Source organism: Algoriphagus oliviformis (assembly GCF_017254915.1).
GTDB lineage: Bacteria > Bacteroidota > Bacteroidia > Cytophagales > Cyclobacteriaceae > Algoriphagus > Algoriphagus oliviformis.
Map to the genome: position 1 here is coordinate 1 of NZ_JAFKCT010000007.1, position 57,671 is coordinate 57,671.

Below are 57,671 nucleotides of genomic sequence, written 5' to 3' on the forward strand. Positions count from 1 at the left end.
CTATCTTGGAGCAGGCGGCCTGGAGGAGGTTTTCTTTTTTTTCATGATTGAAACGGTTAAGAATGAATCAAAAAATTACCGCTTTTGGGCTGCTTATCGGAGAAACTACCGCAGGTTTAGTGCAACACGGGTTTTGCGTCAGGCGGGCTGACGTGCAAACTTGGAGCCTTGTGCTTCTAATTAACTTTGGTAATAAATTGAAGCTTTGTGCTCCGAAACCCGCCCGAACGCAAAGCCCGAGAACGTTATAGCCAATTTTAGGACGACAACTAACAGACAATAAACATTTGGGCTCAATTCTATTTGTAGGACTTTCAATCTTTGTGTTCATAGGAATCCCAATTGGACTTGGATTCCTATTCTATTTTGTTCCTAGAAAACTCGGTTATCCAAAAACCGCAAAATACTTGACAATTGCACACGGACTTTTTGTGTTGACAATAGGACTTTATATTGCTTTTGAAGACCAACTCTTCACAAAGAGTGAAGCAAAAGAATTAGTTGAAGAACAAGGCATTTTACTGACAGACGACTTTGAATTATCAAAGAATGAATCTATGTCAGCAATTGGCGACTACTATCACATATTTGCATTAAAAATATCAGAACGTGATAGACAAAACGCAATCGCTAAAATAAAAAGTGCGGATAATTTTAAATCGGACAATGGTTCCATTGAGACATTAATGTATCAATCAGCTCCTGACCGATATTTCGGTAAAAAAATTGTTCAGAATTATGCGACAGAAAACTCCTTTGTTCGAGAATATTTTGAACCAAGTGGACGTGAAGGTTACGCACCGACATTTAGAAGAATATCAATTAGTAAAACTGATAACGAACTAATATTTGAAGATATTAACGAATAAAAAAAAGCCCGAAACCGTAGTGCCCAATGCAAAAATGACTGACAAGAAAACATATCTAGTACTGCCGAACAAAGTTGAAATCGAGTATAATTACTTAGTTGAACAGATTGAATGGGCTAGACAGGACAATTATGAATTGAGAAGTTGGTTCCCAAGGAAGGTATTAGTAGAAAGAAATGGTGGTGGCAGTCGACTCTTTACAGGACAGTCATTTGACGATAACTATTTTGAGTTGAAAGAAGATGGTTGGACTCACGACCATTGTGAAATATGTTTCGAAATTCTATCAGACCACAAATCTGGATCTGTAAATCCTGCTACAAATTGTTTATCGAACCAAAAGACATAAACGAGACACTTAACCGACTTGAAAAAATCAAAAGGTAAAAAAGCACGTGGGCACATACATCGGCTATAGCGAATGTAGGTTGACTGCTTAAAAATGAAGATATTACAACTAAATAATGTTCGGGCTGGCGGACAAAGATTCGGTTTCAAAATCCCGCACTTGCCATAGCCAGGGCGGTTCGCTACAAACACATCCAAATAGATAAAACAAACAAAATGACTAAAGAATAAATGATACACCTGACACAATTGATCTACATAAAGGAAGGGAAAGAAGAGGTGTTCCACGAGTTTGAAAGAATCGCTATTCCTACTATCCTGAAATATAACGGACGGCTTACTTTGCGGATTAGACCCAAAGATGATTCCGTGATAGAGAACAATATTGAAGTCCCTTACGAGATCCACCTGGTTGAATTTGAAACCCAAGAGGACTTTGACAATTTTAAGATGGATGAGGAACGGAAAAAGTTCATTCACCTGAGAGATGAATCGATTGAGTCTACTGTTTTGATTCAAGGCCTTCGGCTAAATTGATAGAAGTCGGCAGTTAACAACCACGTTTTCCTAACGCTTTCAAAGCCAAGCGTCAAACTGCCTCTCCACGAAATGGGTGACGGTCGCTAGGGAAAGGCTTCTACGATCCGATGTCGATATAGCCAGTCAAATGTGCGCTCTCCAAAAAACAGCGATCGCCAGCGATTTCCGGCAAGGAAAGGTGCTGTTTGGGGTGGCTCTCCCAGCCTTTTTAGGCTCGTCTTTGGAGGGGCTTTTTTTTCGCACATAGGCTCCGATGTGGCATTCCGGGCAGCCGATTGAGGGGGAACTGACTTGGCTTTCTGCCTCTAAATCCTTATTTTAAGTTATCTCCCGTCCGGATGGGCTATGTCAGAAACTATCTCAAATAGGGTTAGGGTCAAGTGGATTGGCTTGCTGTTGATAGGGTCGATGTTGCTTTTGGAATCTTGCAAGGACAAGAAAAACAACACCGCGCCTGTGGTGAAATTTACGGGCATTGCGGCCGCATTCAACGACAACCAGGAAGCCCTAAAGTACACCCTGACAATCTTGGTGGACCAGCCGGGTGCAGGCGGCGACGCGGAGACTTGGGAGGTGGTAGGCTTTTTGGATATAGATCCGGGGCATGCGTTTGTGAAGCTGGAGCGACTGAATGTGGACAGCACCAAGACCACTATATACGTCGGCTTTTACCCCGACAAGCTGCCCAACGATCCCAATCAACTCGAGACGAAGGGAGAGCTGCGGGACGATTCGGCTCACGTCTATGAGGTCAGCAAGGAGTATATCTTGACCAAGGTGAATTTTGACAAGGCCCTGGCCTACATCGAATCGGTGGAATCAAGCAAAAAGAAATACCATCTAAACGACTACAACTGCGCGGACTTTGCCATACAGACCGGCAAGGCCGCCGGGGAAAACATCCCCGATACCCACGGGACCTGGGATGTGCACATGCCGGGCATTGTGAGGGTTCAGGGTGGCGGGTCAAATCCCGGCAACCTCGGTCAGGATCTAAGATAAAGGGACATGAAAACGACGATCATAATGGAAGCGGTCAGAAAAACAGCCATGTGGGCGATGCTCGCCTTTTTGTTGTCTTGCTCAGGTAAGGAATCCACCCTAGCCGAGTTTCATGGCGATCTCGATACGATGGCCACCGTGGAGCTTTTGAACAGGTATTTTTCTTTTGAGCCTGCCGGCAAAAGCGCCCAGGTCGCGCCGACCTACGATTCACTTTTTCGGAAAATAAAGGCAAACCTGGCCCAAGGTGCCCATGAGGCGCTCAAGTACCCCCAGGCGCGGGAGGACTGGGCCGATGTGGCTCTGGTCAATCCCGAGGAAGACCAATCCGACCTGCTGGTGGTGCGGTATGCCAATGGGGAGTATTTGTACGTGAAGTTTTCGGGTGGCAAGATCCAGTCCATGATTTCCATAAAAAAGGGGAACCTGATTTCGAATTGGCTGTAAGGTCTCGAAATGCGACTCCAGCTTTCTCCGCTGGACTATCCTTTGGGAGCCAATGCCACTTTTGCAGCGGGTTTGAGGTTTGATTTTTTTGCCAACCCTGCGACCAGCAAAACGCATGAAGACTATCTTTAGTCCTTGATCAATCCTGCAATCATGGGTAAAGTCAAAGTAATGAGTTACACCATTTCCCTGGACGGATTTGGGGCCGGGCCGGAGCAGAGCCTGGAAAAGCCCATGGGCCTTGGTGCCGAAGATCTCCACCATTGGCTGCGGCAGACGAAGTGCTTTGCCCAGATGATCGGGCAGGAGGGCGGCTCAGTCGGCGTGGACAATGACTTTGCGGAAAAGGGCTTTGAAAACCTCGGTGCCTGGATCCTCGGCCGCAATATGTTTGGCCCCGTCCGTGGGGACTGGCCGGATCGGGAGTGGAAGGGCTGGTGGGGACCAAATCCGCCCTACCACGTTCCAGTCTTTGTGTTGACCCACTATCCGCGGGAGCCGCTGGTCATGGAGGGCGGCACGACTTTTTATTTTGTCACCGAGGGCATAGACGTGGCCTTGGCCGAGGCGAGAGCGGCTGCCCAAGGCAAGGACATCCGCATTGGCGGAGGTGCCGCTACCATACGCCAGTTTCTGCTGGGTGGCCACATCGACGAGCTTCATCTGGCGATGTCCCCGCTTTTCCTTGGCAAGGGCGAAGCCTTGTTTGCCGGGATCGACCTTCCAGCCCTAGGCTATGGGGGCGTGGAGCGGGTGGAGGGGGAGCATGCGACGCATATTTTGATAAAAAAGGTCTAGTGTCGCAAGATTCTGGTTTGCCATAATGTTTGATTGTCAAATTTGTAGCTGATGAAGCTCTGGTTTTTCGCTATTTTCATCCCAAATCAATAAACCCCAAACGCAATGAAACCCTTACTTCCCCTTCTTCTTTTTTTCCTTCTTTTCGGCCTTGTAGCCCAAGCGCAGACTGCCGTCGATGTCAGCGGCAAATGGAACCTGACCGTGGATACCGACGCGGGCAGTGGCACGCCGACCTTTTTGCTGAAGCAGGAGGGGGAGAAAATCACCGGCACCTACAGCGGTCAGCTGGGAGAGGCCCCGCTGACTGGGACGATCAAGGGCGGGGTGATCCACATCGAGTTTGCCGTCGAGGGCAACAAAATCACCTATGACGGAAAGGCAAGCTCCACGGAGATGGAGGGCAAGGTGGACCTGGCCGGCATGGCGACGGGTACTTTCAAAGGAAAGAAGGACTAGCGGGCAGTATTTAGGACGATACAGCCACAGCCGCCCACTGATCAAAGGAACTGTAAACTTAGCCTGCCTACCGCCCACTGCATCCCGAGGAAAAAGTCCCCAGCTCCTCGATCCGGTAGCCCTCTGGGTAGGTCGGCCGTTTTCTGCTTGTCCCCAGCACGGGCTTTTCGGGTTCTCCGCTGATCCTATGGAAAAAGGCATGAAGGGCAAGTCCTTTCCTCGCCACCCACTTTCGCAGACCGGAGACTTTCCGGATGTGCAGGGCTTCCCTGAGCGGATCATCGAGCAGGGCAAAGATGAAGGGCCTGCCCAATCCATAGAGCCACTTTGGCACGTAGAATCCCAGCATCAGGTCTATGGTCTTGTCCGCGATCAGTCGGTTGCTGGGAGCAAAGCGGAAGTGCTCCCGCTCGTAGCGCACGTTGTATTCCTCAAAAGCGGCCAAAGTCTGGGGTACGTCCTTCAGGTTCATCCTTCGGCCCAGCTCCAGGTAGTTTCGGAAAATGCCCTGCTTCTCGATCTCCGACATGGGTCGGTAGGCGTACTTTTCCACCCATCGGATCGGCTCGAAGATAAAAGTGGACAAAACGTAGAGGAAGTCTTCATTGGAGATGTCGAAGCGGCCGTGCATGGAATTCATGCGGCGGATGGCCTGTCGGCCCCGGAGGCTGTTCATCCCGTGTTCGAGGATTTCAAAAAGAATGAGCTCGGTGTCGTCGTAGCGTTTTCGAGGCCTTTGGGTGAACTCGCCGGTCTCCGCCAGCAGGCCGGAGATGGACGGGACGGCGAAGGTGCGGAAAAGCGCAAACTCCAGTGAGCGCTCCAAGTCCCAGGGAAAGACGTGGCAGCTGAGCAAAAATGAAATCCGCTCGTGGTCGGTATCGGGGTCGAGGGATTGGATCTGAGTTGAAAAAGGTTTCATCTGTAGGTTTTTTGACGCTGGTTAAGTTAGGCCTTGGCTCAGGCTTTTGCGGTGTTTTTTTAGCTTTTTGTCGGCAGGCTTGAGAAAAGACCTGTCCGGATGCCGTCCGTCACCAAAAGGCCTGCTTAGCCTTGCTGAGCTGTGCCAACTTTTTCATGTTATCCCCGTTTTTTGGTTGCCGATTCGCCTTTACACCTCACCGCTTCAAAAAGCCAAAAAATCAAATCCTTTAATATTGGCCAATTTAAGGTTATCTATCATTTTTATTTGGTTAATGTGTGTTTGTGGTCTTTTTTATTTCATTCTTATTTTATTGATGCCTATTTTATTTTATCCTATTAAACTAATGGGGATATACTATATATAACTATTTAATTTTAGCTTAAAGGCCATTTTTTGCTCGAAAACCATCCGAATGTTTAAAAATTGTTAAAAAATCATTAACCGTTCATCACGGATATTGTCCGTTTTTAATACAAATGTCCGGTCAGGTGTATCCTTTTTAGGACGGTGTCTAAAGAAATAGGCATATTTAGGAGTTTATCAAACCAAATTTTCACTTATGAAGAAAGTATTACTTGCAGCCTTCTTGATTGGTTGTTTTGTGCAGTTTTCTTTTGCGCAAAACAGGACAATCACAGGCACAGTTTCTTCGTCAGAAGACGGAGGCCCCTTGCCGGGCGTCAGCGTTTTGGTCAAGGGCACGACCCTTGGCACGATCACCGGAATAGACGGTGATTACTCCATTTCCCTACCTGCTGGAAAGACCATCATCCAGTTTTCCTTTGTGGGTATGATCAGCCAGGAAGTGGTGGTGGCCGAGTCCAATGTCATCGACGTGACGCTGGATCCGGATGTAAAGGCGCTGAACGAAGTCATCGTCACAGCCCTCGGGGTTTCTCGTGACGAGCGTTCGGTGGGTTCTTCCATCCAGTCTGTGGACGGAGACAAGCTGTCTGCCGTGCGCGAAAGCAACCTGGTGGGATCCCTGGCCGGTAAAGTAGCCGGTGTACAGGTGATCGGTAGCTCAGGTGCGGCGCTTGGCGGTACACAAAACATCCGTCTGAGAGGGATCAACTCCCTGGGCGGCGGCTCTCCGCTGTTTGTGGTAGATGGTACTCCTATCGCCAACAATTCCTTCTCTCCGAACAATGACGGTGCCGGTAGAGACTACGGAAACCTGGCCTCCGACATCAACCCGGACGACATCGAAAGCGTCTCCGTACTGAAAGGCCCAACTGCTGCGGCACTTTACGGTAACCGTGCAGCGAACGGCGTAATCCTGATCACCACCAAAAAAGGCAACAAGAAAAAAGGCCTTGGCGTGGACATCAACCAAAGCACTTCCTTCGAGAACGTGTACATCCTGCCTAACTACCAGAACGAATATGCTGGCGGCTATACCCAGGATTTGTTGACTTTCAACTACAACCCAGCTATCCACCCAGAGTCTTGGGCGGCATTTGACGGGCAGAAGATGCTCAACTATGCGGCTGACGAATCTTGGGGTCCAAGAATGGACGGTACTCCAGTGAGACACTGGGATTCCTGGTTGCCAGGTGACCAGTTTGGTGAGTTGAGACCATTGGTAGCCCAGCCGGACAACGTGCGCGACTTCTTCGACACAGGGATCACTGTGAACACCGGTGTATCCTTCTCTGGAGGTGACCAAGACGGAAACTTCAGAATCTCCGCCAACAACATTTCCCAAAAAGGGGTGATGCCAGGTTCTGAGTTGACCAAAAACAACCTGAGCTTCAACGGCTCCCAGAAGTTCACCGACAAGCTGAACGTAGGGATCAACTTCAACTACACCGGAACCGAAGGTCTGGGACGACCTGCCTCCGGATACACCGGACGTAACCCGACCAACTCTTTCAACCAGTGGTTCCAGCGTCAGATAGACATGGACCGTCTGCGTCAGTACAGAAATCCAGACGGAACCTACCGCTCTTGGAACATCCGTAGCCCATTGGATCCCCGTCCGCTTTACTGGGACAACCCATTCTATGAGGCTTATGAAAACGCTCCAGAAGACAGACGTGACCGCGTATATGGCAACATCAACGTTGGCTACCAGTTTACGCCGGAGTTTAAGGTGACCGGATTTATCCGCTCCGACTTCTACAACCAGAAGATTGAAGACAGAATCGCTTCCGGCGGTTTGGATCTGGATTTCTACGGCATGAGCCAGAGATTCGGCAAAGAGGACAACTACGAGATCTTGCTCCAGTACGACAAGACTTTCGGAGACCTCTCCCTGAGCGCGACCGCTGGTGGTAATATCCGAAACAACGCCTATACCTACATGTACGAAGGTACCGTGGGCGGTCTTTCCGTGCCAAACTTCTACAACATCGACGCTTCTGTGGACAGACCTACCACAGACACCTACAAGGAAAGCAAGACCGTAAGATCGGTGTACGGTAGCGCCTCTTTGGGCTACCAAAACACCATCTTCTTGGATGCAACCCTGAGAAACGACTGGTCTTCCTCCCTTCCTGTAGCCAACAACAGCTACCTGTACCCATCCATCGCGACTTCCTTCGTGTTTACCGAGCTGATGGGATCCAGCGACTTCCTGAGCTTTGGTAAAGTTCGTCTGAGCTATGCACAGGTAGGATCCGACATCGATCCTTTTGAGATTGCCCAGGTGTACAACGTAGGTACTCCTTACGGATCATATCCAAACCTGGACGTGCCAAACACGTCCCCCAATCCAAACCTGAAGCCTGCACTTTCTTCTTCCTATGAAGCCGGTCTGGACTTAAGATTCTGGAATGGCAAGCTGAACCTGGACCTGACCTACTACAGAAACGACAACAAGGATCAGATCATGACCCTGACTGTACCGGGTTCCAGCGGTGTGACTGGCGCGATCGTCAACGCGGGCAACATCCGCAGCGAAGGCGTCGAGCTTTCCCTGAACGGTACCGTCATCGAGAAAGGCTACTTCTCTTGGGATATGGCGCTCAACGCGGCCAGAAACACCTCCGAAGTAGTGGAGCTTGCCGCAGGTATCGACAACAGACAGCTGCAGTCCGCTTACTGGGGTATGACTTTGAACGCAAAAGTGGGCCAGCCTTGGGGTACCCTGATCGGTACTGGCTTCCAGTATGCGGACAACGGCAAGCCTGTAATCGACGAGGACGGATTCTATGTACAGCAGAGAAACAAGGAACTGGGAACCACCCTTCCTAAAATGACTGGTGGCTTCAACAACACCTTCCGCTACAAAAACTGGGATCTGACCGCATTCATCGAGTTCCAGGCAGGTGGCCAGTTCTACTCCGTGACCAAGATGTTCAACGCCTACTCCGGTCTGGGTGAGGAAACTGCCGGTCTGAACGACAAAGGCAACCCAGTGCGTGACGCTGTCGAAGACGGCGGTGGTGTACGTGTGGACGGCGTGTTGGAAGACGGTACAGACGCTACCATCTATGTGGACGCGTATGACTACTACTCTTCCCTCTTCGGGATGCACGAGCGTTGGATCTACGATGCTTCCTATGTGAAGTTCAGAGAATTGAGATTGGGCTACAGCCTGCCTGCGAGCCTCTTGACCAAGACTCCATTCCACACTGCCAACATCGCGCTGATCGCGAAAAACCTTTGGTTGATCCACTCCAACGTAGAAGGGCTTGACCCATCTGAGTTCGGCGTCGGAGCTAATGGCTACGCTTACTTCGAGTCTGGCCAGTTGCCAGGCGTTAGATCATTTGGTTTTAACATCAAGCTGGGCCTTTAATCGAAACAAATCATGAGAAAAATAAATAAACTAGTAATGGGTGTGTTGGTAGGCTCTATGCTGCTGACCTCCTGTAGTGAGTTTGGTGACATGAATACGGATCCAAACAGACCTTCCAATCCTTTGACTTCCGGCCTGCTGACTGGCGCACAGAGATCGGTGAGCAGCGTCGTGGGAGATGCGACCAGCGTACTTTACGCCCAGCATCTTTCCGAAAAGCAATACACCGAATCTTCCCGCTACCAGACCGTTTACTTTGACTTCAACGGCTTCTACTCAGGTCCTCTGATGAACCTGCAGCGGATCATCGAGCTGAACACCAACGAGGCCACCAAAGGCGACGTCCTCAGCTCCGGTAGCAACGAAAACCAGATTGCCGTGGCCCGAATCCTGAAGGCCTACTTCTTCGCTTCCCTGACTGACAGATGGGGCGAACTTCCCTACACCGAAGCGCTTCAGGGCGAGCTGGACTTCTCTCCTTCCTACGATTCGCAGGAATTCATCTACACCGACCTGATGAAGGAGCTCAAGGAAGCTGCTGCCCAGATCAACCCTGCAACTGCAGCGGTAGAGGGTGACTTGCTTTTCGATGGGAACATGGAAAGCTGGAGAAGATTTGCCAACTCCCTGAGAATGATCCTCGCCCTGAGAATGAGCGACGTGGCTCCTCAGGCTGCGCAGACCAATTTCACCGAAGCTTACTCCGGAGGTATCCTCCTGACCAACTTCATGTATCCTTACCTGGGTGAGGCCAACAACCAAAACCCTTGGTATGCCCGATACCTGACCCGCGTCGATTACGCGATCAGCGACACCATGTACGACTACATGATGCCTCTTGGCGATCCCCGTCTGGCGGTATATGCCGATCCAGCTGCCAACACCGGCACTATCGAGTCTATGCCTTACGGTGTCTCCAATGCTGAGGCTGGCTCCATCACCAACGCCGAGGTGTCTTACCTGGGCGGGGCGATCCGCGAGCAAAGCGCCGAGCTTCCTATCGTGACCGTAGCGCAGTTGGAGTTCTCCCTGGCTGAGGCCGCCCTCAAAGGCTGGATCAGCGAGAGCGCCGAAGAGCACTACCTCAAGGCGATCGAGGCTTCCTTCAGACAGTACGGCGTGTACAACAAGGCTGCATATGATGCCTTTGTGGCTCAGCCAGAAGTGGCTTGGTCTGAGGCGGCAGGCATGGAGAGAATCGGCTACCAAAAATGGGTTGCCCTTTTCCTTCAGGGCTTTGAAGCTTGGGCAGAGTGGAGAAGACTGGACTATCCGGTTTTGACTCCTGCCAAAGATGCCCTGAACGCCAGCAAGGAAATCCCTGTGAGACAGGCTTATCCTACCTCTGAGCGTGACATCAACACCGACAACTACCAGGAAGCCGTATCCCGTCAGGGTGAGGATGGACTGGACACCAAATTGTGGTGGGACGTGAAGTAAGGCTGAGCCTGCTTCGAATCCGATGCTAGACAAAGTCCCGGGAGCTTTCTCCCGGGACTTTTTTTGTGCCAAAGGCTTTTGCCCTTGGCGCTCTGGCTTTCTCAAACGGGGATTTTACTCCCATGTCCGATTTGCCTTACTGGGATAAAATGCGGATAATCACGAAAACAAACCCAAAATCCATGAAAAAGCTATTGTTTATCCTACTGTTTCTGAGCGCCCAATACACGTTTGCCCAAGCCGAAAAGGAAGTCGAAGCCGCGGTGGAAAAGATGCGCGTGGCCTTCCTGGCCGAGGATGCGGCGATACTCCGCACGCTCACTTCCGAAGGGCTCAGCTATGGACACTCCAGCGGAACCATGGAAAACCAAGCCCAATTTTTGGCGGTATTCGAGTCCAAGGCTACCGACTACCGAAAGTGGGACATCTCCAACCAAAGCGTACAGATGCACGGGAAAGACTTGGCGCTGGTACGGCACAACGTGTCGATTGAGGTCTTTGAGAAGGGCGCTCTCAACAAGGTTCAGCTGGGGATTCTCCTGGTTTGGGTGAAGGAGAAAAGTGGCTGGAAACTGCTCGCCAGACAGGCTTTTAGGACGCCGACTGCCTAGTCGGCACTTCCTCGATTGCAGCCTGCAGACAGCTCAGCGGCCTGGCATTGGGTAGAAAGGATAAAGGGGGAGGAGTGATCTCCCGGCAGTGCTCTGGAAAGTTCGTAGCTCCTGTCTCCAAATTTCCCTATCTTCCTCGTGTGAGATCCCTGTTTGCCTTCCTGGTTTGCTTCTTTTTCAGCTTGTCTGGCGCGACGGCGCAGCGAGTGATCCTACATCTTGTCCCGGGAGCGCAGCCTGCTTTGCCGACGGAATACCGCTATCGGGAGGTGCTGGACCATCGGATCGACAAGGGTCCGATTGGCGAGGTCTATGAGCGCGCGGGACAAAAGCTGCCAGTGGTGATTGCCGGTGATTTGCAGGAGTCGGCAAGGGATTTTTTCCGGGGAAACACACAGCTAGGCGACTCCGCCACAAAGGAGATCCAAGTCCGGGTTTTTGACCTGGTTTTGAAAGAAAACTATAATCCCGAGACGAAGCTCTACGAGGGGGAGCTGGAGCTGGCCCTTGGCTTTTTTGTCATCGGCAGCTTTGACCCCGTCCATCTGCTGGACTATGCAGGTGCGATCCAATACCAGCGTTCCGGCTTCAGGATGAATAGGGTGGAGGAGGTGCTCAACCGCCTCTTTTACAATTCCATGGTCTATTTTGACACCTGGATCAAGGGGCAGTCTCTCAGCAACCGGGCCTTGGCGAAAAGCTTTCGGCTCCACATCGTGGAGCCGGAGCTGGTCTCCACGGCTGACAAGGTGTACTACCAGCCAGACCGGCCGCTTGTCTGGGAGGATTTTCGGGCTCGGCCCAATCCGGGCAGCCGAAACAACGCCACGATTTTCACGAGCTTTTCCCTGCAGGGAGTGTCCCTGATGGACTCAGGATCGGTGGTACAGACTATGGAGATCAGCGTGTACATGCTGCCCCATCAGTCCTGGGTAAAGACCCCGAGCGCCTATGGACTCAACCACGAGCAGCGTCATTTTGACCTGGTGCGCATCGTGGCAGATCGCCTGATCCACCGACTGGAAAATATGGACCTCAGCCTGGATTTTTACCAAGCACAGATCAACGAGGCCTACCTGGACGCCTATCGGGAGATGAACCGTCTCCAGGAGCTCTACGAAAAAGGCGTCAACCATGGACTCGACCAAGAGGGCCAAGCCCGATGGAACGAATGGATAGACGAAGCCCTGGCCGGTGACTGGAGGAGGATAGAAGGGCTTTTGGCGGCGCTCAGGCGATGACTGAGGGTTTTCCATTGCCTGAAAAAGGCGGCCTTGTACGCCTTTCCCAATGATTTCGACAAGTGGAGAGTGCGCTTTGGTAAAAATACATCGGGACGGATGTATTTGGAAATCAGTGGATTTGTTAAATTCGGTATCATCATTTTTTTCCAACCATGGCAGATCTCGAATCAGGCGAAGGAACGGCAAGTCAGGCTAGCCCCGAGGGCTTTCGCCTGAGCGATGCGGAGAAGGAGGAGTTGCGGAATAGGGTCTCCGACCTGCTCCTGAGCTTTGAGGCGGACAAGAATCTGGTTTATCTTTTTTTGGAGTCGCCCTACCGCTACCTACAGGAGCGCCACCCGATCAGCTTCCTGGCCGAGATGGAGACGAAAATGCCCGATTTGGTTTTTTCCTTTGACCGGGCCATCAAGCGGCTGAAGCTGGAGTTGCTCAGTTTGGGCGGCAACTGTCTCGCCTGCATTTTGAGTGCGTTGGCACTGATCTACGCCTTTTTGCTGAAAATGGGCTTGGCTGCTGAGCTCCTGAAGTCCGTCATCGCGGACGTATTGCTGGTTTTGGTGGATTTTTTCAAGCTAAACGAAAAGGCCCAAGGCATCCTCGAAGTGATTGCCGGACTGGCCACCACGATCACGCCGCTTGGCTTGGCCAGGAGTTTTTGCAGGAGAATGGGCTTATGCAAAAAAATACTCACCCCCATCGATGTCGATACGATCCAGTCGGTGATAGTAGAGGAAAAAAGCCAGGAAAAAATCTGGCGTGAGATGAACAAGAAAGGGATGTCTTTTGACCTCTAGCCCGTTTTTTGGCTTGGAAGCATGCGGTTAAGCATTTTTCATTTTTAGGAAAAAAGTCCCGAATCCGAAAAACCGAGAGGCCTATTTCACTGAAATTCCGGTATTTTAAGCAGAGCCTTTTTACCTATCAAGGTCTTGCCCCGGATCGACGATGGATAAAAAGCCGAAACCCCACGCACTATGACTAAGCTGAAATATCTGGCGATAGCCCTTTTTTTGACCGTCCACCTGCCTACGCTGGCGCAGCGGGCCATACACTACGAGGAGAGCCAGGTTCCGGATCTGGTTTTGCCGGATGTCCTGGTGGGCTATGATGGCAGCCTGGTCAATAGGCCTGGCGACTGGGAGTACAGACGGCGGCCGGAGCTGGTCGCCAAGTTTGCGGATCAGGTCTACGGACAGCTTCCCCGGGACTTTGATCAGATTGCCTTCCGGACTGCGGCGCTTCCCGAGCATCCACACGCGGCCCATGCCAGGCTCAAGGAGGTGCTGATCGACGTCTCCAGAAATGGAAAAACGCTGATGATGAAGGTCAAGCTCTACCTGCCCAAGGATGCGGTTAAGCCGGTTCCGGTGTTTGTCTTGATCAGCCATAGAAAGGTGGAGGAAGTGACTGGGGATGTAGCCAACCGCTTTTTCCCCGTGGAGCAAATCACCGGCAGAGGCTATGCGGCGGCGATCTTTGATGTCGAGTTTGTCTCCCCAGATGATCCGGAGCGCTACAGCCAGGGCATCATCGACCAGCTTTACCCCGAGCAAAAACGCCTGCCAAACGGCATGAAGGGCCTTTCGGCCTGGGCTTGGGGAGCGATGCGGGTGATGGACTACCTGGAAATGGATCCCGAGGTGGACGCATCCCGCGCAGCCGTGGTCGGCCATAGCCGGGGCGGCAAGGCGGCCCTGTGGACCGGTGCCAACGACACCCGCTGGGCGATCACCATCTCCAACGAGTCTGGCTGCGGAGGCGCGGCCTTGTCCAAGCGTAGGTTTGGCGAGACCGTCCACCGCATCAACACGGGCTTTCCCTATTGGTTTTCGGACAATTTCAAGAAGTACAACGACAAAGAGGAGGACTTGCCTCTGGACCAGCACCAGCTCCTGGCGAGCATCGCTCCCCGGGCGCTGTATGTGGGCAGCTCCAAAGACGACCGCTGGGCAGACCCCAGGGGGGAGTTTTTGTCCCTGCAGCTAGGCAGTCGGGTGTATTCGGAGGTGTATGGGATTTCCTTGGAGTTTCCGGAAAACTTCGAGCTGGAGGTGCAGACCATCCACCAAGACTATGTGGGCTACCACCTGCGGGAGGGCAAGCACGACCTCACGGACTACGACTGGGGCAAGTTTCTGGATTTTGCGGATAGGCAGTACGGGTTGAAGTAGGGCCGAAATTTTCGGTTTAGAATCCCCCCGGCCCCCTTTGACTGGGCTTCCCTTTCCACACTGGAAATTCCGATCAAAGGGGGAGTCGGCTAGGGTTAGCTTTTCGCGTTACTTTCTTCTCCTGTCTCTCCGCATCCGACATTCCTACCTCAGGGCTTTTTCCGCCCCGGTCGGTGGGGTCACCGAACGGAATTCCCTTCTGCCGGACATCCTTTTTAATGCAAAGGCCACAAAGAGAAGAAGAAATCTTGTCTCATGCGCCACAGGAACCCCTCTCCTAGGTTTCCTTTTGCCGGGCCATTTAAGGCTCGTCGTCAAAGGCTAAACAATACCTAGGCGAGCTTTGATTTAATTCTTGCGCACCGTCGCAAGAATTTTTCGCTTTCGATGATTGAAGTTCCTCAGGACGCTGGGTGTAGTTTGCAACTACCTCCTAGTATTCTGGCCAATTTTAAATTGGTAAAACTGATTCAATTCTACATCCTTTATCGAATTACAAATTCGTTTGGATAGACGAGCAGGATTGAGCGTAGAAAAAGCTTCTGTGAAGCTTTTTCGCGAAAGGCCGGCTTGTAGCGAAGGCAAACTACGCTCAGGTCGGAGTCAAACAACATCCCGACGGGTTGATATCTGCTTATTATTTACGACAATCTTCATAGTATTACTGGTAACGTTTTGCAGATTTGCGATGGGCGGGTTTTTCAGTTCAAATGCTTATGCAGAGCACAAAACTTTTGGCTACCGCTAAACTGTCTGCGGAGCACAAAACCCCGCCTATTGCAAATGTGCTGTTATGCGTTTTCGGCTTTCTTTTCTGTCGTTACTTATCATAGTGAAATGCTATTATTTCTAAGAAAACTGTTTTGTCTTTGTCTTGCGGTAAATGGAAGTGAAAACTAAATGATGTTTCGCCTCTTGTCCCAACAGATTTTAGAAAGTAAGGATGGTTAGATGTTTCTTTTTTTATAGTGTCGATTACGTTTGTAAAATCCTTGTTTGTTACAAATAGCATTAATGCCGCTTTAGAGTCTCGCCAAGTTAAATACCTGTCAAATAGTTGTGAGATTGCTTTATGAAATTCCGAAGCCCCGTGCCAAAATTTACATTCTGCAACAAACAAGTTGCTTCCATCTTTTGCATACTTTAAAATAATGTCCGTTTTACCGCCTCTGTTGAATGTTTCACCGCTTGCAGTCGTACTGTCATAGCGGGTTTCCAATACCAATAAAAATTGGTCTCTAATACCTTCCTCGTCTTTGTCTTTGTATGTCGAGGGCTTTTTTTCCATGCTTTTTCCTAAGTCGTATATGACTTTCAAAATGTCGTCATACATTTTTTTGGCCATCATCGGCTCGGAGGAAAACTCTTTATTTTTGGAAACTGAAGGTTGTGGGATTATTTTCTTTTTAATTGTCGGAGCAGTAAAAACTGAAGTTGTGTCTTTATTTACTTTTACGTTTATTGCAGTAAAAAAATCGTCCTCTTGTAAGTGTTTGTTTTTTTGTTGCTCAAATAATGAGTTCACTGTGACTGGCAAGGACTGCATCCAATTTGTAGCTTCCTTATTTGCGTTGCCGATATTTGTAAAAGCTCTTCTTTGATAGTCGATTTTAGTCCGTTTAAATTCTTCTGGGTCTTTCTTGTATAATTTGAAACTGAATGAAACCGTGCTATTTTGTTCGTCAACGTAGATTTCAGCAGATGTCATAGTCCAACTGCTCGGCTTCACTTTAAACAAAACGCTTGAGCCTACAAAGTTATATCTGATTGTAAAATTGAAAACTTCGGCTTCGTATTTTTCCCTATAAAATCTGTCCTCAAGCCATTCTTTTGAAACAGTCGGCTTGTCCACAATTTCACTGTCGTAGTCAATAGACAAAGGTTCTAATGAATAGTTTTCAATTAGGTAAGCCTTATATTCTTCTTCGTCAACTCCTAAAATATACTCTTTTCCTCTATTTTCTATTTCCTTTTTGATTTTGTTAACCAACTGTTGAGTGAAATCATGACTACTTATTTCACTGAAAGATTTTATACTATTTCCATATCCGTAACTTCTCATTTACTTGTCTGTTTGTTGCCTATTGTGTGGTCTTTTAAGCTGACGCAAAACTTGTTTATTTGCGCCATAAAGTGGCGCTTATTGTCCTGCTTTGGCTCGATATGCGCCACTTTGTAGCGTTTATTTTTTCTTGAGGCTAGGGGGCGAGACTCTGGCGATAGGCTCTCCGCTGCTGGCGTTATCCTAAAGATATAATACTTTCTGAAAAATGATGGTTTTTTTAGTTTAGCCCAGTTTTTTAGCCGGAATTGGACTTCCCACAGTTTGCATCTCGTCTTCATACTTACTGAGGCTTCGACTTGGTTCGACTGGCTCACCAGCGTCCGCATAGCCTGACACGTCGACTCGCACGGCCCGACACCGGACATCCTAACCTCCCACTTCCCAACTTCCAACCTCCTACTTCCTCAGCGTCCCCAAATAACCCACCAAATCCACCAATTCCTGCTCGCTAAGCGGGAACTTGGGCATTAGGGACTCGTCCAGTTGGGTAACTGATTCGATGTCGGCCAGCTTGTAGATGGTCTGCTCGCCGGAGCCGAGGAGCTTCACGATCAGGTCGTTTTCGGTCTTGGAGTTGACGATGCAGCGGATTTCCTTTCCGTCTTTGAATTTGACCAGCTGGGTTTCATAGCCAAAGCCCATGCCTTCTGAGGGGTTGACGATGGCGTTGAGCAGGGCTTCCTTGCTGAGTTTGTCACCGATCTCGGAGAGGCCCGGGCCAAAGTCTATGCCTTCCGTGCCGATCTTGTGGCAGGGGGTGCAATAGGTGGCCGCGAGGGTTTTTCCTTTCTCCTCGTCGCCGGTGGCAGCAAGCATCTTTGGAAGGTCGTAGTTCGTTCCCATGCTCTCCCCGTATTTTTCGGTGGCGAGTTGGCGTAGGTTGGAGTTCCAGGAGGACATCAGGATCTTTTGGGCGATGGGAAGGAGCTCGGCGGGGATTTGGTCTTTCTCGGCAAATTCCCAAAGCGTGGGCTCGGAGTTGTAGCCCTTGGCTTCTTCCATGGCGGCGGTTCGGATTTCGTTGTTAGCCTTGGGGTCGCTCCAGATTTTGGCCAGGAGCAGGGCCATGTCACGATTGTCCACCACGCCAAACTTGCGGATGGCCGCGATGGCCTTGGCCTGGTCTGGATCTTTCATGGCTTTTTCCACCTCGCTGTAGCCATAGAGGGAGGTGAAGATATTCGCAGCCGTACCCGCCAACCTCGTGTCACTTTCCTGATAGGCGATTGCCAAAAGCCTATCCTTTTGATCCTTGAGCCCATATTTCCGGACAATGTCCAAAAAGTCCCGGTCGTCGGCGATCACCCCGGCCTCGGCTTTAGCCAGATTGAGAAGTTGGGCGTCAGGCTTTTTGGAATCGTAAATCGCCTGGCGCAGGATGATGACTTGGTCTTCGTTTTGGCCTTTGGCAAGCAGGTTTTTCAGGGTTTGGTTTTTCAGATCCGCGTTTTGGAAGTCCAGGGCACGGTAGTAGCGGTGGTCGGCGGGGCTATTTTCCGCCAAAATCAATTGCTCCAGCAGTTCGGTCGTATTGGCAGCGCGGGATCTCCAGACCAGGTCTTTGGCTTCCGCGGATTCTACCCAGCCGCTTCCTGTTTTTTCCAAGTAGGCCGACAGATACGAATCCCAACGATATTCCGCCGCAATACCAAGCGCTTCCAGGTACCAGCGGTCGCCGGATTGGTAGGACTCGGCCAGTTTCTGCCAGACAGCGGGCTGGTCTTCGTAGCGGATCGCGACCGCGACTTCCCTTCTTACCTGCGCGGAGGGGTCTGCTGCCATTTCCAAAAGGAAAGCAGAATCCTTCATGCCATTGATTCTCGACGCTCTAACGGCCGCCACACGGATGTTTTCATCCGAATCGGCCGCAGCCTTTTTGATGTACTCGTCTCCATGAGGCAGCTTGGTGAGCAACCAAAATGCGCGGGCCTTCATGCGTGGATCTTCCGAAGCATAAAGCTCTTCCAGTGCTTCTTTTGCCTCGGCTCCTTTTTCACGAAGTGCCATAAAAGCCTTGAAATGGATGGCCCGGTTGGGATTTTGCAGCAGCTCAATCAGGGATTTTACCGAAGAATAGTCGGGAGCGGAAACCTTGTATTTGGACTTTTTGGGAGCCAAGCGATAGACTCGGCCCTTGTCCAGATCGCCGACGGCGTGTCCGCCGACCCCCGGATCGTACCAGTCGGAGATGAAGATGGAGCCGTCAGGAGCGACCGTCACATCCGAGGGACGAAACCAGTTGTCGCGGGTATTGCCGTCCAGGATCAACTCAGCCTTGCCGGTGAAGCCAGCGCCGGACGTCTCCACCGGATACATGCGGATCACGTTGGGGCCTGCGTCGGCATGGATGACTTGGTTTTGGTATTGGGCGGGGAGGAGCTTGCCTTCGTAGACGAGGATCCCGGTGGGCGAACCGGCATAGTTTTGCACCAGGTTTGGCACGACTCCGGGGTCGTTGAGGTGCCAGTGCTGCTGCCAGACAGAGTCCTCCATATTGATGCGGCGGGTTCTCCAGTCGCTTTTGGTCATCTCGTCCTTGAAGCCGTAGTTGCCGTAGTCCATCACGAAGTTGATCCGCGTGGAGCGGTTGCCGTCGTCGTCGTTGTCGCTTTGCCACATGCGCCCGTAGCTGTCCACTGCCAGTTCGTAGTTGTTTCGAAAGTTCCAGCCCAATAGCTCCACGTTGCTGCCGTCGGGGTCACAGCGGAAAACCATACCTTCCTGGTAGGGAGCCGTTTCGGAATTGATCGGCTGACCTAGGGGGTCTAGAAGAGGCGAACCGTCTCCTTTGTGCAGGCCCTTTCCCTCGTTGCCATAGTTGAAATAGAGCTTCCCGTCCGCTGCGAACGTGAAGGCGTGCATGCCGTGGTCGTGCTGTACTCCGCCCACGCCAGTGAAAAGGATTTCCTTGCTGTCGGGGACGTCGTCCCCGTTTTCATCGGTGAAGACAAAGACATTCGGGCTGACCGAAACGAAGATTTTGTTTCCCAAGACGGCTATACCCAAGGCGGCATTGATGTCCGTGCCTTGGTAGAAGACGGTGGATTGGTCGGCCTTTCCGTCCCCGTCCGTGTCTTCGAGGATGAGGATGCGGTCGCCCTCCGCTTTGGTGGGGTTCTTGGGGTTGAGGTTGGTCCGATAGTTATAGGCTTCCGTGATCCAGATCCGGCCGCGGTCGTCTATGTCCATGTTGGTCGGATTGGTGAGCATGGGCTCGGAGGCGAAGAGCGTCAGTTCCAGTCTGTCATCCATTATTTCGATCCCGTCCACGGCATATTCCGGGGAGCGTCTTTGCTCGTCGGTGAGCGCTTTGTACTCTTCGTCGGTGAGTTGGGGTTTGCTGCTTTCGCAGGAAAAAATCAGGACAGAGGCGATTGCCAAGAACGGAATCGAGGTTTTCATAGGTTGAGGTTTTTGGGTTTGGCAGGAAAAAAAGACTGCCAAGCAAAATAGGGGATAAGGGGCTGTTTACCAAGCGTAAACTTTTTTGGCAAAAGCAACGGGAGCGAGCCTGCGTGACCGGGGAGCGGAAACGCACGCGAAGGCTTGCCTATCCAATCAAAAAATGCCTGGGTTTTCCGACTAGTCCAGCTGCTGTAGGATGTCCTTGGCCTGCTGCTGGTAGGGGTTGGGATTGGCGGCAGTGACCCGCAGGGCTTGGGCTGCCCTTTCCGGCATGTTGAGCTTGAAGTATCCCAAGGCGGCAAACCAATGGGCTACCTCTTTGGACGCGGGTTCGGAGCTGGACTTGACCAGCATCAGCAGTGGGACGGCCTTTTCCGGTCTGCCGAGCTCGAGCTGGCAAATGCCCTGATAGAGCAGCAGGTAGTCTGAGTCTGGTCTGAGCGGGATGCCTTCGAAGATCGTATTGGCTCGCCCGAAATCCCCAGCCTCGAAAGCTTTGAAAGCCTCTGTCTTCTGTTGGGTATGTTCGCTACCCAGCATCGCAGTGCTGATTTGGTTAGGGAGGGTCTGGTAGTACTGGGCGTATAGCTTTTCTCCCTGGCTTTTGCCCAGCGTGATCCACAGCAGGTAGCCCGCCAACACGAGAATGACAGCGATCAAGGCGGGAAAAAGCCATGGTCTTAGCTTGCCAGGACGTTTGCGGGAACGTTTTTCGGCCAGCTGCAGCGCAGCCCTGCCGTTGGTTTCTTGTACGAGTTCGGCTTTGTACTTCGGATTTTCCTCGATCAGATCTTCAAAAAGTCGCTGATCCTCCGGACTCATCTTGCCTTCGAGGTAGTCGTCGATTAGTTTTTGCAAATCCATAGCTAAAAGTTTTCACCGTCACTGAAGCCGAGCCAGGGTAGTCGGCATCGGCCCAAGGTGTTGGGAAGGCGCACAGCCAAGCTTCCCCTTTCCGGTGTAAGAGTAAATAAGGTAAACAGAATTTTTCTTACTAACCTGCTCTTGTCTAAAGGAAAATGTCCTCGCCTAGACCTTTGAGTCTTTAGTTAGAAAAAGAACAAGATCCGAAAGACTGCCAAAGGACTTGCCGCGAAATTCAAGCGAAAGCGGTTCGCTTTTTATAAAAATCGGATCAGAGACAGCGGGAATTCGGGCTTTGGAAAGGGCTTTTTCCACCCAAAAAACCCAGGCGTTATCCCCCTCGATTTTCCAGTCGCTTGCCAATTGGTCTTTGGTTTCCACCTTTCCCCGCTCTGGGCTGAAGTGGAATTTGTCGCCGGGAAGCAGGCGGTTGATCTCTCCGGAAAGTATCAGGTCTTCGGGTATGCCCGCGGCCAGTTTCCGCTCCCGCCCTATGAGCCAAAATCGGTCGGCCGTCTCCAGGGCGATGTCCAGGTCGTGGGTCACCACGAGCACGGCTTTTCCCTGATCCCGGGCGATGCCCCGCAGGAGGTGCATGAGCTCCAGACGGTTTTCCAGATCGAGGTGGGCGGTGGGTTCGTCGAGGATGATGAGTTGCCCGTCCTGTGCCAAAGCCCGGGCCACCATGGCTTTCTGCCGCTGTCCATCGCTGATTTCGCTGAGGCGCTCGTCGCGGATGGGTTCGGTTTTGGTGTCAAAAAGCGCCTTTTCGACGATCTCCCGGTCTGTTTGTGCCAGCTTTCCCATCCAGCCCGTGTGTGGCGTCCTGCCCAGAGCTACGAGCTGCCCTACCGTCATATTTCCGGGGAAGACAGGATCGGTGAGGACTACGGAGATTTGCTTGGCGAGCTGCTCGGGATTGAAGGTTTGGATAGGTTTTCCCTCCAGCAGGATTTGGCCCTGCCAAGGGGAAATATGTCCCAAAATCGCTTTGATCAGCGTGGATTTGCCCACGCCGTTGGGGCCAAGGAGACAGGTGAGTTCGCCGCGGAAAAGTTGGAAATCCAAGCCGTGCAGGATTTCCTTTTTGGTGTTTTTGTGGAGGTAGCCTAGCGAAAGCCCTTTCCCTTCCAGTGCGATATGTTTCCGAAAAGCAGTCATTTGCTGGAGGGAAATTTTTTTGAGTCTTGGGAATAGCCCAAGATGTAGGAATCGACGCATTCCCCCTTTTGCAAAAGGGGGCTAGGGGGATTTTGCAATCCACTTGTGTTCGTTTTTATGTTGCGAGCTCCGTGCACTTTCATTTTCTCAAAAATCCCGGCTAAAATTCCTTTTCAAAATCAGGGTAATCACAATGGGAGCCCCGACGAGCGAGGTCACCGCATTGATCGGAAGGGTGCTGGCAATGCCAGGAAGCTGCCCCGCCGCGTCGCAGAGCAGCAGCAGGATGGCTCCAATCAGGGCCGAACCCGGAAACAAGACCCTGTGGTCGGAGCTTTTCCAGACCATCCGCGCCAGATGCGGTACCGCGATGCCTACAAAGGCTACCGGCCCGCAAAATGCCGTGATCCCTCCGGCAAGGATTCCCGTGCTGGCGATCATCACCCAGCGCATGGTGGCAGTGTGGATGCCCATGCTTTTCGCGTAGATTTCCCCGAGCAGGAGGGCGTTGTAGGATTTGATGGAGCCGATCACGGGGATGCAGCCAATGACGATCAATACGGCCAAAATGCCGACCTGCGCCCAAGCCAGGGCTCCCAGGCTGCCCATGGACCAGACGGTGAAAAGCTTCAGCGCATCCGCTCCCGAGAAGTAGGAAAGCACTGAAATCACCGCCGAAACGGCCGAGCCAAACATCAGACCGACGATCAGGAGGGTCATGCTGTCCTTCACCCGCCAGGCAACCAGAGAGACCGCGGAAAGCACAAGTCCTGCTCCCAACACCCCAGCGACGGCGATGGCCCAGGAGTTGATCCCGCTGATCGCAAAGCCAAATGCGGAGCCTGCCAAGATCAAAATCGCCACGCCCAATCCAGCGCCGGAGCTGATGCCCAGGACGAAGGGGCCTGCGAGGGGATTTCGGAAAAACGTCTGCATCTGCAAGCCACTCAGGCTAAGTCCAATGCCTGCGAAAATGGCCACCAACGCCTTGGGAAGGCGATAGTTGAGGATGATCTGCTCCCAGGAGGCCTTGTTCCAGTCTCCCGACAGCAGTCCCGACACGATCTCGCCGAAAGGGATCATGACTGAGCCGAGGCCCAGATTGAGCAGGAAGCTCAGTCCGAGGATCAGGAGGCCGATGGGGAAGAGGTAGGGTCGCATTTTGGTTTGGCTTTCGGTCGGTGGGGACACCGACCAAGGTATTGGATTGTTGCGTCATTGCGAGCGACGCAGGAGCAAAGCAATCTGTTCCGTGGTAAGATTGCTTCAGGGTTTTTGCGGCAGAAAGAAACTTTTGAACGCAAAAGAACCCTTCGCAATGACGAATTGGGATCGATTCGTGGCATTCATGAGGATGCAGTTTATGGGTTTTGATTCAGTATCGATTGTGTTTAGTTCAACTTTTGGTAAAAATAGAGTTCATAGTCCGGAAGCAAGTCCGGATGCAGGATTTTGATCATGTCTTGGAGCAAAAGATCCGGGCGGACGTAGCCGAGTTCGAAATATTCCAACCCGCCCGTTGCGCCTTTTTTTGCCGTATAGGTATAGACTTGGCCATTTTTCCAAGCCTGAAATGCTTGGTAGCGAGGCTCGGAATTCCCCATGGTTTTCAGGTCGGGAAAGTCCGCCGAGCCAATCCAAAAGTCGGCTTCCAGGGCCTTGTCCAGCACAAATTCATAGTTGAGCTGTAGGCTTCCCGTGCCAGCCTGGTCGGCAAAGAGATAGGCTCCACCGGCATTTTGGAGGATCCGTGCACCCCAGCTTTCTGCGCCAGGCGCGTACCAGATATCTTGGTACATCACCCCGCTGAGGACTTTTGGTTTTGCGGTTTCCGGGATGGAGGCTGCCAACTTTTCGGCAGCCAGATAGGCTGTTTTGATTTCTTCGAAAGCTGCCACCGACTCCTCGTATTTCCCCAGCAAAATGCCCGTGAACTTGATCCATTCGGCTCTTCCCAGCGGGTTTTGCTCCACATATTCCCCGTTGATCAGGGCGGGGATGCCGGCCTGTGCAAAGAGGTCGAGGTAGCGCAGGTCTTCCCCCAAAGTCGAGATCATCATCCAATCCGGCTTGAGGTCGATGACCATCTCGGGATTGGCGGAGGGGCCGCTGCCCAAGTCGGTGACCTTGCCGGAGTCTATGAGCGCTCGGGCTGTGGGGGAGGAGATGAGATTGGTGTTGGGAAAGCCCCTGAGCAGCGGGGTAGCTTCCAGCAGGTCCAGATGCGGAATCTGCGTGGTGGAGGTCATCACAACCTTGGCGATCGGAAGCTGCACCACGGCATCAAAACCGGATTTTTCGGCTTGGGAGTTTTCCTCCAAGACCAAGTATCGGAAGGTTTTTTCAGCACCCGTGTAGCCTTGGGTCACGTGGATTTCCCAAAAATCTTCGCCCCGATAAATTTCAAAACCCTCGGCATATTCCAGGGTAACTGGATTTTTTTCGGGGGATTGTTCCGCTTTTTTTTCGCAGGAGGAAAAAAGCAGCAATAGCCAGATCAGGATAGTGCAAGTCTTTGAAAATGAGCTGTAAAAATGGGTGTTGGGTTGGAAAGTCATGGCTAAGGCCGAAGGGAATTTTCCGCCAAGGTAGATAGGAAGCCTTCTGTTTTCCAAAATTTGCAGGCGGCTGTCCCTTTTGCATACGGCCAAATTCGCTTTACTTTGCGGCCGATTTAGGTTCCCGATCTAAGCCCAAATGGGATTGGCGCTCGGGATGAAAAGGGAATCCGGTGCGAAACCGGAGCTGTCCCCGCAACTGTAAGTCTGTGCCTCGGAGCGATCCGGGGAAAACTTTTGCACTACTATGCCATTTCCAGTCCCGATAGCTATCGGGACGGGAGAGAAGGCCGGCAAAAGTCAGACAAGCCAGGAGACCTGCCTTGATCGTCTGATTCTGTGCTTTCGGAGGAAAAGCAAAAAGGATTTGTCGATTTCCCTTCCCCTGGCTGGGGCAAGGTTGGTTTTCAATTCTTTCCATTTCCCTTCAGGCCCGAATCGAGTTAAACCAAATTCGATCGGACATGACTTTGCTGTTTTGGGCAATTGCGTTTTTTGGAGAAGCTCCGGTGCAAGACACCGTGAAGCTGGAGCCTGTGGAGGTGTATGCGCCTGCCCTTGACCTCTATGCGCAGGGGCAAAAGGTGATCGCCTTTGAGGCGGAGACGTTGCAGGCCTATGCAGCTCGCTCCCTCGGCGATCTCCTGCAGGAGAAAAGCCCTGTCTTCATCCGCCAATACGGGGCAGGGATGCTGGCTTCGCCTTCTTTCCGTGGGACTTCGGCAGGACACACGGCGGTCTTTTGGAATGGGCTGCCGATCAACAGCCCCTCGCTCGGACAAAGCGACCTGAGCATCCTGCCTGTGGAGGCTGTGGATGGAGTCCAGTTGCAGTTTGGCAGCGCTGGGGCACTTTTTGGGAATGAAGCCATCGGGGGCAGCCTGCACCTTTCTTCGGAAAGTGACTTTGGAAAAGGCTTCCAAGCGGCACTTTCCCAGACCGTCGGGAGCTTTGGATTGTTCAATACCTCGTTTTCCGGAGGTTTTTCTTCCAATAAATCAACCCTCCAAGGGTCTCAATCCCCACAATCGACCCTCCAAGGGTTCGAAACCCTTGGAGGGTTAAGCGGACGTTTTCGCAAAAGCTTCAGCGCCAAAACCCGTCTTTACCGACAGTTTGCCAACAACGATTTTCCCTACCAAGATCTCTCGCAGGCCGGAACTCCCGAAGTGCGGGAAGACCATGCGCAGGTCGAGCAGCTCGGACTGGTGCAGGATTTGGCTTGGAATCTCAGTACCAAAGACCAGCTCAAGGCGGCGGTTTGGTGGCAAAAGTCAGATCGAGAGATCCAGCCGCCCATGGGTTCCAACACCCAAGACTTGCAATCCGACGAAAGCATCCGAGCGGTGATCGACTATTTCCGGTTTGGCAAGCAAGCCACATTGAATCTGAAGTCTGGCTTCGTCCAGGATCGGCAACACTTCAACGGCAGCCTGAACCAAACCCGGCAGTTTCTCCTCGCCGCAGACTATGATGCCGAAGTCGGCGAAGACTGGCGATTCAAAGCCGGCGCGCGCGCGACTGTAGCTCGGGGCGACCTGAGTACCTACACGGCCACCGACCAGCGCTACGAGTTTTACCAATCCGCCCGATGGGAAGGTTTGGAGGATCTATCCCTTTCCCTCAATCTCCGGCAGTATGCCTATTCGGATGGTTTTGAGCCTTTTTTGCCGAGTCTGGGGGCGGATTGGGGCTTTTGGGAAAATGGAAAAAACAGCCTCTTGCTGAAGGCTTCCATCGGAAAAGGCTTCAAGTTGCCGACGCTCAACGACCGTTTTTGGCAGCCGGGCGGCAATCCCGACTTGCAACCAGAGGAAAGCCTCAATGGGGAAATAGGCCTGAATTGGAGAAAAACGGGCGATTTTTCCTTGGATCAAAGCCTGACCTACTACCGCATGCAGGTGGATCAGTGGATCATCTGGCTGCCGATGGGCTCGGTCTGGGCGCCGCAAAATATCCGCGAGGTCAAAAACCAGGGGATAGAATACCAGGGAAATGCCGAATGGAAAACCGGCAGATGGGATTGGAAGATGGGCTTGGCCTATACCTATTCCCGGGCTTTGGACCTCACGACCGAGCCTTCCCATCCGCGACAGCTTCCCTACACGCCCGAGCATCAGGCCAACGGAAATCTGGAAGCCGAGTTCGGAGGCTTTTCCCTGAACCTTTCCTCCTTTTTCGTAGGCCAGCGCGCCATAGGCACTGGCAATGCCCGCGTGATGGATGCCTACCAAATCTGGAATGCAGGCCTTTCTTTTTCCCAACTCAAGTGGGGCAAGGCGAGCTTCCCGCTCCGCTTTCAGGTGCTCAACCTATTGGACAGGGACTACCAAGTCCTCTACCTCCGGGCCATGCCCGGCAGATCGTATCAACTTAATTTAACTATACACTTATGACGAATCTTTTCAAAAATCGACTTTGGGTCCTTGTGTTCCTGGTATTTGCCTTTGCCTGTAGCGACAGCGGCGAGGAGAAGCCGCTCGGAAAATACGACACCGGCGTGCTCATCATGAACGAGGGGAATTTTGGTGCCAATGACGGGGAAGTCTACCACTACGATCCGGCGACCGAGACCCTGACCGCGGATATTTTTGAGTTGGAAAACAGCCGACCTTTTGCCGGGTTGCTGGAGGATATGGTGCTGGAGCAGGATAGATTGTATCTGGTAGCGAACACCGGAAAAGTCGAAATCGTGAATCCGGGCGACTTCAAGTCCATCGGTGCGGTGTCTGCCGATCTGGACCAGCCGAGATCCCTGGCTACGGCCAGCGGCAAGCTCTTTATCTCCGACTACGGCCCGTATAATGCGAGCTATGCGACTCCGGATTCCTATATCGCGGTGGTTTCTGGATTGGATGGTGGAGCGGTGAGCAAAAAAATCGAGGTGTCCAACAAGCCAGAGGACCTCTTTGCCAGCGGAAAGTATGTATTTGTAGCTGGGTCGGAAGAAAGCCAAATCGAAATCATAGACTCCGAAAAGGAGGAAGTGGTCAAAACCATTGAAGTAAGTGGACGTCCAGTGCAGTTCTTTGAGCAGAAGGGAGATCTGTGGGTCTATTCTTACGATTCGGAACATATTTACTTCCAGTCTTTTCACCTAGACAACCTGACTAAGAAAGAGTTTCGAGAGCTGCCTGTTGCCAAGGCCACTGGTAGAATTGCGCTGGGTGAAGACCTGAAAATCTACATCATCACCAGTTCAGGGTGGCCTGAATACCAAGATGGAGTTGCGGTGGTTTCCCTTTATGATTCAACCTTGATTCCAGCGTGGAAGAGCGGTTCCGGATTTTACGGGATAGGCTATGATCAAGCAAGACAGGAAATCTACCTGACGAACGCGAATGGTTTTCAAGGAAATGGAACAGTTACTGTGTTTGAAAAAGGCGGAACTGAAGTAGGGGATATGGAAGTGGGACGAGGGCCTTCGGGCTTTTTGTTCAGGTAGGAAAATCACATGGCGAACAACAGAGAAGCCCGACCGTGAGGTCGGGCTTCTCTTGTTTATTGACTCTAGGCGTTGGTATTTGTTCAGAGCGTTACTCTGCTTACTGCGCCCTGCGACTGCCTACTGATTTCATTCCTCCATCTTTTTCTTCATCCTATCCTCAAAGCGTCCCAGTAGCCCCACGTAGCGGTCCAGGATATGGCTGATGAACTGTTGGCGGTTTTCCAGGTCGTAGACGGGACTGTATTGGATGCGGTCGATGACCATGTCCAGCCATCCCTTGCCGTCGTCAATGAGCTCGGCGTGGAACGCCTCTACCGTCGCGTCTCTGGATCCGGAAAAGGGCCCCTTGCCCATCGTGGCGAGGTAGCTATTGATCACCCGGAGAGCCATCTCGTGGGAGGCCTCAAAGCTGGCGATGAGTTCCAGGCTTTGCTTTTCGGTCAGGCTGTTTTTGTTGCGGCTCGCGTACGCATTTAAGTCTTCAATTGCGTCGGAAAACTGAGCCAGCAAGTGCTCACGGGAAGGGGAGGTTGTTTTCATTTTGGGAAAAATCTTGTTTAATCAAAATAGGAAAAATCGTTTGCTAAAACGAGGAAAGCCGCTGGAATTTGCCATTCCGGCGGCTTTTTATTTTTGATTTTGGCCCAGGGAAAGAGGAACTAAGCCGTGCTTCGGAGCTCTGGGCTTTTTATCTCACATTGAAGCTCTGCATAAATGGCTGCCCGTTTGGCCCCACACCTTCCAGACGGAGTCTGCCGCTGTACTTTTCCAGGTACTTGCCGACCTCGTTGGGGTCTTTGGCAGGCATCTGGTTGATATGCGTGATGACGTAGCCGTCGCGGAAGCCGAGATCCCTCAGGTATCCACGGGTCAGGGAGGTGATCTTCACGCCATAGGGGATCTTGAGTCTGTCCCGCTCGATGGTGTTGACCGCTTCGAGTTTGGCACCCAGCAGGCCGGAGCTGTAAAACTCCCGCTTGATCACGCCGGTACTTCCCTCGAGGTTTTGCAGGGTGAGCTCTGCGCTCTGGGGACTGCCGTTTCGCAGGAACTCCACTTTGACCTGGTCGCCGGGATAGTAATAGGAGATGGCTTCCTCGAAGCTACCCTTGCCGGTGATTTTCCAGTCGGCGACGCGGGTGATCACGTCATTTTTGAGCAGGCCCGCATCTTCGGCAGCGCCCTCCCGCACCACGTGGGTGATGATCACCCCGTCGAGGCTTTTTACCTTCATTTCCTCAGCGAGCTCGGGAGTCAGCTCCACGATGTCCATGCCGGGGATGGCTTTTTGCACTTCTCCGTACTTGATCAGGTCATTGGCGACCTTCACGGCGATGTCTACCGGTACCGCAAAGCCATAGCCCGTGTAAGTTCCGGTGCGCGAAAGGATGGCGGTGTTGATGCCCACCAGCTCCCCGTTGACGTTGACCAGGGCTCCTCCGGAGTTGCCGGGGTTGATGGGCGCGTCGGTTTGGATGAAGCTTTCGAGGGGGAACTCACCGCCCAGGATGTTGATCTGCCGCTCTTTGGCAGATACGATGCCCGCCGTCACGGTGGAAGTGAGGTTAAACGGGTTGCCTACGGCCAGTACCCATTCCCCGATCTTGAGGTCTCGGCTGCTTCCCCGCTTGATTTCCGGCAGGTTGCTGGCCTCGATCTTGAGCACGGCGATGTCGGTGTTTTTGTCCGTGCCGACGAGCTTGGCGGGGTAGGTGCGTTTTTGGTGGACGACCTCGATGGTCTCGGCCCTGTCGATCACGTGGTTATTGGTGATGATATAGCCGTCTTTGGACAGGATGACACCGGAGCCGGTGCTGACCTGCTGGGTGGGGCCGGTGCCAAAGAAGAAGTCAAACATGCTGTATCTGCTGGGGTCGGTGCCGCTGAAGTTTTTGATAAAGACGACCGACTCGGTGCTGTTTTGGGAGGCTTCCACGAAGGAAATGGGAGGATCCGTCCTCAGCGCAGGGGAGTAGGTCTCCGAGGCGAATTGACTGGACATCCCGACAGGGGCCTCTTGGCCTGGGTTTTCGAAGGGGAGTTTTTCCGAATCTATACTGGTCCAAAGTGCCGCCCCGCCCAGTCCGGCGGCAAAGGGGATTGCAAATGATTTGATCAGATTTTTCATAGCAGTGTTAATCGGATGTGCTTGCTACAAGTTGTCTAGCTTGGGTTTCCTTTACAAATTTTAAGAAGTGTTTTGCCTGCTGAAGAGGCAATAATTTTTCCAAATCCGGAAATCCTGCCAAAAATGCCTGTCTTTTGACACTTTTTAAGATCGGGCAAAAGAGCCGGGTTGGGCTTTAGTCTGCTGTTTGTCACCTGGCTTTTTCCTGGAGAAAAGGGTTGCATTTGGATTTCAGGGATGCTTTTGCAGGCAAAGCTTGGGCTTGGGGCGGAGAGTTGCGGCGCGAAAAGTTAAAGTCGATTTATCCTAAATCTCGGCATAGTACAAGGAAAAGTCTTTCCAATTGGTAATTTTGTCAGCCTGAGCGGGAAACCTTCCCCACGAGCGGCAGGTTTTTTTTGGCTTTAATCCCATTGAATGACAGAAGCAAAGCGTGTAGCCATCCTCGGCAGTACCGGGAGCATAGGCACACAGACATTGGATGTAATCCGGCAGCATACTGACAAGTTTACGGTAGAGGTGCTCACCGCGCAAAACAACTGCGAGCTGTTGATCGCGCAGGCGCTGGAGTTCCAGCCCAATGCCGTCGTCATCGGCAACGAGGCCAAGTACCAGGAGGTAAAAGAGGCGCTCCTTCCGCATGACATCAAGGTCTATGCCGGACAGAAAGCCATCGCCCAAGTCGTGGAGATGGAGACCATCGACGTGGTGCTGACGGCTTTGGTCGGGTACTCGGGACTGATCCCCACCGTGAATGCCATCAAGGCCGGTAAACAGATCGCCTTGGCCAACAAAGAAACCTTGGTCGTGGCGGGAGAGCTGATCACCGCCCTGGCCCGGGAAAAGGGAGTAAACATCTATCCGGTCGATTCGGAGCACTCTGCGATTTTTCAGTGCCTGGTCGGCGAGTTTCACAATCCCATCGAAAAGATCATCCTTACCGCTTCAGGTGGGCCTTTCCGGGGCAAAGACCGGTCTTATCTCGAGACCGTGACCCGTGAGCAGGCGCTCAAGCATCCCAACTGGGACATGGGCGCAAAGATCACCATCGACTCCGCCTCCCTGATGAACAAGGGTCTGGAAGTGATCGAGGCCAAGTGGCTTTTTGGGCTGAAAACCGAGCAGATCGAGGTCGTCGTCCATCCCCAGAGCATCGTGCATTCTCTGGTGCAGTTTGAAGACGGATCGATCAAGGCACAACTCGGGCTCCCCGATATGCGTATCCCCATTCAGTTTGCGCTGAGCTACCCCCATCGCTTCCGAAGCGACTTCGAACGCTTTGACTTCACCAAATATCCCCAGTTGACCTTTGAGCAGCCGGATCTGGAGACTTTCCGAAACCTGCAGCTGGCCTACGATGCGCTGGCGAAGGGAGGAAACGCCCCCTGCATCCTCAATGCCGCCAACGAGGTCGCCGTGGCTGCGTTTCTCAAAAACGAGGTGGGATTCCTGGAAATGTCCGATTTGATCGAATCGACGATGGAAAAGGCGGGCTTCATTGCCCATCCGAGCTTGGAAGACTACGTGGAGTCGGACCGCGAGACCAGAACTATTACCGAAACATTAATTAAGTCGAAAGTATAATGGAAACATTGATTATGGTGGGCCAATTGCTCCTGGGGTTGTCGATCCTGGTGGGGCTGCATGAGTTGGGCCACTTGCTTACCGCCAAGATGTTTGGCATGAGAGTAGAAAAATTCTCCATCGGATTTCCTCCGAAAATCGCCGGATTCCAATGGGGAGAAACCGAATATTCCATCGGGGCCATCCCTTTGGGGGGATTTGTGAAGATCTCCGGTATGGTGGACGAATCCATGGACACCGAACAGATGGCGGCTGAGCCCCAGCCTTGGGAGTTTCGCTCCAAGCCGGCCTGGCAGCGCCTGATTGTGATGCTGGGCGGGATCATTGTCAACGTGATCACGGGTATCCTTATTTTCTGGGCTTTGGTGTACCACAACGGGGAAACCTACTATTCCCGTGACCAGATCATCGAAAACGGCATCGTGGCCTACGAGTATGGGGAGTCCATCGGCCTGGAGACCGGCGACAAGATCCTCGACATCAACGGGGAGCCTTACCAGAGCATCTCTGACCTGACCAGCGGTGCGGCTTTGCTGAGCGAAAACGGCTACTATACCGTGGACAGAAACGGGGAAATCCTGAAGATCGACATCCCGCGCGGATTCATCAATACCTTTAATTCGGAGGAAGCTTTCACCAAGTTTGTGGGCCTTCGCTTTCCCTTTGAAGTGGGCGAGGTGGATGCCGGAAGCGGTGCCGAAGCTGCCGGAATTGCGGTGGGGGACAAGATCCTCGCCGTCAACGGCCAGAAGATTGAGTACTTTGACCAGATGCAGGCTTCGCTGAAAGACTGGCTGAATAAACCCGCCCAGATCGTCAGGCAGCAGGGGGCCAAAGTCGATACCCTGAACATCCCGGTAACCGACGATGCGCGCATAGGCATAGCCGTAAATCCCCTGATCGAGCCGGTGCGCCGAGAGTATGGCGTGGGTGAGGCTTTGGTGAAAGGCACTTCCCGGGCATTCGGCGTAGTGATCGTCAATGCAAAGGCTATGGGCAAGATGTTTACCGGCGAGGTTTCCGCCAAAAACGTAAGTGGCCCCATCGGCATGGCCAAAATCTACGGTGCCGAGTGGAGCTGGACCAAGTTCTTGAGCATCACTGGCTTGATTTCGATGATTTTGGCCTTTATGAACCTGCTGCCGATTCCTGCCCTGGACGGCGGACATGTGATGTTCCTGCTTTACGAGATGATTTCAGGAAGGGCTCCGTCGGACAAGTTTCTGGAAAATGCCCAGAAAGTCGGGATGGTCATCCTGCTTGCGCTGATGGTCTTTGCGATCGGCAACGATATACTCAAGCTGTTTAATTAAAAAAGACGGAAGACCGAAGAAATATTTGCGAATCGCTTCGCACCAGAAGACCGGGCCAGCGATGGCCCGGTCTTTTTTGTCTCGGTTTTTCCCAAAAACCTGCGTTTCCCCAATGTAGAATAGCCTTTGGCAAGTGGGAAAACGAACGCTTTAAAATCAATAGTGAAGACTATCAAGGTCTTGGTGCCTTGCGGCTGCCTGAGGCTTTGATCAAACTGATTTTTGATGCTTTTTGCGCAGATTTTAGTTTAAATAGAAATTTAGCACCATGCGATTGGCAAAATATCTCCTGATTTCGGCGGCTTTCTTTTTTCAGCTCAAAGTAGCACAAGCCCAGCAAAGCATCCGAGGCTACTATGTAGATGCGGAGGGAACGCGTAGAGACGCCGAATTCCAGTTTACCTTTGATCAAGAGGACTACGGAGAGTTTGTGGTGTTGGGAGAGGAGCCGAAGCGGGTGCTGACCCCGGGTAAGGTCAAGGAAGTGGGTTTTGAAAACGGTCGACTTTTTCAGTCCGAGACACTTCCAGACTCGCCAGAGCCAGTTTTCGTTTTGGTGATGCGAGATGGCTCTTTGGATCTTTTGAAATGGCAAAAGAACTATTTCATTCGGCAGGAGGATCAGGTCGTGGCATTGAAGGAACTGACCTCTACCAAAGATGTCAATGGCCAAGCTACCAAGGTCGTCACCAAACAATACCAAGGCGTGCTGATGTCGCTCTTGAAGCCCTCTCCGGATCAGGAAGACCTGAGCAAAGCCATCCGGAGCTCAGGTCTCAACGATCGCGATCTCTCGCGCATAGTAGATTTGTATCACGAGGCAAACGGCCTGGCCATCGACCGCACCGCTAGCGAGGCGCAGGGTCGCCCCTTTTCCGCCAAAATCAAGGTCCAAGCAGGTGTCGGGATACAGTCGCTTGTGAAGAACTTCGAAAACCAAGGCTTCAGCTACCAGTTGGAAAGCGGGATGTCCACCTATGTGGAGGCAGGCGTGCGATTTAGGGACTTCAGAAACGCGCCACGCTTGTTTGTGGACTTGGGACTTGCCTACTATGGGGAATCCGATCGGGTTTTGGCGGAAGCATCCCGGATTTCCTATGAATTTGACGGAACTCAGACGTTTACGTCTTCTTCAGTGGTAATCCCCCTGGAGATACACTACATTTTTTCCAAGGGTAATACCTCGGAATGGTACGCAGGGACAGGGCTGAGTTTCTGGATCAGTTCCTACGAAAACGAGTCGGCCGAATTTACCCTCGACAATGGAGAACCGACTCCGGCGACTCACCAGGATGATTTCGTCAGCAGAAAGCCGGCATCGGTCAGTCCAAACCTGAAGTTGGGTTGGGCAAAGAGCCTGTCTTCGAAAAGCCAGCTGTTCGTCGAGGCAAAGGGAGACTTGCTGCTCAAAAACTATGAGATGAGGCCGCTGACCTACTATGCGATCTACAATCTTGGCGTGCTGAGCCTTTCGGCCGGGGTGGCGTTTTAGGCGGTCAGGCCATCTTGAAAAAGTTGACTAAGCTTATAGCCTGTCACAGGGTTCGCTTGCTTTGGCCAGCGTCAGGGTGTTGGTCTGTTCTTGCCAAAAATCAAAAAAGTAAAATCCTGGAAAATTAATTGTCAGAATTTCAGGTAACTAGCTGAGCTTCTTTTTAAGGCATAGTTAATTCGGCGTTTCCTTGCTAACTAGATTTGCAATTCTAGTTTTATGCATAAAAAGTTTATCCTTCTGGCTCTCGTGTGCTGGATGTTTATCGGGGCTCCCCGTGTTTTTTCCCAGACTGATAGGCAGGCTGGTTTAGACTGGACGAATACCAATGCGACTGGCAGGGCCTCCGATTTCGTCATTTTGGATTCCGGGGAGAAGATCTTTGGAAGGATTGTCAGAAAATACAACCAGGCTTTCTATGACCAGATCGTGCTGGAGACGGGCGGAGCTCGCAGCACCTACCTCCCTCGGGATTTGAAGGTGTTTGGGCTGGACAATGGACAGCTATTTTTCTCCAGGCCTGTGCCGGATTCCAGCGAGCCGGTGTTTATCCAGATTCTCGTTTCTGGACCTATAGAACTGAGCGGCTACAGAGGCAGTCACTTTCTCGACGACGGGACGTCATACCGCCAACTGGATGCTTACTATACGGATGTGAAGTTGGACGGACGTCCTAGGAATAAATTCGTCAAGCCCTATCTTTTTGTGCTCAAGTCGGCCCTAAAGGGAGAATGTGGAGTGGCGCTGTACTCCAAAATAGACCGGCTCCCAGATCATGAGGAGGCTTTTATCGATCTTTTGGAAAGCTATTATGCGTGTCAGGGCGGAGACTATCGGGTACACGTGGAGAAGGTTCCCTTTTTGAAGATGTCTCCCACTGCGGGGCTTGGCTTGTCTTATTTTTCGATCCAGGCCAACGAAAAAACGGACGGGAGAAATGATCAGCTGCTCAATAATATTGGATACCAGGGTTTTATTGGGCTGAGGCTGCATGATTTCAGAAATCTCCCGCGTCTGAGTGCCGATTTTCGGTTTGGCTTCTCCATGTTTAGCACCACCGTGCTTTCCAGCTATGCCGGCCCGCAATTCCTATGGACTGCTTCGGAACAACTCGAGGAAACGGCAATTTACCTGCCTGCAAGCGTCAACTATAGCCTGCTTAAAAACCAACGTTCGGAAATCTACCTGGGCATCAGTGGCGGACTGTGGATCAAGGAGGTGACTTTTTCTGAGGGCATGATAGACCAGCGGCTATTGGGATCAGGGGAGACTCTTGTCCAAGAGGCCGAAATAGCCGAGGTGTTCGATTCCAAATTTATCCCAGGAGTCAAGTTGGGGTACAATTTGAGCCTCAATGCCAGACTCCGGCTGCTGATGGAACTGGAAGCCAAGCGGCAAAAGGAATACTATCGGTTCAGCCTTTTCTCCGACGAGTCGGAGTATTCCCGGGGAAGTATTTCATTTCAGGTGGGTCTAGAATTCTAAAGTGATGATCAAAAGAATAGTAGTAGCGGTTGTTTCGGCGTGGTTGCTGGTGTCTTGTGCAGAGGATGAGGTAGTCCCAAGGACCAATCCCCGGTTCAGCGTGGCTTTTGTCCAGACTGTGGATCCGAGCGGGGTGGAGTTTGCTGCCAGCGTGTTTGACTATGGTTCCGATGAGATTTTGGAGCATGGATTTGTGTTTGCCAAAGATGGCCCCTTGAGTGTTGATCGCTCGGAGATCGTCCGAGCGGCTGGGGTTCCCGCCGCGGAGTTTAGGCTAAAGGCAAACTACGGCATGAAGGCCGGAGACCAGATGATTGTGTCGGCCTTTATCAAGACTGATTCTGGGGTGGTGTATTCCCTTCCATACTCCTTTGTCAGCCAAGGTTCGGACGGGTTTGTAATTGAACGCTACGAGATACCCAGCCAAGTTTATTTTGGGGATACGATCCGGGTGTATGCCAAATCTCTCCCGCGGTCACTTGGGCAGTATTCGGTGGAAGTGCAGGGGAAACCCGCAGTGGTTGCAGAGCTGGGAGAAGGTTATTTCGGGTTTGTGATCCCCGAGGGCCTTTCCTTTGAGGAGAATGGAGCTCTTTTGGAAGTGTTTGGGACGGATCTGAAAATAGCCGGAAAAGTACTGCATTTGGATCTTCCTCTGAAATTCAGGGACGCGGAGTTTACGGTGGGGGCGGCTCAAGAACTGAACTATTCCCAAGACTTGGTCATCACCGGGAAATATCTGGGCAAGGACCTCCCAGTCGTGAGCTATGTGTCGCAAAACGGGGACAAAACTGCTTTGCAAGTTTCGTCTGCAACGGAAGAACGCGTAACTGTAAAATTGACGGCCTATTTTGGGGAAATGAAGCCCAAATTGGATGTGAAGGTCAGGGGTAAACACTACCAGTTGGAAGGGAGGCTACAGCTCAGGGAAACCAAAATCTTCCCGGGTCAAGCTACAACTTTCCATGGCAGCTCCGGGGTGTTTGTACTTAAGGGAGAAAACTTCAATCCCCACTCCGTAGACTACAACAGGCTGGAGTTTTCTCCGGACTTTCTGAGGTATTGGGTGCATTCGGTGAGTTCCTCCGAGATCGAGATTTCTTATGAGTATCGGGGAGAGCAGGCTGGCGCAAGGTCGACGGACCTGTTTGTGGTAAATGGAGGGGTGCGTTCGGCAAACTCGCTCAACCTCCGATGGACCGCTCCGGCCATTCCGATAATGCTCTTTGAGACGGCGGACGCCTATCTTGAGGGCCGGGCCGTTTCCTTGGAAAACAAGGGCTATCTGATAAGCAACAGGGGGATCTTCGAAATCGACCCCTTTGCCAAAAGCCATTCGAAACTTGCGGATTTCCCGTTGGGAAATGAAGGAGTGTCGCACCGATTCGCCATTGCAGCGGAAGGCAAGGTCTATTTCAGCTTGTCTGTCGGATATGATTATTCTGCCGAGAAGTTGTTTTATGTTTTTGATCCCGCTACTAGGAGGGTAACCCAGCTCCCGAGCATTCCGAGCCGGGATAATTCTTTCCATTCGATCGTCTACCACCAGGGCTATTTGTACTACCACGGAGACAGAATTGAGCCGGAGACCGGATATGACGGGGATATCCAGCGGCATCGATTTGACCTGGCGCGTAATACTTGGGAGCAGCTGCCGAGCCTGTCCGAGCACGACGGCTATCGAAACTACCACAACACGTTTGAGTGGAAGGGCGAAATCTATTCGGTGTCGCCGATTGCTCTCGACGATGCCACACGATACGGAACGGGCGTCTTCAAATTTGACACGAGCGCCTACACCTGGGAGCGTGTCTATTTTTTGGAGGGGCAAACTCTCTCTTCCGATGCAAACCAGGCCATCGTCATAGGCGACAAGATGTACCTCAAAGGACCGTATGACTTTTGGGAAATGGAGTTGGGCACTTGGAAGGTGAGCAATCCTGACTACCTCGGTGAGCGATATGCCTTTGTGTATCCTACCATGGGCTTCTCGGTGGGAGGCAAATTTTACTTTGTGGATTGGTACAGGGTATTGGAGTTTGATGCCGAATACTTTTATTGAGAAGGGGATTTCGACCAGGATGCCTGCCATTCTGACTCCATTCCTTTTTGGCACCTGTCTTGAAACATTAGGAAGAACCTTCTTAAATTGAAGGTTCTTCTTTTAGTTTAGCTATATACTGACAGCGCGGCTGTCATTCTGTCCATATGAACCAATTCGAAAATTCCTTATTCCAAAACTTCATGACCGGGGATTATTCCGGCGAAGGGGATCTCATCCAGCTTATCACCGACGAGGAGGAGGAGGATTCCGGCAAAGAGTCTTTTGGAGAGGAGATTCCCATTCTTTCCGTCCGCAACACCGTCCTGTTCCCCGGAGTGGTCATCCCGATCACCGTGGGCAGGCAGCGCTCGATCCGCTTGGTCAAGAAGGCCCACAAGGGCGACAAGCTGATTGGCGTGTGCGCGCAGATCAACCCAAACAATGACGATCCCGCTTGGGACGACATCTATTCCGTGGGTACGCTGGCCAAGATTATCAAGATGATCGTCCTGCCGGACGGCAATACCACGATCATCATTCAGGGGAAAAAACGCTTCAAAGTGCGGGAGCAGGTCACAGACGACCCTTACTTCATGGCCAAGGTGGACTATTTGGAGGAAAACTTTCCAAAGAACTCCAAGAAGATCAAGGCCCTGGAGGAATCACTGAAGGAGGCGGCGACCAAGATTTTGCATCTCAATCCGGAGATTCCCCGCGAGGCGCAAGTCGCGCTGGACAATATCGACAATACGCCTTTTCTCACGCATTTCCTCTCTTCAAATATCAACGCCCCCGTGGAATCCAAGCAGCGCCTGTTGGAGATCAACGACGGCGTGGAGCGCGCTACCCTCCTGCTGGAGTACATGATGAAGGATATCCAGATGCTGGAGCTGAAATCCGAAATCCACAAAAAAGTCCATACCGACATCGACCAGCAGCAGCGGGACTACTTCCTGCGCCAGCAGATGAAGGTCCTGCAGACCGAGCTGGGAGAGGAAGGGCCGGAAAAAGAGGTGGAAGACCTGCGTCTTCGTGGAGAGGAAAAAAACTGGCCTGCCGAAGTCAAAAAGCATTTCGAGAAGGAGCTGGACAAGATCCTCCGGATCAACCCCTCCGCCGCTGAATATCCCATTGCGCTCAACTATGCCGAGACGCTGGTGGAGCTGCCGTGGAACGAGTTTACCCAGGACAACTTTGACCTGAAACATGCCCGGGCGATTTTGGACGAAGACCATTTTGGCTTGGACAAGGTTAAGGAGCGCATCATCGAATACCTCGCGGTGTTGAAGCTGAAAAATGACCTCAAAGGTCCCATCCTTTGCCTATATGGCCCTCCTGGCGTGGGTAAGACCTCTTTGGGCAAGTCTATTGCGGCGGCTTTGGGTAGGAAATACATCCGCATGTCCCTTGGCGGACTGCACGACGAGGCCGAGATACGCGGCCACCGCAAGACCTATGTCGGTGCCATGCCCGGCAAGATCATCCAAAACATGAAAAAGGTGAAGATCTCCAATCCGGTCTATGTACTGGACGAGATCGACAAGCTTTCCTCGGATTTCAGGGGAGATCCTTCCTCGGCTTTCTTGGAAGTGCTCGATCCGGAGCAAAACAGCACCTTCCTGGACAACTACCTGGAGGTGGAGTATGACCTGAGCAAGGTGCTTTTCATCGCTACGGCAAACTCCCTGGATACCATCCAACCGGCCCTTCGCGACCGTATGGAGATCATCGAGGTGACGGGCTATACCCAAGAGGAAAAGCTGGAAATCGCCAAGCGTCACCTGGTACCCAAGCAGCGCAAAGAACATGGGCTGAAGGCCAAGGACATATCCTTTGACAAAGCCGCGCTGGTCAAGATCATCGAGGACTACACCCGAGAGTCTGGCGTCAGGGGCCTAGAGCGTGCCATCGGCAAAGTCACCCGAAACATCGCCAAGTCCATCGCGATGGAGGAGGAGTATACGCACAAGGTCAACACCGAGGCGGTCAGGAGGATTTTGGGTGCAGAGATCTTCGACAAGGAGACCTACCAGGACAACAGCGTGGCTGGCGTCGTGACGGGCCTGGCATGGACCAGTGTGGGAGGCGAGATACTCTTCATCGAGTCCAGCCTGAGCAAAGGGCGCGGGAAGCTGACGCTCTCCGGCCAGCTGGGAGATGTGATGAAAGAGTCGGCCGTGACCGCACTTTCCTACCTCAGATCCAAAGCGGAGACTCTGGGGATAGACCATCGGGTATTTGACCAGTACGACTTGCATATCCATGTGCCTGCTGGAGCGGTGCCAAAAGACGGCCCATCGGCAGGGATCACCATGCTGACTGCGATGGCTTCGGTCTACACCCAGCGGAAAGTCAAAGCGAAGGTGGCCATGACTGGCGAAATAAGCCTGATCGGCAAAGTCATGCCGGTAGGCGGGATCAAGGAAAAAATCCTGGCGGCAAAGAGAGCCGGAATCAAGGAGATCATCCTTTGCAAAAAGAACCTGCGCGACATCGAAGAGATCGACCCACAATACGTCAAGGGAATCGAATTCCACTTTGTGGATAGGGTAAAAGAAGTGCTGGATATCGCGCTGACCAAAAGCCTGGTGGACCAGCCTTTGAAATTTACTTTCTCGCAAGAGCCAAAAAACTCCCAAGACTAGGCTAAGGACGGCTTTTCCTCTTCTGGGAAAGCCGTCCTTTTCTTTTGAAACTAAACCACATTCACTACACCACAACATTGCCATGAACCAAATCGAATCGCTGACTCCTCGACAGATCGTCGCGGAGCTGGACAAATACATCATAGGACAGAAAGAAGCCAAACGCAACGTCGCGATCGCCCTGCGAAACCGCATCCGTCGCATGATGGTGAAGTCCGAAATCCAAAAGGACATCGTCCCCAACAATATCCTCCTGATCGGAAGTACGGGCGTGGGTAAGACCGAGATAGCCAGACGCTTGGCCAAGGTCGCCAACGCGCCCTTTACCAAAGTGGAAGCCTCCAAGTTTACCGAGGTGGGCTACGTCGGGCGTGACGTGGAGAGCATGGTCCGCGACCTGGTGGAGCAGTCGGTGCACCTCGTGCGTGAGATCAAAAACGAGGCGGTCAAAGTAAAAGCTGCCGAGGCGGTCGAGGAAGTGATCCTGGATATCCTGATCCCTCCGGTGAAAAGTGCGGGCTTTACCCGCTCGGTTCCAGCCAATACGGATTTGGAAAGCGAGCCAGACTCCGATGCCGAGCTCAATGAAAGGACGCGGGAGCGCTTTCGGGAGAAGCTCCGAAATGGAGAGATGGATGATCGCAAGATCGAGATCAACGTGAAAGCCAACAACTCGGTCGGTATCGGCATGATCGGCAACGGCATGATCGATGATGCGAGCATGGCTGGACTGCAGGATATGATCTCCGGCATGATGCCCAAAAAGACCAAAAAGCGCAAGCTGAGCATCGCGGAAGCACGTAAGGTCTTGCTGGAAGAGGAGGTGTCGAAGCTGGTGGATTTTGACGAGGTGAAGGAAGAGGCGATCAAGCTCGCCGAAAACAATGGCATCATCTTCATCGACGAGATAGACAAAATCGCCACCAAGTCCAGCAAGGGCGGAGGCGGTCCGGATGTGAGCCGGGAGGGCGTGCAGCGGGATCTGTTGCCTATAGTCGAGGGATCGGCGGTGAATACCAAATACGGGGTAGTGAACACCGACCACGTGCTCTTCATCGCAGCGGGTGCTTTTCACGTGAGCAAGCCTTCGGACTTGATCCCCGAGCTACAGGGTAGATTCCCTATCCGCGTGGAGCTGCAGAGCCTCACCCAGGAGGATTTCTCCCGCATTTTGCGCGAGCCAAAAAACGCCCTGACCAAACAGTACCAGGCCCTTTTCGACGCCGAGCAGGTTTCGCTGGAGTTTAACGACGAAGCCATTGAGGAAATATCCCGCATCGCCTTCCTGATCAACCAAGAGGTGGAAAACATCGGCGCCCGCAGGCTGCACACGGTCATGAGCCACCTGCTCAATGACTTTCTCTTCGAAGTGCCGGACGTGATCGAGGCCAATTCCAAGATCATGGTGACCAAGGAAATGGTCGCCGACCGTCTCAATACCTTGGTGAAAAACAGGGATCTATCCCAGTATATACTTTAAAAAGGTTTGTCCGCAATCTTGCCAATTGAAAACTGATCATTGTACATTGGTGATTCAAGCAATTTTCAATGATCAATCATCAAGCTCAAGGATCAAGTTTAATGGTCTTCCATCACTTGCCAGTAAGCGAATTTGCTTCTTTAATCGGGCTGAAAGTCCCCGCCACGGCAGGCGAAGACCGAATACCGAAATAGGGCACCGTTGAACTTTCTTTGATAGACCAAAAGTTGGGAGAAATCCCGACAAATGTGTTTGATCTCGTCACTACCATTTTTAATTCGATCCTAAAGCAAGAGAGCACTTGAAAACGCTATTGATTATTACCGGGCATTCCAAGGGACTTGGGAGGGCTATCCTTGATAAGTTTCTCGCGGAGGAACATGTTGAAGTCGTCGCCGTTTCCCGTACGCTGCTCGGCTTGGAGCGGACAAACCTCCGGGAAGTCCAGCTGGACATGGCCGATTTGGACAGCTTGGAGTCTAGGCTTCCTGATATTTTTCCAAAAGGAGACTACAGCAAACTGATCTTGATCAACAATGCCGGATGGATAGGGGAGATCAAGCCTGTGGGAAAGCTCCAGCCAGCCGACATCGCGAAGGTAATGAATCTCAACCTGCTGGCTCCGATGATCCTGTCGGATGGGTTTGTCAAGGCCTACTCAGGTCTCAACGCCGAAAAAATTGTTTGCAACATCAGCTCGGGAGCGGGGCACAAACCCATGCCGGGATGGAGTGAGTATTGCAGCAGCAAGGCCGGACTGGCTATGTTTTCGAGAGTGATGGCTCAGGATCTGGAGGAAAAAGGGCTTCGCGTGTTTTCGCTGGCACCCGGAGTTGTAGACACGGGCATGCAGTCCGAAATAAGGGATGCCGATCAAGTGGATTTTCCGGCTCTGGAAAAGTTCAGAAATTTCAAGCGGGAAGGAAACTTGGCCACTCCCGAGGAGGTGGCCGAAAAGGTTTTTTACCTCCTGCACCATCCTCGGCTTTTCCCAGAGGTGATTCAGGATGTGAGGAATTTCGAAGTGCCTTAAGAGTTCTTTTTCGGATAGTCCACAAACCAAACCTCGACGTTTTCCGGCTGCAAATCCCTCCAATTGCCGGACTTTAGAATAAAACCAAACTGGCCCGAGGTAGGCAGATTGTCAATCTCGCCGCCCAGATAGTCGATCAGGTCATTGAATCCGGGATTGTGTCCAAAGACCAGCATCGTTTTGATTTCGTCACTTTGTGAGCGGATCGCGCTGAGCAGGGTGTGTGGCGTGGCGTGGTAGAGCTTGCCGTCGGTCTTGATCTTTTCCTTCGGATAGCCCAGTTCCTTGGCGAGGATTTTGGCGGTTTCCATCGCGCGAACCGCCGAGGAGCTGAGCATCAGGTCTATAGTCAGTCCTTTTTGCTTGAGGCGCTTGGCCATTTTTGGGGCGTCTTTTAGGCCCCTTTCGGCCAATGGACGGTCGTGATCACTCAGCGTAGGGTTATCCCAAGCGGATTTCGCATGTCTTACCAAAATTATTTTCTTCATATCGCCTGAAAAAAAACGATTATTTTGTTTTTTTCGATCAAATATTTACTTTTAAAGCACTTTCAATTACAATTTATCACAATTAATTATGTTTACCGGAACAGTAAAATTTTACAATGAAGCCAAAGGTTTCGGATTTATCGTTGATGACGAAACTCAGGGTGACGTGTTCGTGCACGCTACCGGATTAGTGGACAAAGTCGCCCAAAACGACAAAGTCACTTACGACATCAAAGATGGTAAAAAAGGACCCAACGCCATCAACGTCAAAAAGGCCTAAGAAATTCAAGCGAATGTTTTAGTGTGAATTATCCCCCGATTCTGTTTTTGGGGGATTTTTTTTGTCCCTGAGCCTAGCCGCCTCATCCGGTAGTCCCTTGATGTACAGGTCTCGCTTGGGGAAGGGTATTTCTATGTCGTTTTCCTTGAAAACCTGGAAGATCGCGTTCATGACTTCGTTGCGCATTTCCAGCATCATATCCATGGATTCGATCCAGAAGAGCACCCTGAAATCCACGGAGCTTTCGTTGAAGTTTTGCATGAGTACCCTCGGCGATGGGACTTTGAGGATCCTGTCCCTTGTGAGGACCTCCTCGATCAGGGACTTGACTTTTTGCATGTCGGAGTCATAGGCTACGCCTATGATCAGTTCGATGCGCCTTCTTTTGTCCGAGAGGGTCCAGTTGATGAGGCTTTGCGACAGCAGGTCTCCGTTGGGGATGACTACTTCCGCCCCGTCGTAGGAGAGGATCTTGCTGGCCCGGATGCCGACTTCCTTGACCTGTCCGCTGTTTTCGCCCACCTCGATGTCATCGCCGATCTGGATAGGACGCTCAAATGCCAGGATGACGCCGGAGACCAGATTGTTGATGATGGTCTGGAGGCCAAAGCCGATGCCGACCGAGAGTGCGCCAAGGACGATGGTGACCTTGTCCAGCGGGATCTCGGCAGCCGTCGCGGCGATTACGAATCCCACGATCAGGACGCCCAAGCGGATCAGCAGGATGGAGCTTCCCAGGCGTTTGGTACGGTTGCCAGAGTATTTTTGGTCTTTGAGGGAGGCAAAATAGGCGATATTGTTTGCCAAAATGTAGGAGGCGTAGATCAGGATGCCAAAGAGCAAAATGCTGCTGAAAGTGAAACTGGTGGCGCCGAGCTTGCGCTCTTGGGACAAAAACTGGGAGACGGAATCATAGACATAGTCGCTCAACGCCAGGTTGTGCAGGAAGATGGTCACCCAGAAGAGCAGCGCCAAAAACATGAAAAAGCCCCTGATCCTGCTCTGTATTCCCTTGAAGTCTATGTAGGTGGTGAAGGCGTCCGCGTCTTTTTTGTTTTCCACGATCACATAGATGATCTCCATGATCACCTTGATGAAAAAATAAAGCGTAATCGCGTGGATGAAACCCACCACGCCGGCCACGCTGAGGATCTTTGCCAAGCTGAATCTCCCAAAGATGTTTGCGATGATGCCCAAGGTCAGAAAGACCATAGTCAGCGAGCGGAGTCGTCTCAGGAAGGACACTTCGCCCTTGTCTTCCGACTTGAACTTGCCAGGGATCTGCCACAGGAGGATCAGCGTGATGACATTGCCGATCTGGAAGTAGATGCGCTCTTGGTAGGCGATTTCCCAATACAGGTTGCTGATGGAAAAGAAGACGAAGATCGCGACCAGTACCAGCCATTTCACAAACACGCTCAGTGAAAAGCTTTTGTGGATCAAGACCGATGAGAAAAACACCAGGATGTACATGAAAAAGGTCAGCAGGGCCACCGATCCGGTGTCAAACATGAAAAAGACCAGTGGGAGCAAAGCGACCATGACTGCCGAGAAGGGAGCTTCGGAGAGGAACTTCACCCGGGAGAGAATGACTTTTCCGTACTCCTTGTCTTCCCTGATCCGTCTCAGGGTATGGCGAACCAGCAGGTAGCTGGCGGCTAGGATGAGGATAGCCAGAAAGGAGGTGAAGAGATCCGTACGCAGCTGGCGCAGTAGGAAAAGGTAATTGAGCTGGAGGGAGTCCAGGGTGATGTGGAAGATGCTTTTGGGTGAGGGGATTTCGTAGGATTCCCAGATGAAGTTGATTTCTTTCTTGAGCAGGTTTTTTTCCAGGACAGTTCGGTTGTTTTCCACATAGCGGCGCAGCTCCATGATGCCGATGGTGATGGAGCTGAGTTTGGACTGGTACCTGGCCGCCTGCAGCTCTTGTCGGTAGATCGTGCTGTCGAGCAGGTGGATGTTGGCCTTGAGGTGGTCGATTTCTTCGGAGTAGGTGGGCAGGAGAAGGGTGTCGCGGATCTTGTAGGTGAAAAAGTCGTCTTTTTTGATCACTCCCAGCAAGCTGTCGAGGTATTGCAGACGATCCAGCCTCACCTGCACGATCTTGTCGAGCTGCTGATTGTTTTCCTCAGTGCTTTTCAGAATCCGCATCAGCGCGGTGACGTAGCGGAAGTTGAATTTCGAATTTGGGTTTTTGGTCCTGTCGCGGATAGACTCGATGGTCTGCTCCATCGTGGGGATCTCCTCTGCCAATCGTGTGGTGTCCAGTTGCTCTTGGAGCTCCAGCATGATCTCGTTGGCCTGGAGGCTGTAGGTTCTTCCCTTGTAGATGAGGTCCTCCAGCGTAGGGGCCTTGACGCTCGGGGCTTTCTCGGCTTGGATAAGTGTGGAGTCCACGAAGATGAGGCTGTCCTTGGGAGACAGCATGATGCTGTCGGTCTTGGTCACTGCGAGGCGCTCTTGCGCAAGCGAAGGCATGAGGAGCAGGAGAAAAAAGCAGGTCAGAATCGAAAAATGATTTTTCATCGGATAGGGATAGGCAACTAAAATTAGGGATTATATCGAGAATAGGCGCGGTGCAAAAGGACATGATTTCACCAGCGATACTCCATGAAACAAGACAATGTGGCTGGATTCTCTGGGGTTTGGAAGAAAATCAAGACAAAAAGGCCGAAAAATGCGATTGGAACAAAATTTACAGCAGGGGTGGATGAAAACATTTAACCACAAAAAACAATGAAACTCGTGAGATACAATCACCTCGAAAACCAAACTCCAGTCACGTTCAGCTCCATGCTCGACAGGCTGTTCAACGAATCCATGGGTTCTTCCCTGAGGCAGTTTAGCCCGGCGGTGGACATCGCCGAAGACGAGAAGTCCTACGAAATCCAGCTGGCCTTGCCGGGGATGAAAAAGACCGACTTCAAGATCGACCTAGTGGACCGCAAGCTGACGATCTCCGGAGAGCGAAAGCAGGAGGAGAAAAAAGAAGGCAAAAACTTCCACAGCATCGAGACGCAATACGGAGCCTTCAAGCGTTCCTTTTTCCTGCCAGACGACGTGTTGGAGGACAGCGTGGAGGCCAGCTACCAAGACGGATTGCTGAGCCTGGTGCTTCCCAAAAAGGAGAAGAAAACCAACAGGGCCTCCATCGAGGTCAAATAATCGGGAAGTGGGTTCGCCCACTTCTTTTTATTTGGGGATATCCCTGGGAAAACCCCAAAAAGCGGTTAAATCTTGTTAATTTGAAGGGTTGGATTAATCGCGGCGGTATGGAAAAGAGTCTATACTTTGAAAATTTGAATTGACAAAAATCGAAAATCAGAAAAAAATTATGAGCAAAAGACAGTTCTTTCTGGGTATGCTGCTTGCCGCCATCATTGGTGGGGTAGTAGCCTTGGCGGGTGTAGGTTTTCTGATCAAACCACAAAATGCCGGGGGCTTTGACGAAAAACAACAGGCCAGTTTTGTGAACCTCCTTTCTGGGGAGGATTTTACGATTCCCGACGGCATCAATTTCGTGGCTTCGGCGCAGGTGGTCACCCCGGCGGTGGTCCACGTCAAAAGCCAGGTTGCCTATACTTCACGCTCCGAGCGGGATCCCGTTCAGGAGTTTTTTGGATTTCCTGACCCCCGGGAGGGACAGGGTGGCCAGGGCCGTAGCATGCCCGTGAGCTCCGGCTCCGGAGTCATCATCTCCCGTGACGGATACATCGTCACCAACAATCACGTGGTGGACGGAGCGACCAAAATCGACATTTCACTCGAAAACAATAAGCGCTACGAAGCAACTGTGATCGGCACCGACCCGACCACAGACTTGGCTTTGTTGAAAATCGAGGCCAACAACCTTCCCTTTGTGAAGTTTGGGGACTCGGACGAGACCAAGATCGGCGAATGGGTGCTGGCCGTGGGAAACCCCTTTGACCTGAACTCCACCGTCACCGCGGGCATCATTTCCGCCAAAGCGAGGAACATTGGCATCCTGCAGGGAGTGGAAAACAACCTGCAAATCGAATCTTTCCTCCAGACTGATGCCGTGGTCAACCCCGGAAACTCCGGCGGTGCCTTGGTCAATCTGGCCGGCGAGCTGATCGGTATCAATACCGCCATCGCGACCCGTACGGGTACCTTCTCGGGATACTCTTTTGCAGTTCCCAGTACTTTGGTGAAAAAGGTCATGGATGACCTGATGAAGTATGGCGCGGTGCAGCGTGGCTTGCTTGGGGTTCAGATCCAGAATGTGAGCCCAGAATTGGCGGACTACCTCGACAAGACCTTCCCCGTGGAGCAGGGCGTGTATGTAGGTGGGGTCAATGAAAACTCCGCTGGCCAAGAGGCAGGCCTGAAAGAGGGCGACATCATCGTCTCCATCGATGGAAAGATGGTGAACAACGTGGCCAACCTCCAGGAACTCGTGGCGAGAAGAAGGCCTGGTGACAAGATTGAAGTCGAGTACATCCGCGATGGAAAGACGAACAAGGCCTCTGCGACTTTGAAGAACTTCTCCGGTGATACCAATATCGTGAAGCGGGAAGTTCCCAAAACCTTCACCTTTGAAGGGCTTCAGTTTGAAGAAGTCAAAGAGCAGGTGAAGGAGCAACTGGAAATCAGTGGCGGTGCCGTGATCAAGATGAACGGCAACGAGAGATGGAGAAAAGCCGGAGCTAGAAACGGATTCATCATCACTTCGGTGATCTCGGACAGCGGCCGTACCCGCATCAGCAGTGCACAGGAGATGGTCGATTTCCTTGAAAAAACCAAAGGTGAGGAGATTGTCGTCTTGGGGATGTTCCCCGACGGCACGGAGTACTATTTCGAGGTTGACTAAAACCTAGCCCAAGAGCGTAAAATCTTAAAATAGCCGGAGTGATCCGGCTATTTTTTTGCGCGCTTTTTTCTACTTTGACGGCCCTTAAACCTAAAATATCATGATCAAACCATTTTTATCAAGTCTGGCTTTGCTTTTGGCCGCTTGCCAGCTTTCCTTTTCCCAAACCATCACCGACCCTGGCAAAAATCCCGTGACCGGCATCTCCCAAGAGCGGGTCGCCAAGCTGGATGCGATGCTGGAGGATGCCATGCAAAAGGAGCAGGTGCCAGGTATGGTCGCCATGGTGGTGAAAGACGGCAAGATCGTCTACCACTCGGCCAAGGGCTTTGCGGATGTAGAATCCGGCAAGCAGATGGAAAAAAACTCCATTTTTCGCATCGCTTCGCAGACCAAAGCCATCACGTCCACAGCGGTGATGATCCTCTGGGAAGAGGGCAAAATCCGACTCGACGACCCCATCTCCAAGTACATTCCCGAGTTTAAAAACCCGCAGGTACTGGCCAATTTCCGCTATGCGGATACCACCTATACCAGCAAGCCAAGCAGCAAAGAGATCACCATTCGGCATCTGCTTACCCATACGTCTGGGCTTGGCTATGGTGTGATCGATGGGGATGAGCGTATGAAGATGATCTATCACAAGGCTGGAGTCGTGGACCTTTTCACCACCGAAAACGTGACCATAGCAGAAAGCGTAAAGCGCTTGGCCAAGCTTCCGCTCCATCACGAGCCCGGAAGCAAATACACCTACAGTGAAGGGCTGGACGTGCTCGGCTATCTGGTGGAGATCGTCAGCGGAAAGCCCTTTGACGTGTTTTTGAAGGAAAGGATCTTTGATCCGCTGGGGATGAATGACACGCGGTTTTACCTCAGTGAGGCGCAAGCGCCAAGACTGGTGACGGTGCACACGCGCAAGGAAGGCAAATGGGCTTCCTATCCGGTGACTTTCTACGATCCGGCCTATCCCAAAACCGGCGCAAAGGCCTTCTTCTCCGGCGGAGCCGGGCTCTCCAGCACCACGGAGGACTACGCCAAATTTCTCCAAATGTATCTCAATGGAGGGATCTACAACGGCAAGCGCATCCTAAGCCCGACGACCATCCAGACCATCATGTCCAACCAGGTCGGCGATCTCTGGAACAACGACCGCTACTATGGCCTGGCCTTCGGCGTGGTCAACGACAAGGGGGTGGCCATGGGCGGAATGGGCAGCAAAGGCACCTTTGACTGGGGTGGCTACTTCAATACCCAGTACTTCGCCGATCCCCAGACCAAGGTGATCGGGCTGATTTTCAAGCAGACTTCGGGGGCGGGCAACGGGGATGAGACGGGTTGGAAGTTTCGCCAGATGGTCTTTTCGCTAGTCGAATAGGAAAAGGAAAAAGGAGGGGCTTCGGCCCCTTTTTTATTCCAACAGGGTGACTGCTTCGGTGAAATCTGCAAAGGCGGCAACGCAGCCCATCTCCATCAGTTCCCTTTTGCTGTGGGAAGTGGCGATGCCGACGACGGGTAGGCCTGCGGCCAAAGCGGAGCGGATCCCGCCCCCGGAGTCCTCAAAGGCCAGGCAAGCTTCCTTTCGCACCCCCGATTTTTCCAGAGATTTCAGGAATATCTCCGGATCGGGCTTGCCCTTCAGCACCTCATGGCCTCCGGTGATGGTCTGGAAGTAGCCTCGAATGCCCAATCCGTCCAGGGTGAAGTCTATGTTGTTTTGGTCCCCCATCGTTGCCAGATGCATGGAAATACCCCGGTTTTGAAGTTTTTGCAGAAAAAGCCCCAGCCCGCCTACTTCGGTGAGCTCGGCTTGGTAGATCTTTCGATAGGTGATTTCCTTTTCTTCCCCTAGCTCGGCTCTTTTTTCCAGCGACTTTTCATGCGGAAAAAAGCGCGCGATCATTTCGTGGATGGTGCCGTGGTTTTGGGCGTGAAAGTCCTCCGGTCGTAGGTGGATGCCGTAGTTTCCCAAAAAACGCAGCCAAGCCTCCTGGTGAAACGGAATGCTGTCTACCAAGGTGCCGTCCATGTCAAACAGGATCGCTTGGATGTCTTTGAAAAGGTTCATAGGCTAGTTGTTACATTGCTTGATAAGGGTGTACAAAGAGCGAAATAAAAGCCTTTGGATTGTGTTTTTTGGCAAAAAGGAGAAAAATGGAAAGGTAGAGAGGGTGTTTGGTTGGTTCAAGTGCTTGGTTTTCAGTAAATTTTAGAATAGTAAAATGTGAGTATCCGCAATGTTACACGCGACACATTCCAAACAACATTCTTTTGCGGATACTCGTCCACAGTCCACAGACGACGGTCCACGGCTAGTGGAAATACGAGCCTAAGATGATTCTGTTTGGCTACGTGCATGATTGAGGATAGTCATTTAATGAAAAGACAAAAGCAATGAAAAAGCGCGATTTTCTCAAAAAGACCCTCAGCAGCTTTGGCTCCATCGTGGGGCTGCCGGTGCTGGCTGGCGTGGGTTCGTCAGATGGCGCAAGGGAGGGAGCACCGAGCTGTGAGGTGAGTCCCAGCGAAACCCGCGGGCCCTTCCCGATCAAGTCTCCCGCGGAGCTGATGCGTGCCAATATCGTCTCGGATAGACAAGGCGTGGCATTGCTGATCCAGCTTACGGTCCAGCAAAAAGGGTCAGGCTGCAGCCCTCTGGCTGGCGCGCAGGTGGATGTTTGGCACTGCGATGCCGAAGGATCCTATTCCGAATATGGAGGCGGGCGGATGCAGGAAAAGGACTATCGTCAGGTGTCTTTTCTCAGGGGGCGGCAGCGCACCAACGAGCGTGGCGAGGTGTCCTTTATCAGTATTTTCCCGGGTTGGTATCCGGGACGAGCACCGCATATCCACGTGGATGTACTGCGGGATGGGCAGATTCTACTCAGCACGCAGATCGCTTTTCCGGTGGAAAGTACCGCCGCGGTGTACGGCAGTCGTGGCTATCGGGGCAAAGAGGATACGCCAAATGAAAGGGACGGTATTTTTAGAAACAGCCTTGACGGGAACATGGCCGATTCGGTGACCGGCAACGTGGAGGAGGGCTATACGCTTAGTAAAGTGCTGACCATCGCTTGATTTCCAATGCTCGGGCTATAGCCCTCAAATTTCGAATCTCAAATCTCAAATCTCAAATCTCGAATCTCCCTACCTTTTCTTCCCCGCCCAAGCCAAGCCAAAACCGACCAGGAAAATCGTCAGTGTGCCCATCACGATTGCCATGTTGGTGTGGAGCGGGTTTGCGAGCGTCTTCGGCAAGCCGTTTTCGACCAGGATTTTGGTCAGGCTCATCCAGCCGATCACCAGCACGCCGAGAACCACCGCAAAGACGGCTTGGGGATTTTTGGCTTTCGAAAGCAGTCCCAAAAGGAACAGTCCCAAAATACCCCCGCTGAAGATAGAGGAAAGTGCCCACCAGGCATCCAGTGCGCTGGTGACGCCATTGAAAGCCAAGCCGACCAAAATGCTGAGCAGTCCCATGACCATGGCACTTGTCCTTAGCACGAGAAGGGAGGTTTTGTCCGAAGGGTCTTTTTGGATGTATTTGCGAAAGTGGTCGGAGAGGATCACCGTCGCCGAGCTGTTGATGCTCGTGGAGATGGTACTCATCCCGGCTGCGAAGATGGACGCGATCAGCAGGCCCGTAAAACCCACAGGGAGCTGGTTGACGATGAAGTAGGGGAATACCTTGTCTCCGGGCGTGCCCTCAGGGAGGAGTTCCGGCTGGGCTTGGTAGAAAGCGAAGAGCGCCGAACCGATGAAGAAAAACAGGGAGGAAACCGGTACGAACAGCAAGCTGCCCAGCCAGGTGGAGCGCTTGGCTTCCTGTTCGGTCTTTGCCGTGAGGTAGCGCTGTACGTAGCTCTGGTCGATGCCGAAATTTTGCAGGTTGATAAACAGGCCGTAGATCAGGATCATCCAAAAGGTCGAGGTGGTAAAGTCCATCTCGTAGCTTCCGAGGCTAAACTTGTCCGCCTCGTCGGCAATCCGGAAGACCTCTGAAGGTCCGCCCGGAATCCCAAAGAAAATCACCAGGATGCAGGCTAATGCCCCGCCGATCAGGATGATGCCCTGAATGGCATCCGTCCAGATCACTGCCTCGATACCCCCCCACATGGAGTAGACTACCACGGAGATGCCGGTGATGATGATGATCGAGGGGATGCTCATGCCCAGGAGGGAGTTCATCGGCAAAGCCAGCAGGTAGAGGATCGCCCCCATGCGCGCCAACTGCGTGAGCAGGTAGCATATTGAGGCGTAGATCCTGGCCCAGGAGCCAAATCGCTGCTCCAGGTAGTAGTAAGCCGACTCGCTCTTCAGCTTGCGGTAGAGCGGGACGAAGTATTTGACGGCAACCCAGCCAGCCAGCGGGATCGAAAGGCTAAAGACAAAGCCGTTCCAGTTGCTGCTGTAGGCGTTGCCGGGGTAGGCGAGGAAGCTGATGCTGCTGACGAAAGTCGCGAAGATCGACATGCCGATCGCCCAAGCAGGCAGCCTGCCGCCCCCGGTGGTGTAGTCGGAGGAGGATCTTTTTCTGAAAGAGAAGGAAATCCCAAAACCCACAATAGCAACCATGTACAAAAGGAAAATGGTAAGGTCTAAAACAGGCATAAGGGATTTTGGATTTACGATGCTTCGACTACGCTCAGCACAGGTTTATGAAATACGTCCCGATCACTATCGGGATAAGGGGGCGGTGGATGGCATCAGCTGTGCTGGGCAGTAGTCGGGCAGAAGAGCTGCAACTTTACCACATTGAGTCAAACTTTCCAATGTCAAATACCGAAGACAGCGTGTCGACAAGCGGTGGGATCTTACTTTGCAACATTCCAACCTTCCCACTTTCCAACTTTGTCGCTTTCTACCTGCCACTCAAGCGCTCACCTCCAACAGCGCCTGCTCCACACGGTCTTTGACTGTGGCAAAGCGCTCGCGAAGGGCTTCCTGCTCCGGCTCTGCATAAGCATAGAGCGGCAGCGCCAGGGTGCCGTCGCAGAGGTCCTCAAAGGCAAGCGCTGCTTTTAGGCCTTTCAGGTAGCTGGACTTGTAGGTGCCGTTTTGGTAGATGTTTTTGCTCAGAAAGAGAATGGTCTCCTGTAGGTTTTGGACCTTGTCGCTTTCCTGTTTTTGGAAGGCTTCGTAGAGGCTGACGTAGAGTTTTGGGAAAAGATTTCCCCCTCCCGAGACGCCGCCATGCCCGCCCATTTCCAGCGTTTCGGCCAGGATTTCCTCAGGGCCGATGAACAGCCTGAAGTCCGGCTGGTCTTTGAAAGCCTCGCAGAGCGCGGCAAAATTGGCCTTGTCTCCGGTGCTGTCCTTGAGACCGATGATGTTGGGATGGGCGGAGAGCTTCACCGCCGATTCTACTTCGATTTTGACCTTGGTATGGGAAGGCATGTCGTAGAGGAAGAGGGGAAGCTTGACGGCATCGGCGAGTTTTTGGTAGTAGTTGACTACCTCGTCCTGGTCGATGTTGATGTAAAAAGGAGTGGCGGCCACCAGTGCGCTCGCGCCGGACTCAAAGGCAACGGCCGCCAAGTCCAGGCTTTGGACGAAGGAGCTCTCCGTGATCCCTACCAAGACGGGCACCCGTCCTGCCACCTGCTTGCAAGTGAGCCGGATGAGATCGCTCTTCACGTCCATGCTGATGCTGGCCGACTCGCCAGTGGTGCCGATGATGAAAATGCCGTGAACGCCGCCTTCGATGAGGTGCTCGATGAGTTTTTCGGTGTGGCTCACATCCAGCGAAAAGTCGGGATTCAGCGGTGTGATCATCGGGGGGAAAATCCCCTGAAAGGTGTGCGTGAGGCTCATAGGTTGATGCAGGAAAAGCGGTTAGACTTTTAGATGGATGTATTTCACCTTGACCCGGTTGTACGTGTAGCTGATGTGAACGCTGCCGTCCTTGGCCTCGATGATGGCCGGATAGCTGAATTCGCCCTCGCTTTCGTCTTCCAAGACCAAGAGTTCTTCCCATGTAATACCGTCTGCGGAGCCAAATAGACTAATCTTATTTCTTCCTTTTTTTATCGGGTTGCACACCAGCAGGTGGTAGCCATTTTTCAACGTGACTGCGTCGATGCCGGAGTTGTTGTGTACCAATCCTGTGGAAACCATTTTGCTCCAGGTACTTCCGCTGTCCGAAGACCAGGAAGTAGCGATTTCCCCCTGCTGGGTACGGAAGAGCAGCTGAAGTCTTCCGTCGGGGTGAAGGAGGGTCGTTGGCTGGATGGCACCAAAGCCGTTGCCGTCAATTTCTGATTTTTTCCATGTTTTCAGTTCTGGGTCGGTGATTTCGACATGGCTGGTCCAGATTCGGTTGATCTCAAAACTGCTTGGGTGCAGGAGTTTGCCGTCTGGCAGGACGATGGATTTGTTTTTGACCGGGCCCAGAAAGCCCGGTGGCGTTTGGATTGCTTCGGACCAGGTTTTTCCCTCGTCCTCGGAGATTTTGTAGAGCCCCCACCATTCCCTAGGATTTGGTCCTTCTTTGTAAAAAAGGACGATCTTTCCGTCTTCCATTCGATGTAAGACCGGATTCCAAGTCGGGTTTCGGAAGGTCTCGTTTTCCACTCCATCCGCTACCATTTGAGGAGTAGACCAGGTGCCGCCGCTGAGCTTTGAGGTATAAATGCTGACGTCGGGATGGCGTTCGTACGTGCCGCCAAACCAGGATGCCATGATCCCCGAGGGCGTCTCGAGCAGGGTGGAGGCGTGGCATTGGGGAAACGATGCCGATTCGTAGATAAAGCCGGATTTCAGGATTTTCGGTTCGGGTTTGTCTGGGTTTGGGTCGGTGGAGAAAAGCCCGAGCAGGGCAAAAATGCCGATCAATGCATTCATGGGATTTTGGGTTAGAGAGAAGGTAACTTACAAAAATGCCGGACATTTCTCGGGAACCGTCCGGCAGTGACCTGTGGATTTGATGTTGTAAGGTGGTAAAGTTGGAAAGTTGTAAGGTGTTAAAGTGGGAAAGTGGCCTTCGGCAGGCTCGGGAATCCGGTGGGAAATTTGGTAAACCGTCAAGTTTCTTTTGGCCAAGTCCCCCTTTTTCAAAGGGGGCAGGGGGATTTGTTTAAAAAGCACCCTGAGTGACGAGAGTCGCGAATTCGAAGGGTAGTGTTTCAGAATCTCGATTGAATCTAGTCGATCTTCCCTTTTCCCTTTGGCACAAAAGGCTCAAAAGGATAGGTCCTCGGTAGGACTTCCACGCCGGTGGTGACTTTCAGCGGGCTCTCGCCAGCGTAGGTCAGCTCGACAAAATAGCCCCGGAAACCCTCTTCCGGCGTTTTCATCAGCACTTCCAGTTCCCCGTTTTCTGGCAGCTGGATTTCCTCTGCTACCCAGTTGGGACCAAAGACGTCGATGCGGAAGTCCCGGGAAAGGGGATTGAGTGCGGACCAGAGCTTCACGGAAATCGGGCGGTTGGTTGGGTCGGTTTTGACCAAGATTCGGTCGCCTTCGATTTTCCATTCGTATTTCGGACGCGGAGCTTGGTTGAGAATGGAGCCGTAGAAGGCGATCATATTGGGCAGGGCATCGGAGTCGCCCACATCGTGGCCGGAGTTGGGGACGTACATCACATGCTTTTCCCCCGGGAGGCTGTCCCAGTAGAATTTCCAGCTGTCGGGTTGGAAAAACTCGTCGCCCGCGGCGCTGATCAGCAGCTTGGGCATGTCGTATTCCCTGCGGAAAGAGTAGGGCTCGGTGATCTCCATCATCCGCTCAAACTCCGGTGTGCGTACCCACTCCATCACTCCCTCCCGTACGTAGTCTCCCACGGCAGGCGCCCAAAAGCCGTAGTTTCTCCAGTGATGCTCAAAGGACGGCACGAGGTTGAGCAGGTCGATCACGACGGGCACGATGGCCACGACTCGGTCGTCCACGGCCGCGGTAGTCCAGGTCGTCCAGCCTCTTTTTGACGCACCGCCTACGACATAGTTGTTCAGTTCTTTGCCATACTCGATTTGGGCGACCTCGCTTACCGCATCCATGGCCAGCTTGGCGGCCTTGGTCATGGGAAGGCGCGCGAGCCAGATCGCGTCTTCGTCTTTGGCTCCTCCCTCCAGGAATTTCCTCCAGCCATAGGAGATGATCTCGTCCTCGTATCGCTCGCCAAAGGTGTCATTGGCGAAGGTGATGGGCTGGAAGGGGACATTGTGGATCTTGGCGACGATGGAATTGGTCTGTGTAGCGGCGGCCAGAATGAGCGGATCGGGTTCCTCTGGCAGCTTGGAGTTGGTGCTGCCGCCGGAGATCCACAGCATGCCGGTTTGGTGCGGGGTGTTTTTGGGGACGACGGCCGATACCCAGTGCCACCATTCCGTTTGGTCGACGATATCGGGCGTGAGCCAATGCTGGGAGTACATTTTCAATACCACATAGTCGTAGGCTTCGCCGGGGACGCGGTGGACGATCTCGTAGCGGTAGGTGGAGTCCGGTGCGTGGACGTAGTCTTTGAGGAGGGTGGAGGATCTCGTCTCCGCCTCGGCAGTTTTTTCGGCGGGCTTTTGACAGGAAAAAATCAGAGTGGTGCTTAGGGCCACGACCGCCCAGCTCAGGACAAGCCAGTTTCTCTCTTGGTGCATAAAAGGTTGGGTTGCTTTAGGTTTCCTAAAATGTAAGCAGAAAAGACTTTTGCTACAAAACCCCCAACTTAGAAAATAGGACTACTGCCTTATAGGCTCATTCTTCAGTCCCTATGCCAAACGACCGGCTTAAAGACGATCTGCCGGTAATTGTCCCTTTCATAAAGGATGCCGAGGGTGTTT

The 57,671-nt window shown here is 52.3% G+C and carries 43 protein-coding genes and 1 riboswitch (1 of these 44 running past the window's edge); of the genes, 26 read left to right on the forward strand and 17 right to left on the reverse strand.

Annotation, left to right across the window (positions count from 1 at the left end; genetic code table 11):
- The first annotated feature begins 407 nt into the window (after positions 1 to 407).
- The 5 genes from J0A68_RS15545 (at position 408) to J0A68_RS15565 (ending at position 4,463) form a co-directional block, all read left to right on the forward strand.
- The gene (locus tag J0A68_RS15545) at positions 408 to 869 is read left to right on the forward strand and encodes a hypothetical protein (RefSeq protein ID WP_206579149.1); all 462 of its coding nucleotides are present in this window, start codon (positions 408 to 410) and stop codon (positions 867 to 869) included.
- A gap of 1,344 nt (positions 870 to 2,213) precedes the next feature.
- Positions 2,214 to 2,759, forward strand: a complete 546-nt coding sequence (locus tag J0A68_RS15550; protein ID WP_206579150.1) for a hypothetical protein — start codon at positions 2,214 to 2,216, stop codon at positions 2,757 to 2,759.
- A 6-nt stretch (positions 2,760 to 2,765) separates the two neighbouring features.
- Complete coding sequence (locus J0A68_RS15555; protein ID WP_206579151.1) at positions 2,766 to 3,206, forward strand: hypothetical protein; 441 nt, start codon at positions 2,766 to 2,768, stop codon at positions 3,204 to 3,206.
- Between the two features lie 153 nt (positions 3,207 to 3,359).
- Positions 3,360 to 4,004 (forward strand): dihydrofolate reductase family protein, encoded by a 645-nt coding sequence (locus J0A68_RS15560; RefSeq protein ID WP_206579152.1) that lies wholly within the window; start codon positions 3,360 to 3,362, stop codon positions 4,002 to 4,004.
- Positions 4,005 to 4,109: 105 nt separating this feature from the next.
- Entirely contained in the window at positions 4,110 to 4,463 is a 354-nt protein-coding gene (locus tag J0A68_RS15565) for a hypothetical protein (RefSeq protein ID WP_206579153.1), read from the forward strand.
- A 67-nt stretch (positions 4,464 to 4,530) separates the two neighbouring features.
- Here the strand turns inward: J0A68_RS15565 and J0A68_RS15570 are convergent, their stop codons facing one another.
- Positions 4,531 to 5,385, reverse strand: a complete 855-nt coding sequence (locus J0A68_RS15570; RefSeq protein WP_206579154.1) for an oxygenase MpaB family protein — start codon at positions 5,383 to 5,385, stop codon at positions 4,531 to 4,533.
- A 562-nt stretch (positions 5,386 to 5,947) separates the two neighbouring features.
- Here J0A68_RS15570 and J0A68_RS15575 point away from each other — a divergent pair.
- The 6 genes from J0A68_RS15575 (at position 5,948) to J0A68_RS15600 (ending at position 14,599) form a co-directional block, all read left to right on the forward strand.
- Positions 5,948 to 9,133 carry a SusC/RagA family TonB-linked outer membrane protein gene (locus tag J0A68_RS15575; RefSeq protein ID WP_206579155.1) on the forward strand — a complete coding sequence of 1,062 codons (3,186 nt, stop codon included), beginning with the start codon at positions 5,948 to 5,950 and terminating at the stop codon, positions 9,131 to 9,133.
- A 12-nt stretch (positions 9,134 to 9,145) separates the two neighbouring features.
- On the forward strand, positions 9,146 to 10,573 hold the full coding sequence (locus J0A68_RS15580; RefSeq protein ID WP_206579156.1) for a SusD/RagB family nutrient-binding outer membrane lipoprotein: 1,428 nt from the start codon (positions 9,146 to 9,148) through the stop codon (positions 10,571 to 10,573).
- Between the two features lie 182 nt (positions 10,574 to 10,755).
- The gene (locus J0A68_RS15585) at positions 10,756 to 11,184 is read left to right on the forward strand and encodes a nuclear transport factor 2 family protein (protein WP_206579157.1); all 429 of its coding nucleotides are present in this window, start codon (positions 10,756 to 10,758) and stop codon (positions 11,182 to 11,184) included.
- Positions 11,185 to 11,324: 140 nt separating this feature from the next.
- Positions 11,325 to 12,425 carry a hypothetical protein gene (locus J0A68_RS15590; protein WP_206579158.1) on the forward strand — a complete coding sequence of 367 codons (1,101 nt, stop codon included), beginning with the start codon at positions 11,325 to 11,327 and terminating at the stop codon, positions 12,423 to 12,425.
- 155 nt (positions 12,426 to 12,580) lie between these two features.
- Positions 12,581 to 13,222 (forward strand): hypothetical protein, encoded by a 642-nt coding sequence (locus J0A68_RS15595; RefSeq protein WP_206579159.1) that lies wholly within the window; start codon positions 12,581 to 12,583, stop codon positions 13,220 to 13,222.
- A 180-nt stretch (positions 13,223 to 13,402) separates the two neighbouring features.
- The gene (locus J0A68_RS15600; protein WP_206579160.1) at positions 13,403 to 14,599 is read left to right on the forward strand and encodes an alpha/beta hydrolase family protein; all 1,197 of its coding nucleotides are present in this window, start codon (positions 13,403 to 13,405) and stop codon (positions 14,597 to 14,599) included.
- Between the two features lie 820 nt (positions 14,600 to 15,419).
- Here J0A68_RS15600 and J0A68_RS15605 read toward each other — a convergent pair.
- From J0A68_RS15605 to J0A68_RS15630, 6 genes are all read right to left on the reverse strand, one after another.
- Positions 15,420 to 16,661 (reverse strand): hypothetical protein, encoded by a 1,242-nt coding sequence (locus J0A68_RS15605; protein ID WP_206579161.1) that lies wholly within the window; start codon positions 16,659 to 16,661, stop codon positions 15,420 to 15,422.
- Positions 16,662 to 17,060: 399 nt separating this feature from the next.
- The gene (locus J0A68_RS15610; RefSeq protein WP_206579162.1) at positions 17,061 to 20,066 is read right to left on the reverse strand and encodes a PVC-type heme-binding CxxCH protein; all 3,006 of its coding nucleotides are present in this window, start codon (positions 20,064 to 20,066) and stop codon (positions 17,061 to 17,063) included.
- A 180-nt stretch (positions 20,067 to 20,246) separates the two neighbouring features.
- Positions 20,247 to 20,933 (reverse strand): MFS transporter, encoded by a 687-nt coding sequence (locus J0A68_RS15615; RefSeq protein WP_206579163.1) that lies wholly within the window; start codon positions 20,931 to 20,933, stop codon positions 20,247 to 20,249.
- A gap of 165 nt (positions 20,934 to 21,098) precedes the next feature.
- Positions 21,099 to 22,094, reverse strand: a complete 996-nt coding sequence (locus tag J0A68_RS15620; protein WP_206579164.1) for an ABC transporter ATP-binding protein — start codon at positions 22,092 to 22,094, stop codon at positions 21,099 to 21,101.
- Between the two features lie 147 nt (positions 22,095 to 22,241).
- Positions 22,242 to 23,255 carry an iron chelate uptake ABC transporter family permease subunit gene (locus J0A68_RS15625; protein ID WP_206579165.1) on the reverse strand — a complete coding sequence of 338 codons (1,014 nt, stop codon included), beginning with the start codon at positions 23,253 to 23,255 and terminating at the stop codon, positions 22,242 to 22,244.
- A gap of 230 nt (positions 23,256 to 23,485) precedes the next feature.
- Positions 23,486 to 24,652 (reverse strand): ABC transporter substrate-binding protein, encoded by a 1,167-nt coding sequence (locus J0A68_RS15630; RefSeq protein ID WP_206579166.1) that lies wholly within the window; start codon positions 24,650 to 24,652, stop codon positions 23,486 to 23,488.
- A 101-nt stretch (positions 24,653 to 24,753) separates the two neighbouring features.
- A riboswitch (cobalamin riboswitch) is annotated at positions 24,754 to 24,992 on the forward strand.
- Positions 24,993 to 25,116: 124 nt separating this feature from the next.
- Between J0A68_RS15630 and J0A68_RS15635 the strand changes: the two genes are divergently transcribed.
- The gene (locus J0A68_RS15635; protein WP_206579167.1) at positions 25,117 to 27,048 is read left to right on the forward strand and encodes a TonB-dependent receptor; all 1,932 of its coding nucleotides are present in this window, start codon (positions 25,117 to 25,119) and stop codon (positions 27,046 to 27,048) included.
- Between the two features lie 32 nt (positions 27,049 to 27,080).
- Positions 27,081 to 28,097 (forward strand): YncE family protein, encoded by a 1,017-nt coding sequence (locus tag J0A68_RS15640; RefSeq protein ID WP_206579168.1) that lies wholly within the window; start codon positions 27,081 to 27,083, stop codon positions 28,095 to 28,097.
- 129 nt (positions 28,098 to 28,226) lie between these two features.
- Here J0A68_RS15640 and J0A68_RS15645 read toward each other — a convergent pair whose 3' ends face one another.
- Positions 28,227 to 28,640 (reverse strand): nucleotidyltransferase substrate binding protein, encoded by a 414-nt coding sequence (locus J0A68_RS15645; protein ID WP_206579169.1) that lies wholly within the window; start codon positions 28,638 to 28,640, stop codon positions 28,227 to 28,229.
- Positions 28,641 to 28,788: 148 nt separating this feature from the next.
- Complete coding sequence (locus tag J0A68_RS15650) at positions 28,789 to 30,228, reverse strand: S1C family serine protease (protein WP_206579170.1); 1,440 nt, start codon at positions 30,226 to 30,228, stop codon at positions 28,789 to 28,791.
- 417 nt (positions 30,229 to 30,645) lie between these two features.
- On the opposite strand from J0A68_RS15650, the gene J0A68_RS15655 reads away from it, so the two are divergent.
- From J0A68_RS15655 to J0A68_RS15690, 8 genes are all read left to right on the forward strand, one after another.
- Positions 30,646 to 31,812 (forward strand): 1-deoxy-D-xylulose-5-phosphate reductoisomerase, encoded by a 1,167-nt coding sequence (locus J0A68_RS15655; RefSeq protein ID WP_206579171.1) that lies wholly within the window; start codon positions 30,646 to 30,648, stop codon positions 31,810 to 31,812.
- Positions 31,812 to 33,125 (forward strand): RIP metalloprotease RseP, encoded by a 1,314-nt coding sequence (gene rseP / locus J0A68_RS15660; RefSeq protein ID WP_206579172.1) that lies wholly within the window; start codon positions 31,812 to 31,814, stop codon positions 33,123 to 33,125. Before J0A68_RS15655 ends, rseP begins: the two co-directional genes overlap by 1 nt.
- A gap of 268 nt (positions 33,126 to 33,393) precedes the next feature.
- Positions 33,394 to 34,617 (forward strand): hypothetical protein, encoded by a 1,224-nt coding sequence (locus J0A68_RS15665; protein WP_206579173.1) that lies wholly within the window; start codon positions 33,394 to 33,396, stop codon positions 34,615 to 34,617.
- Between the two features lie 219 nt (positions 34,618 to 34,836).
- Entirely contained in the window at positions 34,837 to 36,102 is a 1,266-nt protein-coding gene (locus tag J0A68_RS15670) for a hypothetical protein (protein WP_206579174.1), read from the forward strand.
- A 4-nt stretch (positions 36,103 to 36,106) separates the two neighbouring features.
- The gene (locus J0A68_RS15675) at positions 36,107 to 38,164 is read left to right on the forward strand and encodes a Kelch repeat-containing protein (RefSeq protein WP_206579175.1); all 2,058 of its coding nucleotides are present in this window, start codon (positions 36,107 to 36,109) and stop codon (positions 38,162 to 38,164) included.
- Positions 38,165 to 38,310: 146 nt separating this feature from the next.
- A complete protein-coding gene (lon, locus tag J0A68_RS15680) occupies positions 38,311 to 40,791 on the forward strand; it encodes an endopeptidase La (protein WP_206579176.1) in 2,481 nt (826 codons plus the stop codon).
- An 82-nt stretch (positions 40,792 to 40,873) separates the two neighbouring features.
- The gene (hslU, locus tag J0A68_RS15685) at positions 40,874 to 42,271 is read left to right on the forward strand and encodes an ATP-dependent protease ATPase subunit HslU (protein ID WP_206579177.1); all 1,398 of its coding nucleotides are present in this window, start codon (positions 40,874 to 40,876) and stop codon (positions 42,269 to 42,271) included.
- Between the two features lie 301 nt (positions 42,272 to 42,572).
- On the forward strand, positions 42,573 to 43,304 hold the full coding sequence (locus tag J0A68_RS15690) for an SDR family NAD(P)-dependent oxidoreductase (RefSeq protein ID WP_206579178.1): 732 nt from the start codon (positions 42,573 to 42,575) through the stop codon (positions 43,302 to 43,304).
- On the opposite strand, the gene J0A68_RS15695 is transcribed toward J0A68_RS15690, so the two are convergent.
- Positions 43,301 to 43,792: a SixA phosphatase family protein gene (locus tag J0A68_RS15695; RefSeq protein WP_206579179.1), complete on the reverse strand. Its 492-nt coding sequence runs from the start codon at positions 43,790 to 43,792 to the stop codon at positions 43,301 to 43,303. The genes J0A68_RS15690 and J0A68_RS15695 overlap by 4 nt on opposite strands.
- A gap of 88 nt (positions 43,793 to 43,880) precedes the next feature.
- Between J0A68_RS15695 and J0A68_RS15700 the strand changes: the two genes are divergently transcribed.
- Positions 43,881 to 44,072, forward strand: coding sequence for a cold-shock protein (locus J0A68_RS15700; RefSeq protein WP_067545283.1), 192 nt, complete (start codon positions 43,881 to 43,883; stop codon positions 44,070 to 44,072).
- 18 nt (positions 44,073 to 44,090) lie between these two features.
- Here the strand turns inward: J0A68_RS15700 and J0A68_RS15705 are convergent, their stop codons facing one another.
- Positions 44,091 to 46,598, reverse strand: coding sequence for a mechanosensitive ion channel family protein (locus tag J0A68_RS15705; RefSeq protein WP_206579180.1), 2,508 nt, complete (start codon positions 46,596 to 46,598; stop codon positions 44,091 to 44,093).
- Between the two features lie 210 nt (positions 46,599 to 46,808).
- Between J0A68_RS15705 and J0A68_RS15710 the strand changes: the two genes are divergently transcribed.
- From J0A68_RS15710 to J0A68_RS15720, 3 genes are all read left to right on the forward strand, one after another.
- On the forward strand, positions 46,809 to 47,237 hold the full coding sequence (locus J0A68_RS15710; protein WP_206579181.1) for an Hsp20/alpha crystallin family protein: 429 nt from the start codon (positions 46,809 to 46,811) through the stop codon (positions 47,235 to 47,237).
- Between the two features lie 169 nt (positions 47,238 to 47,406).
- Positions 47,407 to 48,903 (forward strand): S1C family serine protease, encoded by a 1,497-nt coding sequence (locus tag J0A68_RS15715; protein ID WP_206579182.1) that lies wholly within the window; start codon positions 47,407 to 47,409, stop codon positions 48,901 to 48,903.
- A gap of 100 nt (positions 48,904 to 49,003) precedes the next feature.
- Positions 49,004 to 50,278, forward strand: coding sequence for a serine hydrolase domain-containing protein (locus J0A68_RS15720; protein ID WP_206579183.1), 1,275 nt, complete (start codon positions 49,004 to 49,006; stop codon positions 50,276 to 50,278).
- A 33-nt stretch (positions 50,279 to 50,311) separates the two neighbouring features.
- Here J0A68_RS15720 and J0A68_RS15725 read toward each other — a convergent pair whose 3' ends face one another.
- A complete protein-coding gene (locus J0A68_RS15725; protein WP_206579184.1) occupies positions 50,312 to 50,968 on the reverse strand; it encodes an HAD family hydrolase in 657 nt (218 codons plus the stop codon).
- Between the two features lie 326 nt (positions 50,969 to 51,294).
- Between J0A68_RS15725 and J0A68_RS15730 the strand changes: the two genes are divergently transcribed.
- Complete coding sequence (locus J0A68_RS15730) at positions 51,295 to 51,978, forward strand: dioxygenase family protein (protein ID WP_206579185.1); 684 nt, start codon at positions 51,295 to 51,297, stop codon at positions 51,976 to 51,978.
- A gap of 69 nt (positions 51,979 to 52,047) precedes the next feature.
- On the opposite strand, the gene J0A68_RS15735 is transcribed toward J0A68_RS15730, so the two are convergent.
- The 5 genes from J0A68_RS15735 to J0A68_RS15755 all read right to left on the reverse strand — a co-directional run.
- On the reverse strand, positions 52,048 to 53,475 hold the full coding sequence (locus J0A68_RS15735) for a sodium:solute symporter family protein (RefSeq protein ID WP_236025622.1): 1,428 nt from the start codon (positions 53,473 to 53,475) through the stop codon (positions 52,048 to 52,050).
- A gap of 297 nt (positions 53,476 to 53,772) precedes the next feature.
- Positions 53,773 to 54,714: a dihydrodipicolinate synthase family protein gene (locus J0A68_RS15740; RefSeq protein WP_206579187.1), complete on the reverse strand. Its 942-nt coding sequence runs from the start codon at positions 54,712 to 54,714 to the stop codon at positions 53,773 to 53,775.
- 21 nt (positions 54,715 to 54,735) lie between these two features.
- Complete coding sequence (locus J0A68_RS15745; RefSeq protein ID WP_206579188.1) at positions 54,736 to 55,743, reverse strand: sialidase family protein; 1,008 nt, start codon at positions 55,741 to 55,743, stop codon at positions 54,736 to 54,738.
- A gap of 299 nt (positions 55,744 to 56,042) precedes the next feature.
- Positions 56,043 to 57,488 carry a PhoPQ-activated pathogenicity-related family protein gene (locus tag J0A68_RS15750; RefSeq protein ID WP_206579189.1) on the reverse strand — a complete coding sequence of 482 codons (1,446 nt, stop codon included), beginning with the start codon at positions 57,486 to 57,488 and terminating at the stop codon, positions 56,043 to 56,045.
- Positions 57,489 to 57,592: 104 nt separating this feature from the next.
- A protein-coding gene (locus tag J0A68_RS15755; protein WP_206579190.1) for a sialidase family protein crosses the window boundary here: on the reverse strand, positions 57,593 to 57,671 show its final stretch. Its footprint extends 1,097 nt past the window's final position; 79 of the gene's 1,176 nt are visible here — the last part of the coding sequence; the start codon falls outside the window, past its right edge; its stop codon occupies positions 57,593 to 57,595.

Bases quoted from the DNA above. Each gene is read 5' to 3' on its own strand.
- J0A68_RS15740 (WP_206579187.1), bottom strand. From the start codon at position 54,714: ATGAGCCTCACGCACACCTTTCAGGGGATTTTCCCCCCGATGATCACA.
- hslU (WP_206579177.1), top strand. From the start codon at position 40,874: ATGAACCAAATCGAATCGCTGACTCCTCGACAGATCGTCGCGGAGCTG.
- J0A68_RS15615 (WP_206579163.1), bottom strand. From the start codon at position 20,933: ATGGATTTGCAAAAACTAATCGACGACTACCTCGAAGGCAAGATGAGT.
- rseP (WP_206579172.1), top strand. From the start codon at position 31,812: ATGGAAACATTGATTATGGTGGGCCAATTGCTCCTGGGGTTGTCGATC.
- J0A68_RS15650 (WP_206579170.1), bottom strand. From the start codon at position 30,228: ATGAAAAATCTGATCAAATCATTTGCAATCCCCTTTGCCGCCGGACTG.
- J0A68_RS15745 (WP_206579188.1), bottom strand. From the start codon at position 55,743: ATGAATGCATTGATCGGCATTTTTGCCCTGCTCGGGCTTTTCTCCACC.
- J0A68_RS15670 (WP_206579174.1), top strand. From the start codon at position 34,837: ATGCATAAAAAGTTTATCCTTCTGGCTCTCGTGTGCTGGATGTTTATC.
- J0A68_RS15585 (WP_206579157.1), top strand. From the start codon at position 10,756: ATGAAAAAGCTATTGTTTATCCTACTGTTTCTGAGCGCCCAATACACG.
- J0A68_RS15560 (WP_206579152.1), top strand. From the start codon at position 3,360: ATGGGTAAAGTCAAAGTAATGAGTTACACCATTTCCCTGGACGGATTT.
- J0A68_RS15620 (WP_206579164.1), bottom strand. From the start codon at position 22,094: ATGACTGCTTTTCGGAAACATATCGCACTGGAAGGGAAAGGGCTTTCG.
- J0A68_RS15750 (WP_206579189.1), bottom strand. From the start codon at position 57,488: ATGCACCAAGAGAGAAACTGGCTTGTCCTGAGCTGGGCGGTCGTGGCC.
- J0A68_RS15695 (WP_206579179.1), bottom strand. From the start codon at position 43,792: ATGAAGAAAATAATTTTGGTAAGACATGCGAAATCCGCTTGGGATAAC.
- J0A68_RS15735 (WP_236025622.1), bottom strand. From the start codon at position 53,475: ATGGTTGCTATTGTGGGTTTTGGGATTTCCTTCTCTTTCAGAAAAAGA.
- J0A68_RS15710 (WP_206579181.1), top strand. From the start codon at position 46,809: ATGAAACTCGTGAGATACAATCACCTCGAAAACCAAACTCCAGTCACG.
- lon (WP_206579176.1), top strand. From the start codon at position 38,311: ATGAACCAATTCGAAAATTCCTTATTCCAAAACTTCATGACCGGGGAT.
- J0A68_RS15645 (WP_206579169.1), bottom strand. From the start codon at position 28,640: ATGAAAACAACCTCCCCTTCCCGTGAGCACTTGCTGGCTCAGTTTTCC.
- J0A68_RS15635 (WP_206579167.1), top strand. From the start codon at position 25,117: ATGACTTTGCTGTTTTGGGCAATTGCGTTTTTTGGAGAAGCTCCGGTG.
- J0A68_RS15655 (WP_206579171.1), top strand. From the start codon at position 30,646: ATGACAGAAGCAAAGCGTGTAGCCATCCTCGGCAGTACCGGGAGCATA.
- J0A68_RS15570 (WP_206579154.1), bottom strand. From the start codon at position 5,385: ATGAAACCTTTTTCAACTCAGATCCAATCCCTCGACCCCGATACCGAC.
- J0A68_RS15700 (WP_067545283.1), top strand. From the start codon at position 43,881: ATGTTTACCGGAACAGTAAAATTTTACAATGAAGCCAAAGGTTTCGGA.
- J0A68_RS15730 (WP_206579185.1), top strand. From the start codon at position 51,295: ATGAAAAAGCGCGATTTTCTCAAAAAGACCCTCAGCAGCTTTGGCTCC.
- J0A68_RS15610 (WP_206579162.1), bottom strand. From the start codon at position 20,066: ATGAAAACCTCGATTCCGTTCTTGGCAATCGCCTCTGTCCTGATTTTT.
- J0A68_RS15600 (WP_206579160.1), top strand. From the start codon at position 13,403: ATGACTAAGCTGAAATATCTGGCGATAGCCCTTTTTTTGACCGTCCAC.
- J0A68_RS15575 (WP_206579155.1), top strand. From the start codon at position 5,948: ATGAAGAAAGTATTACTTGCAGCCTTCTTGATTGGTTGTTTTGTGCAG.
- J0A68_RS15580 (WP_206579156.1), top strand. From the start codon at position 9,146: ATGAGAAAAATAAATAAACTAGTAATGGGTGTGTTGGTAGGCTCTATG.
- J0A68_RS15595 (WP_206579159.1), top strand. From the start codon at position 12,581: ATGGCAGATCTCGAATCAGGCGAAGGAACGGCAAGTCAGGCTAGCCCC.
- J0A68_RS15715 (WP_206579182.1), top strand. From the start codon at position 47,407: ATGAGCAAAAGACAGTTCTTTCTGGGTATGCTGCTTGCCGCCATCATT.
- J0A68_RS15665 (WP_206579173.1), top strand. From the start codon at position 33,394: ATGCGATTGGCAAAATATCTCCTGATTTCGGCGGCTTTCTTTTTTCAG.
- J0A68_RS15720 (WP_206579183.1), top strand. From the start codon at position 49,004: ATGATCAAACCATTTTTATCAAGTCTGGCTTTGCTTTTGGCCGCTTGC.
- J0A68_RS15555 (WP_206579151.1), top strand. From the start codon at position 2,766: ATGAAAACGACGATCATAATGGAAGCGGTCAGAAAAACAGCCATGTGG.
- J0A68_RS15625 (WP_206579165.1), bottom strand. From the start codon at position 23,255: ATGCGACCCTACCTCTTCCCCATCGGCCTCCTGATCCTCGGACTGAGC.
- J0A68_RS15705 (WP_206579180.1), bottom strand. From the start codon at position 46,598: ATGAAAAATCATTTTTCGATTCTGACCTGCTTTTTTCTCCTGCTCCTC.
- J0A68_RS15630 (WP_206579166.1), bottom strand. From the start codon at position 24,652: ATGACTTTCCAACCCAACACCCATTTTTACAGCTCATTTTCAAAGACT.
- J0A68_RS15675 (WP_206579175.1), top strand. From the start codon at position 36,107: ATGATCAAAAGAATAGTAGTAGCGGTTGTTTCGGCGTGGTTGCTGGTG.
- J0A68_RS15565 (WP_206579153.1), top strand. From the start codon at position 4,110: ATGAAACCCTTACTTCCCCTTCTTCTTTTTTTCCTTCTTTTCGGCCTT.
- J0A68_RS15725 (WP_206579184.1), bottom strand. From the start codon at position 50,968: ATGAACCTTTTCAAAGACATCCAAGCGATCCTGTTTGACATGGACGGC.
- J0A68_RS15605 (WP_206579161.1), bottom strand. From the start codon at position 16,661: ATGAGAAGTTACGGATATGGAAATAGTATAAAATCTTTCAGTGAAATA.